Source organism: Haloferax sp. Atlit-10N (assembly GCF_003586325.1).
GTDB lineage: Archaea > Halobacteriota > Halobacteria > Halobacteriales > Haloferacaceae > Haloferax > Haloferax prahovense.
Window position 1 is genome coordinate 55,236 of record NZ_PSYX01000009.1, and the last position, 54,538, is coordinate 109,773.

64 protein-coding genes and 1 pseudogene (2 of these 65 only partly in view) are annotated in these 54,538 nt (G+C 58.0%); 35 read left to right on the forward strand and 30 right to left on the reverse strand.

Going from position 1 to position 54,538, the window contains the following annotated elements; genetic code table 11:
* Positions 1–50, forward strand: the end of a protein-coding gene (locus C5B91_RS18965) for a hypothetical protein (RefSeq protein WP_119712844.1). It extends 172 nt beyond the left edge of the window; 50 of the gene's 222 nt are visible here — the last part of the coding sequence; its start codon lies off the left edge, out of view; it ends in the stop codon at positions 48–50.
* Between the two features lie 77 nt (positions 51–127).
* Entirely contained in the window at positions 128–259 is a 132-nt protein-coding gene (locus C5B91_RS23005) for a hypothetical protein (RefSeq protein WP_255409946.1), read from the forward strand.
* A 94-nt stretch (positions 260–353) separates the two neighbouring features.
* On the opposite strand, the gene C5B91_RS22700 is transcribed toward C5B91_RS23005, so the two are convergent.
* Both C5B91_RS22700 and C5B91_RS18975 read right to left on the reverse strand, forming a co-directional pair.
* A complete protein-coding gene (locus tag C5B91_RS22700; protein WP_233547719.1) occupies positions 354–788 on the reverse strand; it encodes a hypothetical protein in 435 nt (144 codons plus the stop codon).
* 60 nt (positions 789–848) lie between these two features.
* Positions 849–1,493 (reverse strand): helix-turn-helix domain-containing protein, encoded by a 645-nt coding sequence (locus C5B91_RS18975; RefSeq protein ID WP_199708851.1) that lies wholly within the window; start codon positions 1,491–1,493, stop codon positions 849–851.
* A 96-nt stretch (positions 1,494–1,589) separates the two neighbouring features.
* Here C5B91_RS18975 and C5B91_RS18980 point away from each other — a divergent pair, with 96 nt between their 5' ends.
* The 4 genes from C5B91_RS18980 to C5B91_RS18990 all read left to right on the forward strand — a co-directional run bounded on the left by C5B91_RS18980 (position 1,590) and on the right by C5B91_RS18990 (position 4,297).
* Positions 1,590–2,279 carry a DUF6166 domain-containing protein gene (locus tag C5B91_RS18980; protein WP_119712845.1) on the forward strand — a complete coding sequence of 230 codons (690 nt, stop codon included), beginning with the start codon at positions 1,590–1,592 and terminating at the stop codon, positions 2,277–2,279.
* On the forward strand, positions 2,279–2,434 hold the full coding sequence (locus tag C5B91_RS22530) for a hypothetical protein (protein ID WP_199708852.1): 156 nt from the start codon (positions 2,279–2,281) through the stop codon (positions 2,432–2,434). Before C5B91_RS18980 ends, C5B91_RS22530 begins: the two co-directional genes overlap by 1 nt.
* Complete coding sequence (locus C5B91_RS18985; RefSeq protein ID WP_119712846.1) at positions 2,431–2,967, forward strand: hypothetical protein; 537 nt, start codon at positions 2,431–2,433, stop codon at positions 2,965–2,967. The genes C5B91_RS22530 and C5B91_RS18985 overlap by 4 nt, the downstream gene beginning before the upstream one ends.
* Positions 2,968–3,136: 169 nt before the next feature.
* Positions 3,137–4,297 carry a hypothetical protein gene (locus tag C5B91_RS18990; protein WP_092893832.1) on the forward strand — a complete coding sequence of 387 codons (1,161 nt, stop codon included), beginning with the start codon at positions 3,137–3,139 and terminating at the stop codon, positions 4,295–4,297.
* A 42-nt stretch (positions 4,298–4,339) separates the two neighbouring features.
* On the opposite strand, the gene C5B91_RS18995 is transcribed toward C5B91_RS18990, so the two are convergent.
* Both C5B91_RS18995 and C5B91_RS19000 read right to left on the reverse strand, forming a co-directional pair.
* Positions 4,340–4,894, reverse strand: a complete 555-nt coding sequence (locus C5B91_RS18995; protein WP_092893833.1) for a peroxiredoxin — start codon at positions 4,892–4,894, stop codon at positions 4,340–4,342.
* Positions 4,895–4,995: 101 nt separating this feature from the next.
* Positions 4,996–5,340 (reverse strand): helix-turn-helix domain-containing protein, encoded by a 345-nt coding sequence (locus C5B91_RS19000; RefSeq protein ID WP_092893834.1) that lies wholly within the window; start codon positions 5,338–5,340, stop codon positions 4,996–4,998.
* 78 nt (positions 5,341–5,418) lie between these two features.
* Between C5B91_RS19000 and merA the strand changes: the two genes are divergently transcribed.
* Positions 5,419–6,978, forward strand: coding sequence for a mercury(II) reductase (merA, locus tag C5B91_RS19005; protein ID WP_119712847.1), 1,560 nt, complete (start codon positions 5,419–5,421; stop codon positions 6,976–6,978).
* A gap of 3 nt (positions 6,979–6,981) precedes the next feature.
* Here the strand turns inward: merA and C5B91_RS19010 are convergent, their stop codons facing one another.
* On the reverse strand, positions 6,982–7,536 hold the full coding sequence (locus C5B91_RS19010; protein ID WP_092893836.1) for a winged helix-turn-helix domain-containing protein: 555 nt from the start codon (positions 7,534–7,536) through the stop codon (positions 6,982–6,984).
* 131 nt (positions 7,537–7,667) lie between these two features.
* Between C5B91_RS19010 and C5B91_RS19015 the strand changes: the two genes are divergently transcribed.
* Complete coding sequence (locus C5B91_RS19015; protein WP_092893837.1) at positions 7,668–9,944, forward strand: cation-translocating P-type ATPase; 2,277 nt, start codon at positions 7,668–7,670, stop codon at positions 9,942–9,944.
* Here the strand turns inward: C5B91_RS19015 and C5B91_RS19020 are convergent.
* Positions 9,941–10,147, reverse strand: coding sequence for a heavy-metal-associated domain-containing protein (locus tag C5B91_RS19020; RefSeq protein WP_092893838.1), 207 nt, complete (start codon positions 10,145–10,147; stop codon positions 9,941–9,943). The two genes, C5B91_RS19015 and C5B91_RS19020, sit on opposite strands and share 4 nt — an antisense overlap.
* Before the next feature lie 132 nt (positions 10,148–10,279).
* On the opposite strand from C5B91_RS19020, the gene C5B91_RS19025 reads away from it, so the two are divergent.
* The 4 genes from C5B91_RS19025 to C5B91_RS19040 all read left to right on the forward strand — a co-directional run bounded on the left by C5B91_RS19025 (position 10,280) and on the right by C5B91_RS19040 (position 13,060).
* Positions 10,280–10,495, forward strand: coding sequence for a hypothetical protein (locus C5B91_RS19025; protein ID WP_119712890.1), 216 nt, complete (start codon positions 10,280–10,282; stop codon positions 10,493–10,495).
* A 123-nt stretch (positions 10,496–10,618) separates the two neighbouring features.
* Positions 10,619–11,620 (forward strand): DUF6610 family protein, encoded by a 1,002-nt coding sequence (locus C5B91_RS19030; protein ID WP_092893726.1) that lies wholly within the window; start codon positions 10,619–10,621, stop codon positions 11,618–11,620.
* Positions 11,621–11,695: 75 nt separating this feature from the next.
* Complete coding sequence (locus C5B91_RS19035) at positions 11,696–12,043, forward strand: hypothetical protein (protein ID WP_119712848.1); 348 nt, start codon at positions 11,696–11,698, stop codon at positions 12,041–12,043.
* An 87-nt stretch (positions 12,044–12,130) separates the two neighbouring features.
* Positions 12,131–13,060, forward strand: a complete 930-nt coding sequence (locus tag C5B91_RS19040) for an ArdC-like ssDNA-binding domain-containing protein (protein ID WP_119712849.1) — start codon at positions 12,131–12,133, stop codon at positions 13,058–13,060.
* 125 nt (positions 13,061–13,185) lie between these two features.
* On the opposite strand, the gene C5B91_RS19045 is transcribed toward C5B91_RS19040, so the two are convergent.
* Both C5B91_RS19045 and C5B91_RS19050 read right to left on the reverse strand, forming a co-directional pair.
* Positions 13,186–13,881, reverse strand: coding sequence for a nucleotidyltransferase domain-containing protein (locus C5B91_RS19045; RefSeq protein WP_092893729.1), 696 nt, complete (start codon positions 13,879–13,881; stop codon positions 13,186–13,188).
* Positions 13,878–14,549, reverse strand: coding sequence for a helix-turn-helix domain-containing protein (locus C5B91_RS19050; RefSeq protein WP_119712850.1), 672 nt, complete (start codon positions 14,547–14,549; stop codon positions 13,878–13,880). Before C5B91_RS19050 ends, C5B91_RS19045 begins: the two co-directional genes overlap by 4 nt.
* Positions 14,550–14,777: 228 nt before the next feature.
* Here C5B91_RS19050 and C5B91_RS19055 point away from each other — a divergent pair, with 228 nt between their 5' ends.
* On the forward strand, positions 14,778–15,599 hold the full coding sequence (locus C5B91_RS19055; RefSeq protein ID WP_119712891.1) for a hypothetical protein: 822 nt from the start codon (positions 14,778–14,780) through the stop codon (positions 15,597–15,599).
* Positions 15,600–15,673: 74 nt separating this feature from the next.
* Here C5B91_RS19055 and C5B91_RS19060 read toward each other — a convergent pair whose 3' ends face one another.
* Positions 15,674–16,222: a hypothetical protein gene (locus C5B91_RS19060; protein WP_119712851.1), complete on the reverse strand. Its 549-nt coding sequence runs from the start codon at positions 16,220–16,222 to the stop codon at positions 15,674–15,676.
* Between the two features lie 127 nt (positions 16,223–16,349).
* On the opposite strand from C5B91_RS19060, the gene C5B91_RS19065 reads away from it, so the two are divergent.
* A complete protein-coding gene (locus C5B91_RS19065; protein ID WP_119712852.1) occupies positions 16,350–16,763 on the forward strand; it encodes a helix-turn-helix transcriptional regulator in 414 nt (137 codons plus the stop codon).
* Positions 16,764–16,796: 33 nt separating this feature from the next.
* Here the strand turns inward: C5B91_RS19065 and C5B91_RS19070 are convergent, their stop codons facing one another.
* A complete protein-coding gene (locus C5B91_RS19070; RefSeq protein ID WP_119712853.1) occupies positions 16,797–17,717 on the reverse strand; it encodes a MarR family transcriptional regulator in 921 nt (306 codons plus the stop codon).
* Between the two features lie 138 nt (positions 17,718–17,855).
* Here C5B91_RS19070 and C5B91_RS19075 point away from each other — a divergent pair, with 138 nt between their 5' ends.
* Complete coding sequence (locus tag C5B91_RS19075) at positions 17,856–18,182, forward strand: hypothetical protein (RefSeq protein WP_119712854.1); 327 nt, start codon at positions 17,856–17,858, stop codon at positions 18,180–18,182.
* A gap of 439 nt (positions 18,183–18,621) precedes the next feature.
* On the opposite strand, the gene C5B91_RS19080 is transcribed toward C5B91_RS19075, so the two are convergent.
* The 4 genes and pseudogenes from C5B91_RS19080 to C5B91_RS19100 all read right to left on the reverse strand — a co-directional run bounded on the left by C5B91_RS19080 (position 18,622) and on the right by C5B91_RS19100 (position 24,891).
* Positions 18,622–20,121 (reverse strand): Cdc6/Cdc18 family protein, encoded by a 1,500-nt coding sequence (locus tag C5B91_RS19080; protein WP_199708853.1) that lies wholly within the window; start codon positions 20,119–20,121, stop codon positions 18,622–18,624.
* An 879-nt stretch (positions 20,122–21,000) separates the two neighbouring features.
* Positions 21,001–21,873: pseudogene (locus C5B91_RS19085) on the reverse strand (DNA polymerase domain-containing protein); the annotation flags it as partial.
* A gap of 178 nt (positions 21,874–22,051) precedes the next feature.
* Positions 22,052–23,470, reverse strand: a complete 1,419-nt coding sequence (locus tag C5B91_RS19095; protein WP_233255205.1) for a hypothetical protein — start codon at positions 23,468–23,470, stop codon at positions 22,052–22,054.
* On the reverse strand, positions 23,467–24,891 hold the full coding sequence (locus C5B91_RS19100; protein WP_119712855.1) for a hypothetical protein: 1,425 nt from the start codon (positions 24,889–24,891) through the stop codon (positions 23,467–23,469). The genes C5B91_RS19095 and C5B91_RS19100 overlap by 4 nt, the downstream gene beginning before the upstream one ends.
* 112 nt (positions 24,892–25,003) lie before the next feature.
* Here C5B91_RS19100 and C5B91_RS19105 point away from each other — a divergent pair, with 112 nt between their 5' ends.
* From C5B91_RS19105 to C5B91_RS19125, 5 genes are all read left to right on the forward strand, one after another.
* The gene (locus C5B91_RS19105) at positions 25,004–25,852 is read left to right on the forward strand and encodes a hypothetical protein (RefSeq protein WP_119712856.1); all 849 of its coding nucleotides are present in this window, start codon (positions 25,004–25,006) and stop codon (positions 25,850–25,852) included.
* Positions 25,853–26,013: 161 nt separating this feature from the next.
* Positions 26,014–26,646 (forward strand): hypothetical protein, encoded by a 633-nt coding sequence (locus C5B91_RS19110; RefSeq protein ID WP_233547726.1) that lies wholly within the window; start codon positions 26,014–26,016, stop codon positions 26,644–26,646.
* Positions 26,647–26,737: 91 nt separating this feature from the next.
* The gene (locus C5B91_RS19115) at positions 26,738–27,304 is read left to right on the forward strand and encodes a hypothetical protein (RefSeq protein WP_233547728.1); all 567 of its coding nucleotides are present in this window, start codon (positions 26,738–26,740) and stop codon (positions 27,302–27,304) included.
* Between the two features lie 57 nt (positions 27,305–27,361).
* Positions 27,362–27,796, forward strand: coding sequence for a TRAM domain-containing protein (locus tag C5B91_RS19120; protein ID WP_119712859.1), 435 nt, complete (start codon positions 27,362–27,364; stop codon positions 27,794–27,796).
* A gap of 152 nt (positions 27,797–27,948) precedes the next feature.
* Positions 27,949–28,221: a hypothetical protein gene (locus C5B91_RS19125; protein ID WP_119712893.1), complete on the forward strand. Its 273-nt coding sequence runs from the start codon at positions 27,949–27,951 to the stop codon at positions 28,219–28,221.
* Between the two features lie 85 nt (positions 28,222–28,306).
* On the opposite strand, the gene C5B91_RS19130 is transcribed toward C5B91_RS19125, so the two are convergent.
* Together C5B91_RS19130 and C5B91_RS19135 are read right to left on the reverse strand one after the other, a co-directional pair.
* Positions 28,307–29,002, reverse strand: coding sequence for a nucleotidyltransferase domain-containing protein (locus C5B91_RS19130; RefSeq protein WP_119712860.1), 696 nt, complete (start codon positions 29,000–29,002; stop codon positions 28,307–28,309).
* Positions 28,999–29,673 (reverse strand): helix-turn-helix domain-containing protein, encoded by a 675-nt coding sequence (locus C5B91_RS19135; protein ID WP_119712861.1) that lies wholly within the window; start codon positions 29,671–29,673, stop codon positions 28,999–29,001. The genes C5B91_RS19130 and C5B91_RS19135 overlap by 4 nt, the downstream gene beginning before the upstream one ends.
* Positions 29,674–30,166: 493 nt before the next feature.
* Between C5B91_RS19135 and C5B91_RS19140 the strand changes: the two genes are divergently transcribed.
* From C5B91_RS19140 to C5B91_RS19150, 3 genes are all read left to right on the forward strand, one after another.
* Positions 30,167–31,039 carry a ParA family protein gene (locus tag C5B91_RS19140; protein ID WP_119712862.1) on the forward strand — a complete coding sequence of 291 codons (873 nt, stop codon included), beginning with the start codon at positions 30,167–30,169 and terminating at the stop codon, positions 31,037–31,039.
* The gene (locus C5B91_RS19145) at positions 31,032–31,517 is read left to right on the forward strand and encodes a hypothetical protein (RefSeq protein ID WP_119712863.1); all 486 of its coding nucleotides are present in this window, start codon (positions 31,032–31,034) and stop codon (positions 31,515–31,517) included. The genes C5B91_RS19140 and C5B91_RS19145 overlap by 8 nt, the downstream gene beginning before the upstream one ends.
* A gap of 279 nt (positions 31,518–31,796) precedes the next feature.
* Positions 31,797–32,126, forward strand: a complete 330-nt coding sequence (locus C5B91_RS19150; protein ID WP_119712864.1) for a hypothetical protein — start codon at positions 31,797–31,799, stop codon at positions 32,124–32,126.
* A 104-nt stretch (positions 32,127–32,230) separates the two neighbouring features.
* On the opposite strand, the gene C5B91_RS19155 is transcribed toward C5B91_RS19150, so the two are convergent.
* Entirely contained in the window at positions 32,231–33,037 is an 807-nt protein-coding gene (locus tag C5B91_RS19155) for a TrmB family transcriptional regulator (RefSeq protein WP_119712865.1), read from the reverse strand.
* A gap of 390 nt (positions 33,038–33,427) precedes the next feature.
* On the opposite strand from C5B91_RS19155, the gene C5B91_RS19160 reads away from it, so the two are divergent.
* Together C5B91_RS19160 and C5B91_RS19165 are read left to right on the forward strand one after the other, a co-directional pair.
* Entirely contained in the window at positions 33,428–34,240 is an 813-nt protein-coding gene (locus tag C5B91_RS19160; RefSeq protein ID WP_119712866.1) for a TrmB family transcriptional regulator, read from the forward strand.
* Between the two features lie 36 nt (positions 34,241–34,276).
* Positions 34,277–34,600 (forward strand): HalOD1 output domain-containing protein, encoded by a 324-nt coding sequence (locus tag C5B91_RS19165; RefSeq protein WP_119712867.1) that lies wholly within the window; start codon positions 34,277–34,279, stop codon positions 34,598–34,600.
* 67 nt (positions 34,601–34,667) lie between these two features.
* Here C5B91_RS19165 and C5B91_RS19170 read toward each other — a convergent pair whose 3' ends face one another.
* The gene (locus tag C5B91_RS19170) at positions 34,668–34,991 is read right to left on the reverse strand and encodes a hypothetical protein (protein WP_199708854.1); all 324 of its coding nucleotides are present in this window, start codon (positions 34,989–34,991) and stop codon (positions 34,668–34,670) included.
* 576 nt (positions 34,992–35,567) lie between these two features.
* Between C5B91_RS19170 and C5B91_RS19175 the strand changes: the two genes are divergently transcribed.
* The 6 genes from C5B91_RS19175 (at position 35,568) to phaC (ending at position 42,149) form a co-directional block, all read left to right on the forward strand.
* Complete coding sequence (locus C5B91_RS19175) at positions 35,568–37,244, forward strand: transposase (protein WP_119712868.1); 1,677 nt, start codon at positions 35,568–35,570, stop codon at positions 37,242–37,244.
* Between the two features lie 497 nt (positions 37,245–37,741).
* Positions 37,742–38,323, forward strand: a complete 582-nt coding sequence (locus C5B91_RS19180; RefSeq protein WP_004048667.1) for a hypothetical protein — start codon at positions 37,742–37,744, stop codon at positions 38,321–38,323.
* A 3-nt stretch (positions 38,324–38,326) separates the two neighbouring features.
* Positions 38,327–38,785, forward strand: a complete 459-nt coding sequence (locus C5B91_RS19185) for a hypothetical protein (protein ID WP_119712869.1) — start codon at positions 38,327–38,329, stop codon at positions 38,783–38,785.
* Positions 38,782–40,020, forward strand: coding sequence for a phage integrase SAM-like domain-containing protein (locus tag C5B91_RS19190; RefSeq protein WP_119712870.1), 1,239 nt, complete (start codon positions 38,782–38,784; stop codon positions 40,018–40,020). The genes C5B91_RS19185 and C5B91_RS19190 overlap by 4 nt, the downstream gene beginning before the upstream one ends.
* Positions 40,021–40,161: 141 nt before the next feature.
* Positions 40,162–40,800: a MaoC/PaaZ C-terminal domain-containing protein gene (locus C5B91_RS19195; RefSeq protein WP_119712871.1), complete on the forward strand. Its 639-nt coding sequence runs from the start codon at positions 40,162–40,164 to the stop codon at positions 40,798–40,800.
* 26 nt (positions 40,801–40,826) lie between these two features.
* A complete protein-coding gene (phaC, locus tag C5B91_RS19200; protein WP_119712872.1) occupies positions 40,827–42,149 on the forward strand; it encodes a class III poly(R)-hydroxyalkanoic acid synthase subunit PhaC in 1,323 nt (440 codons plus the stop codon).
* Positions 42,150–42,205: 56 nt separating this feature from the next.
* Here phaC and C5B91_RS19205 read toward each other — a convergent pair whose 3' ends face one another.
* The 3 genes from C5B91_RS19205 to C5B91_RS19215 form a co-directional block, all read right to left on the reverse strand.
* Positions 42,206–42,796 (reverse strand): hypothetical protein, encoded by a 591-nt coding sequence (locus C5B91_RS19205; RefSeq protein WP_119712873.1) that lies wholly within the window; start codon positions 42,794–42,796, stop codon positions 42,206–42,208.
* 9 nt (positions 42,797–42,805) lie between these two features.
* Positions 42,806–43,174 carry an SHOCT domain-containing protein gene (locus C5B91_RS19210; protein ID WP_119712874.1) on the reverse strand — a complete coding sequence of 123 codons (369 nt, stop codon included), beginning with the start codon at positions 43,172–43,174 and terminating at the stop codon, positions 42,806–42,808.
* Positions 43,175–43,300: 126 nt separating this feature from the next.
* Positions 43,301–43,522, reverse strand: a complete 222-nt coding sequence (locus C5B91_RS19215) for a hypothetical protein (protein ID WP_119712875.1) — start codon at positions 43,520–43,522, stop codon at positions 43,301–43,303.
* A gap of 502 nt (positions 43,523–44,024) precedes the next feature.
* On the opposite strand from C5B91_RS19215, the gene C5B91_RS19220 reads away from it, so the two are divergent.
* The 3 genes from C5B91_RS19220 to C5B91_RS19230 are packed head-to-tail and all read left to right on the forward strand — an operon-like array spanning position 44,025 to position 46,229.
* The gene (locus tag C5B91_RS19220; RefSeq protein WP_119712876.1) at positions 44,025–44,750 is read left to right on the forward strand and encodes an ABC transporter ATP-binding protein; all 726 of its coding nucleotides are present in this window, start codon (positions 44,025–44,027) and stop codon (positions 44,748–44,750) included.
* 55 nt (positions 44,751–44,805) lie between these two features.
* Positions 44,806–45,480, forward strand: coding sequence for an ABC transporter permease (locus C5B91_RS19225; RefSeq protein ID WP_233547736.1), 675 nt, complete (start codon positions 44,806–44,808; stop codon positions 45,478–45,480).
* Positions 45,477–46,229 (forward strand): ABC transporter permease, encoded by a 753-nt coding sequence (locus C5B91_RS19230; RefSeq protein ID WP_119712895.1) that lies wholly within the window; start codon positions 45,477–45,479, stop codon positions 46,227–46,229. The genes C5B91_RS19225 and C5B91_RS19230 overlap by 4 nt, the downstream gene beginning before the upstream one ends.
* A gap of 719 nt (positions 46,230–46,948) precedes the next feature.
* On the opposite strand, the gene C5B91_RS19235 is transcribed toward C5B91_RS19230, so the two are convergent.
* The 9 genes from C5B91_RS19235 to C5B91_RS19275 all read right to left on the reverse strand — a co-directional run bounded on the left by C5B91_RS19235 (position 46,949) and on the right by C5B91_RS19275 (position 54,125).
* Entirely contained in the window at positions 46,949–47,668 is a 720-nt protein-coding gene (locus C5B91_RS19235) for a plastocyanin/azurin family copper-binding protein (protein ID WP_233547753.1), read from the reverse strand.
* A gap of 58 nt (positions 47,669–47,726) precedes the next feature.
* A complete protein-coding gene (locus C5B91_RS19240; protein WP_119712879.1) occupies positions 47,727–48,035 on the reverse strand; it encodes a thioredoxin family protein in 309 nt (102 codons plus the stop codon).
* Between the two features lie 170 nt (positions 48,036–48,205).
* Positions 48,206–48,559, reverse strand: coding sequence for an SHOCT domain-containing protein (locus C5B91_RS19245; RefSeq protein WP_119712880.1), 354 nt, complete (start codon positions 48,557–48,559; stop codon positions 48,206–48,208).
* Between the two features lie 2 nt (positions 48,560–48,561).
* Positions 48,562–48,981 carry a DUF302 domain-containing protein gene (locus C5B91_RS19250; RefSeq protein WP_119712881.1) on the reverse strand — a complete coding sequence of 140 codons (420 nt, stop codon included), beginning with the start codon at positions 48,979–48,981 and terminating at the stop codon, positions 48,562–48,564.
* A gap of 523 nt (positions 48,982–49,504) precedes the next feature.
* The gene (locus C5B91_RS19255; RefSeq protein ID WP_119712882.1) at positions 49,505–49,855 is read right to left on the reverse strand and encodes an SHOCT domain-containing protein; all 351 of its coding nucleotides are present in this window, start codon (positions 49,853–49,855) and stop codon (positions 49,505–49,507) included.
* A gap of 57 nt (positions 49,856–49,912) precedes the next feature.
* Positions 49,913–50,233, reverse strand: a complete 321-nt coding sequence (locus tag C5B91_RS19260) for a hypothetical protein (RefSeq protein WP_119712883.1) — start codon at positions 50,231–50,233, stop codon at positions 49,913–49,915.
* 230 nt (positions 50,234–50,463) lie between these two features.
* Positions 50,464–51,870 carry a multicopper oxidase family protein gene (locus tag C5B91_RS19265; protein WP_058365369.1) on the reverse strand — a complete coding sequence of 469 codons (1,407 nt, stop codon included), beginning with the start codon at positions 51,868–51,870 and terminating at the stop codon, positions 50,464–50,466.
* Between the two features lie 125 nt (positions 51,871–51,995).
* Positions 51,996–52,589, reverse strand: a complete 594-nt coding sequence (locus tag C5B91_RS19270) for a MarR family transcriptional regulator (RefSeq protein ID WP_058365371.1) — start codon at positions 52,587–52,589, stop codon at positions 51,996–51,998.
* A gap of 132 nt (positions 52,590–52,721) precedes the next feature.
* The gene (locus tag C5B91_RS19275; RefSeq protein WP_058365368.1) at positions 52,722–54,125 is read right to left on the reverse strand and encodes a permease; all 1,404 of its coding nucleotides are present in this window, start codon (positions 54,123–54,125) and stop codon (positions 52,722–52,724) included.
* A gap of 357 nt (positions 54,126–54,482) precedes the next feature.
* Between C5B91_RS19275 and C5B91_RS19280 the strand changes: the two genes are divergently transcribed.
* Positions 54,483–54,538, forward strand: partial view of a hypothetical protein gene (locus tag C5B91_RS19280; RefSeq protein WP_233547748.1) — the beginning only. The gene runs 208 nt beyond the window's last position; the window shows 56 of its 264 coding nt (coding positions 1–56); the start codon lies at positions 54,483–54,485; its stop codon lies off the right edge, out of view.

Sequence of the window (54,538 nt, forward strand, 5' to 3'; positions counted from 1 at the left end):
TCCGCCGGCTCGAACAGCGGGCCACCGAGATTCGCTCACAAGACGACTGACGCGACACTCGGGGTGTCTGTCGGAGCCTCGGTGGGTGGAGGCTCAATTCAGATGAGCGACCAGCTACGAGATCTCGGTGGCCGAGGTCCACGCCACCCTCACCTACGCGTTCAGCAATCCCGAGGAGATGCGGGCCATCGAGGCTCGAAAGCAAGCACGCTACGAAGAGACGGCGGAAAATCGCGTCGTCCCCGATGATGGTGTCTGAGACCATCGATGGAGCTTTCCTGACGAAAACAACGAGACAGAGTGGGTCTAAGCGCGCCACGACGACGGCCACGACGTCAAAGTGATTTTATGTGCTATCTGACGGATGTTATCTCGACCCACGCCAGGACAGAAGCAAGAGCAACAACAGCGACCCAGAGAAGCATGTACCAGCCGAACGGCGTCGGATCAACAGGCGTCGCACCGTCTCCGATAGCCTGCCACGTTCCGTAACTCGATAGGCACAGCAATCCGCCAATCAGGACGCTCGGAGAGACTGCGTTCCACTTGATGTACAGTACACCAGGAATGAAGCCAAGAGCGAACATTCCAACGACGATGTACGTGAAGTAGAGCGGCTCAATCGAGGGGAGTTCTAGCAAATTTTCGAATCCGAAGAAATCCCACAGGACGAGCGCAACGGCTCCATGGATGACGCCGAAAGCAATTCCAACATAACCTTCTCGTTTTCGGGAGGAATTTCGTTGGCCAGTTTCACTTTTATTCTCGCCACTATTGTGGGCGCTCATACGGGCCAGAGGGTCGGATCGGGAATAACGCTTGAGTACGTTCACAAGCGCGTTTTAGCGTTACTCTTGTACCTGATATCGCTGCCAGCCGATCCAGAGAGCGATAATACAGAGAGTGAAGAAGCCACCAAGGAGGAATCCGATTGCGAGTGGAATGTCGGGGCCTCGACCTGATGAGACGGCAAATTGAATTCCGAAGAAGATGGACTCCTCGACGAGGAGTCCAATCATGTAGCTCGTTAGAACCAGAACGCCGATGGCAGAGAAAAATCGTTTTAACAGCGACATGAGACTGGTTTGTCGCTCTTCCGTCCCGACAAACAAGACCAGTGGATCGTCAGCTGGTCCGTACACATTCATCTCGTGGCCCTTTTCGGAGTAGCGTGTGTCGGCGACTTCTATTGTTCCCGCATCGGCGAGCTTTTCCAGATGATACGAGACATTCTGAACGGATCCATCGATTTTTTCTGCAATTTCGGAGGGCGTTGAGGGATCTGCATAGACATGAGAAAGGATTTCACGAGCCGTAGTCGATGAGATTGCATCCAAAACCTCACTCGTCTGCTCATCATCAACTCCGAGGACTTGCACCTCTCCGTCTTGATGAGCCTCGACATCTGTATCGGAGGTAGGAAGCAATGAGTTGGTCATTACGTGCTCCATTTCGGCGTTGTGATTGATATAACGATCCTCTGTATAAATCATTCCGCACGAGAATACCAGTCCTCGTGAGAGCGCTCGTCCGGGAGGTTTTTCGACCCCAAAGAGGGGTGCGGGGTATCCGAACGCCCGCGTTAATCGATGGAGACGAACTCGACTACCAACCCACGAGCGGCAGTACAGGATGCGAATGAGCGATGCCAGACGAACACAGACCGCGTCGAGTACGTCGGCATGCGCGTCGACGGAACGCCGGTCGTGCTAAAGCTCACCGAACACGAGCGCCTCACCCCGGATCGGAGCCTCGACCTCGTCCGACACAGCCCGGCGGGATTCGACTGGGGCTACGTGGGGAGCGGGCCGGCGCAGCTCGCCTGTGCGCTCCTCCTCGATTACTATGACGACGAGAACGTCGCTCACCAACACTACATCCAGTTCCGAAACGAGGTGATCAGTCAATTGGCGTGCGATGGGCCGGCTGACTGCTGGCATCTTACCGGTGACGACATCGAAGCTGCACTCGGTGAGTTCCAGGACCACCACGCCCTCACGCCGGACGGTGGCGGCCCGTCGGCGTCGCTGCCGGCGAATTGGAGTGCGGTGAGCCGGACAGATCGGACAGTCTTCCAACGTCGGGATATCGACCACTACGTCGTCCTCGCCGAAGGGAGCGAAGAGTGGTTGATCATACTTTGTGCGCAGGGCGACCGCGCGTATCCCGCGCCCCTCGATCATCGAACCCGGCCGGTCGAAGCTAATCCTGCCCCTGCCGTGCAGGAACTCATCGCCGAGAGTAACGACCTCGTCGAGCCGGACGAGGAGGCCACCTGATGGACGCTCTTCGTCTCTCCCGATCCACCTACCAGCTGATCGAACGGGCTGTCGAGGCACTGGAGCGCATCGGCCGGGAACTCGAGCGATACAACGACCGGCACGAGCGAATAGTGGAGGAAGCCACAGACGAGACGAGTCCCGATGACTCATGACCGGCGAAGCGACGCTCGACGAGTTCGAGGCCGAGACGTCGTCCGGTGAGTCCCGCTCGCCCTCACTTGAAGACCGGCTTCTCAGCCCGATCTCGCCGTCCGTGGGGCTTCAACTGATTCCCGGTCGTGGTGATCCGTTCTATCTCCAGAATCGAGGCACTGAGCGGTATCTCTTCTGTGACGAGCACGACCGATGGTTCATACTCCAACCGTCGGCAAAAGCGTCGGAAGAGGCGTTCGTCCGCTGGGTGTATCTCCCGACGGACAAGCCCGAACGGCTGGCGCGGTCGGCTCTTCGTCGACGGACGGTGATCGGGTACGACTACGTTCGGCGGTCGACCGCCCCAGACCCGATCAGATCAACGGTGACCGCGATGTTCGTCACCGAACGCTGGCCCGAGATGACCTACGAATGTGGGTCCTGCGAGGCGCTGTTCGACACACCACGAGAGCACGCTCTCCACTGCTGGGAGGCCCATCCGTGGGTGCCGAATCCGGAGCAGGTACGCCGTCGACGTCAGGCCGACGAGTGAGTTCGAAAGTTGAGGACAGGTGTCGGGATCGTCCAGATGATTAACCAACAACGCTGGATTCTTGGGTAGAGTGTTGGTTAAGAGGTTGTTTTTGCGCCCGTGAGAGGGGGCGCAGGGCGCATGATGAGAGCGCCGTCGCGAGTGACGAATTCGAGTTCAAGGTGATGCAATGAAAGACCCAGAATCCAGAACCGTGTTCGCTGGTGTCGACGGACGAACCGATACAGAACTACCTGACTGGTACCGCCGGAAGAATACGGTCGACGAACCGAAGTCCTTCGCCGAGACGATTCGTGACCTTCCGCAGGCCGTCGAGACGACAGTCGCATACCGGAATCCCTACTCCGACGAGTGGGTCGAAACGGATCGCTTCAACGCCCTGGTCGAGCCGACGAGAGCGCGCGACCACGCGACAGACGATGAGCCCGACGCAGACCCACTATTTCACGTTCCCACGGACAGTTACGCGATTATCAATCCGGTCGACGTGTACAGGCCCTTGGAGGAGGTCCTTCGCGAGGAGACCATCGATGGGACGCCGCTGGGCGAGGTGATGTTCGGCGAGATCCGGCGCTACCGGGGCGGCGGCGAGGTCCACATGGACATCATGTTCGACGGCCTCGAGGTGCGCCTCCCCGGTCGCTCGGACCCGATCACGATGGGCGTGACCTCCGGCTACGACTTCTTCGGCGAGCACGCCGTCTACGTGGAGGGCTTCGCTCAGGACGGCTACTGTTCGAACACGATGCGCTCGCTCACCGACAAGGAGGTCATCAAGCACGTCGGCGACGTACGGAACTTCCGAACCTGGTGGGAGGAGATCCTTGCACAGGTCGAACTCGTCGCCGACGACCTCTTCGAATTCATCCGTGACGCCCAGGACATCGACCTCGACTTCTCCGAGCTCCCGTTCACCGTCACCGAGTTTTACAGCCTGCTAGGATTCCCGGACTATCTCGCAGAGCGTGCTGCCGAAGATGCCGAGGCGAACGCAGCGTCGCCGTTCGAGATCGATATGTGGACACTGCACTCCGGCGCGACATACGCGCTCACCCACTTCTTCCAAGGCAAGGAGGGTGCGTCGCTGGACGGCTACGTTCGCACGGCCAACGACATCCTGTTCAACCCGGAGGGCACCATCGAGCGCGTCGAGCGAGCCTACGAGGAGCAGCTGGAAGCAGACGGAGACGACGGGTCCCAGGCGTCGCTCGCCGGCGAGCGGGCACTCGCGAGCATCGAGCGCGTCAACGATGATCTGCAGGAGAAGGTCGACCAGTTCGAGGAACGTGAGGACGCGCTCCGTGAGAGATTCCAGGATGCGATGGGTTGATTGTCGGAGCGGCGTTCACTGAAACGATCCTCAAATAGTAGTTTACGTGAGCTGTTCCGGTTCCTCGTTATATTCGACTACTAATTCGACATCCTCAGGACCGAGTTCATCGCGTTCCGCTTCCAGCGTCTCAAGAGCGTCTTTGACAGGGAAGAAATCCGGCTTCTCGAGTGCATCTTCTGTCGCCCAGGCGTATCGAATCGTTCGCTCGGAATCGATAAGGAACACGGCACGCTGCGGGACGCGCTCGTGGTTCTCCCATTCGTCATAACAGACATCATACAACTCGGCAACCCGCCCGGAGCTATCACTAAGTAACGGGAAATTGAGGCCGTATTCCTCGGCGAATGCTCGGTGGGCGTAGACGCTGTCACCAGAAATTGCCCAGACATCGAGCGCCGGCGTCAACTGAAACCACTCTGCATCGCGAATCGCACACAGTTCGTTTGTACAAACAGGACTGAAATCAAACGGGTAAAAAACTAGCAACGCAGCCCGATTATTGGCAGTTGTCTCATCCAAGCTGTACTCGGTTTGTTCTCCGTCACGGAGACCTGGAAGAGTAAATGACGGTGCAGACGCTCCCTCGTTTATCATGCGCCACAGTAGCACACGAAGAAAGGATAGTCTTGGGGTTAACACCCCCACCTGAATGGAGGAGCTTCAGATGTGGGATGTAATTCACTGGAGTCCGTACGTCAGGAGTTCGCCGTCGCCCACTCAAGAAGCGGTTCTAATCTCGAACGAATCTCATCCCCCTCGTCAGTTAGCGCGTATTCGACGCGTGGCGGAATTTCGTTGTACTGCGTCCGTGAAACGAGGCCCGCCTCCTCAAATTCGTCGAGGCGTTTCGAGATCGTGGACGTACTCGCAGTCGGGAGGTGCTCCTCGATCTCCGCGAACCGCAGTGCATCGTGTGCGCCGATGATGCTGACGAGTTGCATCGCGTATTTCCGGCTCAACGTGTTGATCACTCCTGTGAGCGGGCAGTAGCACGTCCCGTCGACCTCGCACGCGGGCGCCGATGAAGTAGTATCTGCCATAGCTTCGTGGCCTCCAACCTACTCTATAGCTTTGGACTCTGGAGTATAATAACTTCCCGTCGTAAAGTATAGACACAAATGACCCACACGTCCGACTATGATCTCGTGATCCTCGGCGGCGGAGCCGCTGCCTTCGCCGCCATCACCGAAGCGAGCCGGAGAGATCTCTCGACGGCGATAGTGAACGCGGGACTACCAATCGGCGGGACCTGCGTGAACGTCGGCTGTGTCCCGAGCAAGCATCTGCTCGCCGTCGCCGAGAGCGGCGCTGCAGCGTCGGAGAATCCTTTCGATGCCGTCACATATCCCGAGGCACCGACCATCGACTGGGCCGATGCACTCGATGGGACCGACGAACTCGTCGAGCGGTTCCGGCAGCAGAACTACGTCGACGTCGCCGAGCACTTCGAGACCGACATCTACGAGGGCTACGGCCAGCTGGTCGACAGCGAGGGACGCAGTCCCTCGGGCAACCGGAACGCGACGCGTTCCGGTGACGACACGACCATCGAGGTCGTCGACGGTCCCGACAAAGGGACCCGAACCACCGGCGAGAAGGCTCTCGTCGCGACGGGGAGTTCGCCCTGGGCACCGCCCATCGACGGCCTCGACGACGTCGACTACTACACCAGTGAGACGATCCTCGAAGAACGCGACCTTCCCGAGAGTATCGTGATGCTCGGCGGTGGGTACATTGCCCTCGAATGGGGTCAGATTCTTCACCGCGTCGGCGTCGACGTGACGATCCTCCAGCGCTCCGAGCGCGTCCTCTCGGATATGGAAGGCCAACTCGCTCAGGAGCTCCAGCGGGCCCTCCACGAGGAGGGTATCGACATCGTGACCGGCAACGACTTCAAACGAGTTCGGACCGCAGCGACCGACGGCAGCTCCCAGCCGAGCCAGCAGGACGTCACGGTGGAGACCGTCGTCGATGGCGAGGAGCGAGCGGTCACCGCCGAGGCGCTGTTCGTCGCAACTGGAGTCCAGCCCAATAGCGAAAATATCGGTCTAGAGAGGGTGGGCGTCGAGACGGAGCCTGACGGGGCGATCCGCGTCGACGAGTACTTCCAGACCACAAATCCCGACATCTACGCGGCGGGCGACGTAATCGGCGAGCCCGAACTGGAGACGGTCGCCGCCAAGGAGGGCAACCACGCCGTCAAGAACGCCTTCGGCAGCGCGGAGCTACGCTCCGTGGGCCGTTCGAGCGGGCAGAGCCCGCGAGAAGACTACGAAGGTGTCACCATCGACTACGACACCGTCCCGGCGGTCGTCTTCACCAGCCCCGAGGTCGCAGCCGTCGGGACGACAGAGCGCGAGTATATGAACAAACACGGCATCTGTTCCTGCCGGACAGTTCAGATGGAGGACGTACCGCGGGCGAAAGCCGTCAGCAACACGGATGGGCTCGTCCAGGTCGTCAAACACCACGAGACCGACGAGATCGTCGGCGTCCACATAGTCGGGCCTCGTGCCGCAGACATGATCATGGAAGCGACGTTGGCGGTGAAGTTCGGCCTGACCGTCGACGACATCATCGATACGGTTCACCCCTTCCCGACGTTCTCCGAGGCGTTCAAACAAGCCTGTCAGGCCTTCCGCCGGGATACGTCCAAGATGAGCTGCTGTATCGAGTGAGCCTTAGTCGTCGGTCGAGAATACGTCGTCAAGTGTGCCGCTCTCGCCCAACTCAATGAGGGCACGGTTCAGGAGTTCGCGAACGATGAACTCCTCGTAGTGCTGGGTGTCGCAGTACTCACAGGGCTTCATTTCGCGGGCGACCGCCTCGATCTCAGTACCGTGTTTCGTATACAGCGTCTCAATGAGGGATGCCAACTCCTCGGACGTGGTGGACTGCGCCCCCGCAAGGGTTTCGTCTGCTTCTTCCGGGAGCTCATAGGAGAAGACCCGCGTGTTCGACTTGTAGAACTTCCGCGTTCCGCCGCCAGCTTCCTCGAGCCGGGCGATCTCGACCATTCCCGCATCCTTCAGGACGTTCACGTGGTGGCGCACCGTCGTCTCGGCCTTCTCCTCACCGCGACGATGCAGTTCGTCGTGAATCTCTTCGATCGTCATTTCTTCGGCAGCGAGCATATCGAGGATCTTCGCCCGGACGTCGTTCTCCAACGCTTTCGCTTTCTCCGGGTCTGTCGTCACGACTTCGCGGATCGGCACGTCGGATTCGAGGAGCGCCATTCTTGTGAGGACATAGGGGAACGACGATAGTAAGAGTAACGCCACACACTCGACAGCAGTCTTAGTTATTCGATACCGCTATAATCATAGTCGTAATGGTTATCCACTTCGCTGGGTAACTAGCGACCACGATGGGAACGACACAGGAACAATTCAACGTCGGGGGGATGTCCTGCTCGTTCTGTGCCGAGAGCATCAAGAAGGCCTACAGCCGGACCGACGGCGTCGAGGACGTCGACGTGAGTCTCGCCCACGAGGAGGTCCTCGTTCAGTACGACGACAACATCCTGAGTGAAGTCGAAGTGAAGGACACGCTCCGGGATCTCGGTTATACCATCCGCGACCCGGACAAAGCGAAGCGATACGAGCAACAGCAGGCCGAACTCGCCGACGGCAAGCACCGTCTCCTGCTCGCCGGCGGCGCATCCATCGTCGTTGCCGCGCTGATGGGCTGGATGATCGTCGTGATGGGACGCTTCGAGTCGGCATCTCTCGTAATGGATCTGGTGACGCTGGGGCTGGCGCTCGGGACGATGTTCGGGCCTGGCCGCTACATCAAAAAGAAAGCCTTCCAGAGCCTCCGCCGGGGGATCTTCAACCAGCACGTCCTCCTGGAGGCAGGCGCGTTCGCAGGGTTACTTGGTGGGTTGCTCGGTCTGTTCGTCTTCCCGAGCTTCCCGACCGTCCACTTCTTCGCCGTCTCCGTGTTCATCACCACCTACCACATTCTCTCGGAGTACACCAGCCTCATCGTCCGTACACGGGCTTCCCAAGCCGTCCAAGGCCTTCTCGACCTCCAGCCCGACACGGCACGCCGAGTCACCGACGACGGTGATGTCGAGGAAGTCCCAGTCGACGACCTCGACGTTGGCCATCGCGTCCGCGTCAAGCCCGGCGAGAACATCCCCGTCGACGGCACCGTCGCCGAGGGTGAATCGACAGTCGACGAGTCGGTCGCTACCGGCGAGTCCATCCCCGAGGAGAAGTCCGAAGGCGACGCGGTGATCGGCGGCAGCGTCAACGAGACCGGGACGCTGCTCATCGAGGTAACTGCAACTGGCGAGGACGCGTTCCTGAACCAGGTGGCACGCGAGATTGAGGAGGCGCGGGCGATGAAACCCGGCATCATTCAGCTCGCCGACCGCGTCCTCAAGTACTTCGTCCCAGGCGTCTTGACGATTGCTACGCTCTCGTTCCTCTTCTGGGTGGTCGCACCGCTCGCGTGGGGGGCAGCCCCCAACGTCCAGCACGGGGCGTTCGCAGCGCTGGCGGTCCTCGTTCTCGGCTATCCGTGTGCGCTCGGGATGGCGACACCGCTCGCCCTCATCCGGGGCGGCGGAAAGGCCGCCGACCGTGGCATCCTGATGCGGTCGGGCGACGCCTTCCAGATCTTCCCCGACGTCGACCACATCGTGTTGGACAAGACTGGCACGATCACCGTCGGCGAACCCGCCGTCAGCGAGGTCGTCGGGTTCGGTGCCGACGAGGTGGATGTACTCACGACTGCGGCCAGTGCAGAGGCCTTCTCCGAGCATCCTCTCGCTGATGCGATCCTCGAGTTCGCTGACGAGCAAGATGTCGAGTACGCTGACCCCGATGATTTCGACTCTGTGACCGGCAAGGGCGTCCGGGCAACCGTGGCCAGCGACGACGTGCTGGTCGGGAAACCGGGATGGCTTAGCGGCGAGGGAATCGACCTGTCGAAGGGGAGCCACGACATTGAGCGACTCCAGGGCCGCGGGCTCACCGTCTCTGGGGTCGTCCGTGGTGGTGACCTAGTCGGCCTGATCGGCATCGGCGACGAAATCAAAGCCGACGCCGCCGAGACCATCCGGCGGATGCGCGACGCCGGCATCACGCCCGTGATGATCACTGGAGACAACGAGCGCACCGCAAACGCGGTTGCCGACGAGGTCGGCATCGACCGCGTCATGGCCGACGTGTTGCCCGACGAGAAACGCGAGGAGATCGGTCGCCTGCAGGAAGCCGGCCACCGCGTTGCGATGGTCGGCGACGGCATCAACGACGCCCCCGCACTCACGCAGGCCGATATCGGGATCGCCATCGGCGCCGGGACCGACATCGCCATCGAGTCAGCGGATATCGTCCTGATGGGCGAACGGCTCGGTGGCGTGATGGACGCCTACGAAATCGGCACGGAGAGCTACCGGAAGACTCGCCAGAATCTCGTGACGGCCTTCGCGTTCAACGGCGTCGGCGTCGCCGCCGCGACCACGGGACTTGTTCACCCGGTGTTCGCGATGCTTGCGATGGTGTTGTCCGTCTCGGCCGTTCTCGCCAACAGCTTCGCTGGCCAGCTCCTCTCCGGTGAGGGTGTCAACACCGAATTCGCTCTAAAAGAACGCACCGACGGCGAGCGGGAAGACGGTCGAGTGACGGCCGATTAAGCCTTTACGTCGTAGCCAGCCTGTTCGATTGCCGCGTTCACGTCGCCGTCTGCGACTCCATCCTCGAGAACCACGTCGACCGTGTCAGCTTCGTGGTCGGCCTCGACTCGACTCACACCGTCGAGGTTTCGCAGGGCGGTCTCCACGTTCTGTTCGCACCCGTTGCACGACATCCCGGTGACGGAGATCGTCTTTCGCTCCATACGGGCCTGTAAACACTCGCGGGGGATGACCATTACGGTAGCTGTTATACCGGTATTATCTCTATTAGAGATGGGGCGTCATCGTCCGGAGAGTTGTTTGTGTCGGCCCCAAAGGGGTGGAGGCTCTTCGAGATGGGGACCACTGACGACAAAGAGAGCGACGAATTCCCTCCAGAGAAGCGTCTGGAAGCACCGAACACGAGCCTAATCAAGGCCGGGATCAAGACGATTCCGGATATGGAGACACTCCGTGAGTGTGTTGCCTACGAGAACGCGCACCAGAATCGGACGCAGATTCTGCGCCGGCTCAAGTGGAAAGCTGAAGAGTTACGTGAGGACGAAGGGTAAGCGCTGTTCTTAACCAACACACTCTGCGTGAGTTCCCCTATTGTTGGTTAATCCGCTGTACTTCGGTTTTTCGGGCCCCTGAAAGGGTGCGGGGCAGCCAGCAGCGGCCTCGCGAGCCTAATCATGTCCCTCAAGCTGAGCTCCAGCGCCAGCACCGCCCGCGAAATCGCCGCCGCCAGACAAACAGAGTTCGTGGCGTTCCTCCACCGAGCTCCCTTTGCCGGCGATGCTCTCGCCCTCGGGTTTCTCCCCGGGTTTCGGGAAGACTGTGGGTATCAGACGGATCAGTACCTGAACCTCGAGATTCCCGTTGGGATGCTCGACAACGATTTCCGGAATCCCGATCTGGAGCGGTTCGTCGACCGCTTTTTCGAGTACAAACCAGAGGTCGGGGTCATCGGGGACGTCGACGATATCGACGACGTCGACGCCCACGTCGCTGCTGCTCGTGAGATCCAAGCGAGCTATCCTGAGGCCGAGCTCATCGTCGTTCCGAAGTCACGGGCGGTGATCGACGCGATACCCGAGACCCTCGTCCTCGGGTATTCACACGGGTACGCCGACCGTCTAGCCCAAGAGTTCTCCGATCCGGCTGATTGGAGAGGACGGCGCGTCCACATCCTCGGCGGGAGTCCGCCCAAGCAGCTCCACGCCATTCGACAGCTGACCAGGCCGACACTCACCGACGAGCCACCAGCCGACATCGTCGGCGTTGACTGGAACGGACTCCATCGTGGCGCACAGTTCGGTGAGTTCTGGACGGCTGACGGCTGGGACGACAGCGGTCGCAACGCCGACCACGTCACCGTGCGAAAGACGGTGCGCCATAGTCTCGCTCGCATCCGCGAGTTCTGGCAGTCACATGGGATCTGGCCCGAGACGACACCAGAGGACGCTGGGTTACACTTCGAGTACGAGGGACCGAGTCCTGCCGATCTCGAAAAGGGAGCTTGCACCGAATGCGGAGCGAACGTCTGGCGAACACGTCGCGGCCCCTTCGTCGCTGAATACGATACCGGTGCAGTCTGTGGGTACTGCAGTTACGAGTGCTACTTCACCCATCGCCATCGGAAGGACCTCGAGGAGATCGCTGGCGAACAGAGTGTCTACATCCCCCCAGCGTGACGCAGCGTGCTGTTTTTCGAGCCCGGGGAGGGGGCGGAGGCTCGGTCGTGAGCCTTCGTCCAGAGGTGACTTTCCGTGAGCCAGCAACAAACTGTAGACGACGTTTCAGTCGATGAGATCCCGATCGATATCTCGAACACCCAGTCCGGAGAGATAGAACCAGCCGACGTGCCCGGAGAAATCGAGTCGATAACCCGTGGTTTAGCAAGCGAACAGCCCCCGACGAACCCACTGGTCGTCCTCAAGGCGGGTCGCTGGTGGTACATTCACGGCAAGGGCGGAACAGATCCTGCCTTCCGGTGGGCTATCGAGTGGGCACGTCATCTGGCGACCGACACGCCTAGCGACGTCGAGCGGTTCGACGAATTCCTCAAGTACCTCGTCACGGTCGGCTTCGCTGACGAGACCCACGAACTCCGATAACCGAGAGGGTGGTTTTTGTTCGCCCCCGAAGGGGTGCGGCGCGTTCTGAACTGATGCAGTCCCGGTAAACTCGATTCGGTGAACACAATGGCTACGACCAGTAATTCGTCGGTTTCCTTCGAGGAGACCGACACGCGAGATGACGAGATGAACAGCACCATCGAACAGTGGATCGACGACCTCGTCGCCGGCGTCGTCGACGCGCAGGCCAGCGAAGAGTTCCAAGAGTGGCTCGATGTCCAGAGTCGATTCCACGACTACTCGTATCGGAACACGCTCCTCATCAAGCGCCAGTGTCCCGAGGCAACCCGCGTGGCGGGCTACAATACGTGGAGATCGGAGTTCGACCGGCACGTCCAAGAGGGCGAACAGGCGATCTGGATCTGGGCACCGATCATCACCAAGCAATGTCTGGAGTGCGAGAATTCGCCGAGTTACCACGAGCAAAGCGACTGTGACTATGACGAGACGCCACCCGAGGAGTGGTCCAAAGGACTGGTTGGATTCAAACCAACAGCAGTCTTCGATGTGTCTCAAACCGAGGGCGAACCGCTCCCCGAGTTGGAAACCGAGGCCACTGGTAACGCCGACGACCTGGTGCCAGCGCTCCTTGATGCGGCAGCTACGCTCGATGTCGACGTCCGCGTCGTCGACGCTGCTGAGTGGGAGCATGGCGACGCGAAAGGCGTCTGCAAACACCGGAATCTCCACGAGTTCCAACCCGTCGTCGAAGCGAAAGCCCGCTCGAATCAGGCCGATCTCGCCGTGACGCTGATTCACGAGTACGCCCACGCACTGCTCCATTTCGATGTCGACGACGAACCCGAGCGTGCAAAACGCGAGATCGAAGCCGAAGCTGTTGCGTACATCGTCGGGCGGTATTTCGACCTGGATACGAGCGGTTCAGCGTTCTATCTTGCCGCGTGGCAGGACGACGATGCGGAGAGCATTCAGGAGCGTCTCGGCCGGATCAGTTCGACCGCTCAGGAGATCATCGACACAGTTGTAGAGGGCTGAACACCCCCTTCCCGGCTGTTAACCAACGCTGGAGGGTACTCTGTCGACATTGTTGGTTAATTCGTTCCGCGTCCCGATCCCGTGTGTTTCGATCGGTCCCGAGACATACCCATCGACAGTCGATGTTATCGTTCAGAATCGATTCGGCGCTGCTGGTCACGAAGGAACTCAACGACGGCATCGATATCCTGTTCGGGAACCGTTTGCTGTTCGAAGACTCCTTTGAATGCATCTGCGAAATCCTCCGACGTGAGGCGGTTGAGGACAGTCTCGATGCGACCAGCGAGCTTCTCGGACTCTCCGCGATGCAGATGAGTCGCGATCCGGTCGAAATCTGCGCCAGCAGCCAGCACCACCAGATCCCGAGAGTCTGCCTTGCGGCCACTGTGGAGTTTCACCGCGAACAGCAACTCCCGTTCCGGAATCCTGGCTGTTACCGGGCGTCCGGTTCGCAGTTCCTCGGTGACAGAGTGCTGGGCCAGATAGCGATACGACCATTCAGCTTCCGTCTGGCGACAGCCCAGCGCGTCCACCATCGCGTCGAACTGAACCGGATTCCCGATATCTTTCGTAAACCGGATAGTCCGGCCCTCGTAGAGTTCGTTTCGCTCGACATCGGCCGTTTTCTCGTAGCCGCGGTCGGTGAGAAGGTCCGTGTAGTCGTCGACCGCTTGGGCCGGAATGACGACGTCGACGTCCGTGGTAAAGCGTTGATTGAACGCCGCGATCGCCCACCCACCGACGAGCACGTACGGCAGGTCAGCGTCGATGACTGCCTCCAGCGTATCCAGTAGTTCGTCTTCGCGTTCACCGAGGCTCATGCATTGAGACGCGGATCCTCGTGGGACGCGTCGATATCGCGGTCGTACTCGTCGGCGATCATCTCCAACGCCGGCTCGTAGTTCACCCGGTACTCCAACATGTGCTCGATTGCCTCATCTAACGGAATGACCGGATTGCCGTCGACCCACTCGCGAGTGATCTCCCCACTCGTCGGGAACAACACGTACGAGACGGTGGCGTCGTAGTCGGTCGCGTCCGGCCGCTCTTCGATCCGGCTCGGAATCCCGAACTCATCAAAGAACGCCGTCCACCGTCCGATATCCCGGTCGGCGACCTGGATGAAGATCGGGTAGTCGTCGTGGCCGCGGGCGATCTGATAGCCGCCGTGGGTCCAGACGTAGACGGCGTCGATTTTCGTGTACGCAAAAGGCATCCCGGCGAAGTGCGGAATGACGTAGCCGTCGTCGATCGAGGGGGGAACAGCGCGAGAGATGGCCGCGACGAGATCGTAGTAGCGATCCCTGACAGCGTAATTCTCGATGTAGACGCCGTCCTCACGTCGGATGAAGCCTGCGTCCTCCAACCGCTCGATCCAGTCGTAGACCCACGAGTAGGAGCCGTCGATCTTCTGGGCGATTCGCCGGATCGAGTCGCCCGGCCGGGCCGCGACCATGATCTTCGCCGCGGTCTCGTCGACGTACTCCATCATCGCTAGTTATCGGTATCGCATCTAACTGTATTAGTCTTGTCCCCCGTATTCCCGATAGAGTTATCTCTATACAGATATACTATTCTTGGTTCCGGTAGTCCGATCCGGCGCAGCATTCGAGCAGAGAGGGGTTAACCAACAGAGGATACGATTGATCGGTATTTGTTGGTTAAGTTTTTCAGCGCCCGCCGAGGGGCGGAGGCGCACTTCCGTCTCCACCGACCCATGACCGACCAATATCTAACGACCGTTCTCGACGAGGCAGAGCGAGTCGCAGAGCACCACGAGCAGGTCGCCCAATCTTCAGACAATCCGAATCACGAGTATCTCCGGTACGCCGTCCTTCGGCTGCTCGAAGAAGAGGCTGACGAGACATCGGTGGAGATACCGCAGATCGACGGCCTGTCCGTCGGATACGGGAAGGATAAGGCGATGTACGAGAGCTGGGACGACGACGTCGAGTGGTGGGAGACGGTTCCGCCGCAGGCGGAATGTACTCGCTTTCGGATGTTCTACTCCGACAAGCACGAGGCTGTTCCGCGAGTCATCGTCGACGTGATGGCAGCACTCGGGGCGTGGCGTGTCTGGACTGGGAGCGCTGCCGCCTGTGGCTCCTACGATCATCGTGAGCGGCGGGAAGTCCACTACCTGTGGCCGGAAGGCCATCTGGTGGAGGAAGTACTCCACGAGCGGCTCAGTGGCCCTGCGGAATCCGTCGCTCCGGACGGGGGCCGAACGGGCGACGTTCGCGACCGGCTGGTCGTCGACGAGAACACACAGTCTCAGGACGATCTTGAGCCCCGCACGGCGCGTGCCGTCGACGAAGCGATGGACGTCTCGCTCCTCTCGAAAGGTGGCCGCTACGAGGTACAGTCCGCCTCCGGCAACAGGTACGAAGTCGACGTCATCGACGAGTCGTGTACCTGTCCCGACTGGCAACAGCGCTCACCCGAGGGGGGCTGTAAGCACCTGCGTCGCGTCGATCACGAAATCAAACGGGGCCGTGTTCCCCGACCCGACGGTCGACTCCCGGCTGTTGCCGACTAATCCTGTGTACCCAACAGGTCACTTCTGTCACCGTCTGCGTTGGGTAACACAGACAGTATCTGACCTACCCACCATCACGGGAGTTCCGCAGTCACGTCGACGAGCTGCTCCTCGGTCTGCCACCGATACAACCGTCCGTCCTGGTCGAATAGCTCGAAGACGCCGTCTTGCATCCAGCCGAAGGGGTGTTCTTCGTCCTCGTACTCTCGCTTGAGGACGTGACTCTTCGCGAAGTACTCCGTCGTGCCGACGAGCAGCCCCTGCTCAACAAGGAAGTCGCTCGGGTCCTTCTCGGCGACGCCGACGAGGTATGTCACGATGTCGGCGATCAGGCAGAACTTCTGGATGCTGTTGTCCCACTCCCCGCGGATGTCGACCATCCGGAAGGCGTAGGCGTCTTGTCGCCGATTCAGTCGGTCGACCACGAGGTTCAGCCGGCGGATCGGCTCCCGGTCGTAGTTTCCCAGCACGAAGTACGACCGGTCGTTCTCATAGACGGGCGTCAGCTCACTCAATGCGTGGAGAATCTCCTCATTGTCCGCTAGTGAGATCTCCGCCTTGTCGAGTTGGTCCTTCGCACTCTTCAGGACCTCCTCTGGGACGGGCGGCTCCTCGTCGGACATGCATTGTCTCTCTCAGCGCCACACGATATGGTTTATGGAGTAAATCACCAAGTAACCCACTATAGTTTACTCTGGGGTGGTTTACTCAAGAGTAAACTACTTGCCGACAGGGCGTGTACTGTGTCGTATGAGCACTGACTTGGGGACTGCTGAAGGGATGGAATCCCGCGAGCTCGTCCACTTCGTTACCCAACAGACGCGGTTCGCGCTGATCAACAATATCCTCCAGCATCCCGAGCAGCTCCCCTCGATGTACGAACTTGAGGAACTCAACCCCAGCGTGAGCGACGCTACTGTCTACAAACACATCCAGAAGCTGATCGACGCAGGAATCGTCAAAGAGGTCGCCCTCGATGACGATCAGCGCCGACAGGGCTACCCCTGGAAATTCTACGGGCTCACAGAGGAGGGCCGAACCTTCCTCGACGAGCACAACCTGCTCGCCGCGGAGGAGACGCTCCAGCAAATCTACGACACTATCGCTGACAAGCCCGAGAAGATGGTCAAGTACGAGAACGCCCCCCGGCCGGACGGCGCGTAACTCCTGCAGAATCGGCACCGTGTCAGCACTTGATCACTGTTCGGTTTCGTAGTCAGCCGCCAGCTGCTGGAACTCGTCCCACTCCGGGAGCCGGTCGTCGTCGACCTCGCCGTGCGTCTCGAGGTAGCGGAGCAGGGCGTCGATCTCGTCTTCGAGGCCATACTTCGTCGCCTGCTCTCGGAGGTCGTCCTCGTCGACGTCGACGTGGCTGAGCAGGAGGAGGCAGTACGAACGGTGACGGCTGCCGTCGTCGATCAATAGCGTGTGACAGCAGAGCTCCGCCGGCGTGACTGCGTCGAGCTCCTCGGAGTAGACGTAGTAGCGGTGGCCGGTGAGCAGGAACTGGAGGTCGAAGGCCGCGAATCGAGCGAGGCCGGTTTCGTGGAACGCCTCCGCGTCGATCTCCGTCTCGGTCTGGGCGAGGAATTCGTCGTAGTCCTCCCAGAGAATCGTGCCCTTCGGGGCGACGGCTTCGAGGCGGTGGCGATGCAGATGGTGTGCGAGTTCACGGGCGAACTCGTGGAGGCGGTCGAAATCGGCGTTGAACTCGTAGTGGCCGTCGACGGTCCCGACGAGACCCCGGTCGCGAAACCGCTTGAGAACCCGGTTGACCGTGTTGCGGTAATTGTCGCTCCGGTCGGCAATCTCGGAGACGGTTCGCGGCTGGTCGAGGTAGTACAGTACCTCGAGTGCCTTGCCGGTCAGTAGCTCGGGAAGGTCGATGTGGGAGTGCTGACGAACGAGGTCCTTGTAGTATTCGACGGCGCGAGCATTCGATGGGACGACTCGCTTTCGGCGGCCGTCACGTTCCGTATAGACGAGCCCCTTCTCGACGAGGTCGCCGACGGCACGGGAGAGGTAGCTCTCGCTGTGGTCAAGCTTCGTCGCGAGCTCGGAGATCGTGTCGCCGCGTTCGACCGTGGCGAGGACCTCGAGTTCGATGCGCCGGAGCACGGTGTAACATAGAAAGAAACTTATATATAAAGAAGTTTCGAGTAGTGTTACAGACAGCCATCGTGAGAACCGTCTCCATCGTCTTAACCAACAAAACTATGGACTCGTGGGTAGTGTTGGTTAACACGAGAGCAGCCGATGTCCTACGAACCCCCGACTCCACCGGCGAACCTTCCAACGGAGATCGTCAACACGCTCAACGAAGCCTCATCGGAGCATCTTCGGGACGTTGCCAGCTACGCCGAGGCGTTGGCCGAATACAAGGAGCGTGAAGCTCGTCTCGAGGAAGAAGAGGCGGATGACGCCGACGTCGAGGAGCGCCCCGATGACCTCCCGGACGACGTGCCAGCGAAGGCGACGATCACGATCAAGGAGATCAACGACAACCGCTACTACTACTGGCAGTGGCGGGAAGGTGATTCGGTGACGTCGAAGTACAAAGGGCCAGTGAATCCCGACGAGTAGACGAGATTGAACTGTAGTCTGATGTTCGTTTCAGTACCATTAGAGACGTCGCAGACGACACCCCCCAGAGTGTGAATGGGATCGGTTTGTCCAACACCCTTCAGTGTGAATGGGGTCCGGTCAACCCGGACGAGTAAAACTCGATGAAGGAGGACACCCATCCCACGTTTCCGTCGTAACTGGATGTGGGTGGAGGGGGTGGCGCTGATTTTGAAGGGACCACACCCCCCGTTTTCGAGTTGTAAATGGGAGAGGGAAAGGGAAAGCACAGTACATCGACCGGCACGTCAAATCTCTTGGCTCACCCACCCCCCGTTTTCGAGTAGTAACGAGACATCCCGACGAATGACACCCCCCCATTTTCGAGTTGTAACGCATCGCGCGGGATACGAACACCCCCCGTTTTCGAGAAGTAAGTGCGGGGAGAATACGGGCGAGATCAGTTCTTACTCCGGAACTGCTTCAGCCGTTCGCGGACAACCGCGCTGATAGTCGCCTCTTCGTGAGCTAGATCTTCGAACCGGGAATCCTCACGGATCGTCTCCATGATCGTTTCCGGATCCTCGGAGAGGGAGAAATACATATGCACTCCTCTGCCTCGCCCCTTGCCCCGACGCTCGAAGTCCAGTACACCGTACGTACTCTGCTCTGTGACGTGATTTACGAACGTCTCACGGCTGTACTGGTCCGCATCCATCGTATCGGCAATGAATTGGTACGTCTTGAACGCAGGTCCAGCAGGGATCCACTCAGGATGTTCTCTTGCGTAGTGGGCAGTGGCCGCTACAGCGTAGATGGAGAGTTTCTTTTGAGTCGAAATGCCGCTGATATGGCGGAGCTTGCGGTTTTCGGTGTATTTTTCTTGAGCATCACGGACATCAGTCTCGATAACCGTGTCAGCCCCACGCCGCTCGGCTAATTCACCGGCCCATCTGAGGAGGTCAATCGCTTTCCGCGCATCCCCGTGCGTTTGGGAGCCGAACGCAGCAACAAGCGGAACAACGTCATCTGCAAGTGAGTCTGGCTTGAAGGCGTCCCGCCGGTTGCGGAGAATACTACGGAGTTGGTTCGCATCGTAATCGTCGAAAAAGATGTCATCAGGGTTGTAAGAACTCTGTGCGCGGCTGTTGAGGTCCTTCATAAAGTCGGCGTAGTTCGTGATCGTCGTGAGCGAGATGGGACCATCAAAGTCAGCGAGTTTGCGAGCCCGTGAAAGCTGGTAGATGAGAGAATTGTACTCTGCTTCCTGATACGGCCCCTCGAGCATATCGATCTCATCGAGAATGAAGATAACACCGTCGTAATACTCTCGCATGAGTTCGTACAGTCGCTCCAGCTTCTGATCCGTTGAGACGCCGGTTTGGGGAACACCAGGATCAACGCCGAGGTCGTCGGCAGCAGCTTTGACTAACCGATAGACAGCCCGATCTGCAGTCTTCGGCCCCTCGCAGTTGATTGAAATGACCCCGAAGGTCTTGCCTTGGGATTCACACAGTTCGACGATCTGTTTGCAGACTGCATGAATGATGAGCGACTTCCCAGTTCCAGAAGGACCACTCAGAAGCATATCCGGGATCCCTTCATTCTGGAGGACCGGTTTTAGGTTGTCGACGACACGGCCTAGCTGGTCGTCACGACCGACGATACGATCCTCGTCGATGATGGTATCTGACCGGACGAGGTCTTTGTTCGCGAAAACGCCACCGGACGACTCGGTTTGGAGCCGATCACGAATTGAGATGCCGCCACCGTCGCCATTAGTTGCATCTTGAGACGAATCGGCGGACTCTGATCCGTTTTCGAAGGTCGTTTGTGACGTGCCAGGAGACGCCACCTCCTCATCCGTCGATTCAGGAGTTTCAGGATCAGCAGCAGAAGATTGATGATCCTCCTCACCTTCCGGATTATTCGATCCTGCTCTACGTCCCTCTCGTCCCATTATGAACCCCCTCGAACTCTGGGTATAAAAATATGGACCCTTGTGGAGTTGTAACCGGGCGAAAACAGGCTATCTAACGACTACAGCCCCGTATCTTCTGGATGAGTCAGATACCGTCTTCGGAATCTATCACCCTCCGTTGTCGAGTTGTAACGGTTCGACGAAGCTCGCTGTCGTCGATCTTCCTCGATGACCCGGACCCCCCGTTTTCGAGTTGTAAGATGTGGGGCGGTAATACACCTGGTTCGATACTCCCACCCTCACGTTGTAAGGAGAAGTGAGTCTCGGAGCAAAATCTACATAATCCGGATTTTGTGAATGATGCTCAGGGTGATACGGTCTTTCTCACACTCCCCGTTTTCGAGTAGTAAGCGCCAGAATAGTTGCGAAAGAACGACGCTCGTAGGACCTGTTCACGAATGAGAGTAATACCGGGTTTCAGACATGGTAGCTGGTGAAGCTGATTTGGTGATCTCGAATGTTGCACCCTCTCCCCCCTTTTTCGAGTTGTAAGTCGATAGGAACAGGCCACACCAAACGCTATGTAACGAGCGTTGAGTTAACAGAAGTTGGCGTAGAGGCGATGAGACGTGATAGTACACGGGATCAGAACCACGGACGAGATGAAGAGGTCATCTACTCCAGAGATCTCAATTGTCTAGCTGGAGCTAGACAATTTGTTTTCGTTGTCTCTAGTACGGTTGTGGTAAGGTAACGTGCAACATAAACTTTCGCATTTCTAGCTACAAGTTAGAAAATGAAATACTCAGCCTCTCTATCGCGTATATCCGCCACAATCGGCTGTTTTGCAGTCCCTCTTGCTGTTCACCCCTCCCCGCCGTCACGAGTTTACAACTCGAAAAAGGGGGGAGGGGGTCGTCAGGTCCAGTCCGTGATACCGACTATATGTGTTCCGTTGAGTTCTCGTCGGATGTCGTTCCGATCCCAGTCAATAGGTGCCAGTATGCTCTCGACAGCTCGGACCAGCTGCATCTCGTAGTACGAGCAATCGTACGACTTGATCTCCTCGTGGGCCAACGCGACCCGGTCTCGCGAGGATTTCTCGTCGTCGACGACCACGTACTCGATATCCTGACCCGGGTGGACTGCCAGGTCCTGCTCGCGAGCCCGTTTCAAGGCGGCCACGTTCTGGGTATTCTGTGAGTAGCCTTCCAGGGGTTTGGAGACACGATTCCGCTCGACGAGCCGCTCTACTGCTACGTTGCCCGCTTCCAGTTCGTCGATTGCTCGTTCGAGACGCCCGAGCACCGCGTCCGGTGACCGCGTGGTATCGAGCCGGTTGAGACAGTCCCGCTGGATGTCCTCAATGAACGGCGGGGTTGAGCGCTGCCGGGCTTTGATGCCTCTGATCTTGAAGTCGTCGTCGCCGGCGACCTTTCCGAAGTACTTCGTCAGCGCGCCGGCGTCGCTCTCGCGCTGCGGCGCGAACGCCACCCAGTCGTAGTGAGCCTCGTGTTCGAGCCGAATTTCGACGCGCTCCGTAATCTCCATCGCGAGCGTCTCGAGGTCCTTGCGGTCCTCGTCGTCGACGTCGGGGTCCGGCGTCACCCAGATGGAGTCGACGATGCCGTGGACGACCCGCCAGCCGCCGGCTTCCAGTCGCTGCTTCGCTGTCAGCAGAATCTCCCGAGCGAACGCGTTGATGGCTTCGTGGCACTCGATGCGGCCGAACTTTGCGTTGCTGAACCCTTGATAGCCGAAGCAGGCAACGAGTATCCACCTGAGAACACCCCCTTCAATGAATCAATCACTCTCGTGAGGATGGAGAGCAGGTGATTGAAGAACTACTCGGGACGGGTTCCCCTGAGGAGAAGCAAGCGGTTGAGCATATCCGCGAACTTTTGCGGTCCGCTGGTTATCAGCTGGATCCGATCTCTGATTCAGACGAATAAGCCTCTCACTCACCGATTCACATATAGTAGAAATACTGTGGCCGGACCTCTGAAATGGATTCAGTATCTACTTCGGAGAGGATTGTGCCGACACGCTTTGCAACACTCACGGTTGCTGGCATCCGGATTGCGTAGTCCGATGTATTCCAGTCGAGTTTTGTGAAAAATAGAATCTCCTTACATATCTCTAACGAGGGTGTCTCACAAATCTCGTCAGGTCGGATCTCAATCGGTGATGGTACTCCACTCCCCTGATAGGTCGTCTCTTCCGGGACATATCCGGATGTGTAGAGATAGTGGACGTCGTCATCAGGGACGCTCAGGAGGGTTCCCCGCATGGCGGGATAATCCGTAGGCGGGAACAACCTGACCTTTGGCCGCCTACGAACCCAGACTAGATCTAAATCGCGAACACCGTCTGTGGCATCAAGCAACCCTTCACGTTCTTCTTCCCAGAAGACAGATGGCTTATGTAGGACGAACCGGCTGGGACGTGTCCCTTTCTGAGCTTCGTAGTATTCCAGAATCTGCTCACCTACCTGCCTAGCCGCCTCATATGAGAGGTGGGGAGATCCATTCTCGTCCTCGGTGATATCCGGGAGTGGATCGCTCTGGAGGATAATATGGTCCCGTCCGTGAAAGACGTGAGCAAGAGCAGCTCGAATTACATCATCTCCTTCGTCTCGCTCTCTGTAGAACGAGAGTCCTGCGTAGCAGTGCCCATCTTCGATCTGCCGAGTTTTCCAGGGATGCCCTCGTTGTGACTTGTATAGAAGTCCAACTGTGAGATTCCAGGCCCGAGATGCTCGCTGTCGGTCAGTACGGATTGCAAGTGTGGATGGCTTAATTAGCTGTGTGGGGATTCGAGCCTCCATCCCGATCAGCTTGATTCGATTTCGCAGGTCAGAACCTTCCGACTGGATTCGCGCATGGTCCTGGTTCTCAGGAGTACACGCGTCCATCACTTCTTGCGGAATACAGACGATGATTGCGTTCGGCTGAACCGAATCCCGTTCGATTATCTCTATGTCTTTCCGCACTAGCTTCAGGAATCGCTCCATCCGATCTCTGGGGGTCGATTTACTCGTAACAGATTGGATGTCTCGTCGGCGAATTTGGCGTCTCCAACCCTTCTTTGCATTGATGGAGAGATTGAGCGGGGAACTCTTACCAAGGCCGGGATACGGAACCTGCCACGGATTATCACTCGTTCCTGGATGGATCCCGACCTCCATATCGTGAAGTAGTTCGGTCAACCGGCGGATCGAATCTCGATCGCCGATAATCCCGAGTTTGATTGTGTGGTGTCCTTCTTCATAGAGCCGTGGACCATATCTGATAAGGCCACGTTTGGGAGAGGTTTCAGTACCTCCTTCAAACTGAATCTCTGGCTCCTCGAGGTGACGAAGCGTGAACGGGGAATCTTCAGGCGTCATTGTTCAATTCCACCTGTGTTTTCGAGATCAGACGCTGACTCGATGAGCTCATCACGTTCGTCTCCGTCTTTGGGCGGGCGGACGTTGAGGGACAGCGAGTCAACTCTGGTCACTTCGAGTTCCTTTACGACGGGTATCTTTTCACCCATAAATCGATCAAGCTGGGTCTGATCCGACATCAGCAACTCTTCCCAGACACGCAGCTGGCGGTCGTACTTACTATTCTGGGCGTGGAAACGATTTGGCGAGAAGTCGTTTTGGAGCCGCGATTTACGCTCGCCTGTTACAGGCCGACGACCGTCAGAAGTGAAGACTTGTGTGGGTAGCAGAACGTAGTAGTACTCTTCCGCATAGCGCCGCACTCGTACTTTGACACCACGATGGATGACATCGGGGTAGGAGTCTAACTCCTTTGCAACCCACGATCGACCTAGTTTTCGCTCGGAACCGTGCTGTCTGCGGTTTAGCTCCGGGTATACAGTTGTTCCCTTCTCACGGTCGATGAGACAATCGTTATCTCTCGCAACGAGAGTGAAAATTCCCCTGAGAAGCGATCTTACGGTGTTTTCACGCTCTTCCTCTTGAGCACCCGTTCGAAGGAACTCCTCGAACTCCCGTGTTTCGAAACGGTCCTCGTGTATGTAATGACGAGTAGACCCCGGAAGATGGTCCGGATGAACGAGCGAATATAATTTCCGCTCATGAAGCTTGATGGGAAACGCCTCGTTGTTGTAATTATAGACGCGAGCTGACTCGGCTTCCTCCGTCGTATCTATGATGTACAGTGTCTCAGGGTAGCGGGTTACCTGAAACAGATTCGTCGCATATTCTGTTTCCTCTGAAACTGGTTCGTACGAGTGAAGATATGGTTCGTACTGGAACCGTTCTGTTTTCTCGAGCTGATGAGCTTGTTGACGGAGATCATCGTATGTACCGACGAAAACATGGGTATCGATAGCAAAATCTCGGAACTCATCTACATCAGTATCATCTAGCCGATCTACGACCTCATCGTTGACGCTTTCTTTGAGTTTTTTGTAAAAGTCGACCAGTTTCTGATTATCGGTGACATCTCGATCGAACAGGGCTTTCCAGAGCTGGTCATTAGAAAGTGTCTCCGTAAAAATATAGAAATCAAAACGGTGGGGTTGGGGCTGTTTGATGTATTCGAGGAAATACCGGGCGAGTTCGTCTCTAAAATCATTCGGGCTGAGGCCTGTGGAATACGCTTTTGCCTCGGCTACCACTTTATCGCCCGTAGCTTTGTTCACAAACTGAATATCGTCAAGCGTGGAGTGGAAAGCTGAATCCCGCTCAACCATGTAATTCAGCCCTTCCATGTACTCAATGACAACTTCCTTATAGTCCTCCCCGCGTCGCGCCGTCCCTTCCCGCTCTTTATATAGATTGTAGATGGGCACGTTGTATCTCGTTACAAGGAAGTCTCGTGTGAATTACTTTTCCCTCAGTCGTTGGGTAGTCTACTGGGATCCGACGATACTTCTATAATCCGAGCGGTATATATTGGGGATAATGAACCGCCGGGACTTGGGAACGACTCTGCGCCTCCTCAATCATGAACGAGGGGCCGCGGATGCGCTGCCGAAAAAGTCCCTTCACAAGCTCCTCTATCGTATTGACGTCAAATCTGCAGAGCAAGAATTGGACATCGAGATTCCGTATTATTGGTATCTCTTTGGTACTGTCTCTCCAGCAACGCCCTCGACTGTCCCCTCAGCCAGTATTAACGAGCCCGGACTTGAAGATCGCCTACGTTCTGTTGTCTCAGAGGCTCTCGCTGAATATTACGAACATGGATTAGAATGGCTCACAGACCGAATGTATGATGATGCACCGTATCAGGTTCAGCGGGATTTTCGGGAGTTAGATAAGAAAATACGAACGTTACATACGGAGTATCACGATTTCTTTGAGGTTGACCCAAGCAGAGAATCGGTACTCAGCTCCGTCCACGACACTTTTGAATCATTTCCAAACGACCGATTTCCGGAGTATGATCGACCACTAATCAAGTGGTATAACGCGGTCACTCGAGAACTCCATTCGCATTCTCCTGACCCCTCCAGATTGATGACGGTGAATGTAACGTTCTGGCGTATCTTTGCACTCGAGCTTGCTCAACGGCATGCCCAGGGAATGTCTCCGGAAGAGGTCCGTGGAAACCTCGGTATAACCTTGTTTGAGGAGGCTCGGAGTTCTGCGATCCAGAAACTTGACGAATTCGAAGAGGAAGACCTTGATGCGAAATTTTCTGGATTAGCGACCGAACTCGAATCTGAACGGAGTGCAGCTGACGAACTTGTTGCTCCGATTCTTGAATGCCGGGGAATTGCGCACGAAGATCTCCATCCGGGCCAATGACTCGATACTTCGTAGACACTAACGTCCTCATTGGACTCACGTTTTCTCACGACCGGTGGTCCGTAGAAGCAGAGCGTATCCTAGACGGTCATAACACGCTCTTCACGAGTGAGTTTGTAATCTACGAGTATTGCAGCCGTGCACAAGGAGCGCCTCGAGTTGTGTCCGACCCCGATCAGCTACAAGTTGACCCTGACGATACCGATGGCGTGTTCGGGACCGTTCTTGAAGACTTTCAAGAGAATGTTGAGGATAATATCCCAATGTACAATCGAGAAATCGATTTACAGCGCTACGATGGGCTTTCCTTTGAGAGTATCTTAGAGATTTTCTTCGATAATATTGAGGTTCGAAGTCAGGCCAAGCCACACTTTGTTCGGCACTTCCAGAACTACTTCTCCTCGCGTGAAATCACCCCACGGAATGCAAAACGGTGTGTCGAAGACCTTCGAGATCGTGTTCTCCACGACGCAAAGGAGCGGAAAGACGCACTAATGGATGCTGTCCACGTCATGTCCTCAACTTATGACGATCAGGAGCGCGCTCGCGGTCTAGTCAAGGAGCACATCGGAATTCAAGAGTCCCGGATTCCTCCTGTAGACTCTCAGTGGCTTCTTGACGCAATAGGGCTTGCAGAACGCGATGTGCTTCACCGTGTTGTGACCGGAGATAAGAAAGACATCGTCCGATATCAGCAACAACTGACGTCATTATTTGATGTTTCAATCCTCTATATTTTGGATGAGTTTCATACTCGTTCCCAAGTCGGTCAGGATTCACACGAAATCTTCTGATTACGCAACGACTGGTTAGAAGGTATACTGTCGCCGGAGCTGAGGTCCACTCTGACAGGAAGTACTTATGGGTGCCCTCCGGACGAAGCGTATGGGACTCTTTGAGACCTTATTTAGCTCATCCACTGGGGACACTGACCCTCAGGCACAGCAACCGAGTCAGCACGAAATCTTCCCCGAGGACAAGTACAATGTCGCATACGCTGTAGCCGCTCGGCGTGAAGAAATTCGGGCGTTAGAACACCTTCTAGAAGCGGATCAGACCTCACCTACCGCCTTGGAGGCTGAGCCTTTCCTTCAGGATATAATCGAAGATATGGAGCGGGATCGGGAATACTCCCTCCGCCTTCGCACCTCTGGAGAGGAGCTCGTCGACGATATCCGTGAACTCATAGAGCATTGGGACAATCAGGTAGATGAGCAGATAGGGACGATTTGGTGGCCTATCGGAGCAGATACGAGGTTCAGGTTGTACCTCCATTATCTGGAACTCCGTGCTGACGCGGAAGATGACCAATTTTCGTTCCCGGAGTCTGCTGGACAGGTTCACACTCTCGTCCAGCGTGGTCTCAGTGCAATAGAAGATGATGACGACTCGAAGCTCGCTGTAGTCCATAAGCGAGACATTCCTTGGGAAGAACCAGCTGAGGACAGCTGATCCAGTTCGCTCCTTCTCAAAGAGACCGATTAATTGTATCCAGTATCAAACCCAGTTATGGTAGAAATATCAGACTCCCTGTGTTCGCTTTTCACTGCGAAAATTAAGGAGGAGGATGGAACTTTCGTCATCGAGATTCCTCCGAGTGAGATCAAGCACGGGGCGCTGACCGGTGATGAAACGTATCGCATCGCTCTCCTTGATTCCTCCTCCGAAGCTGAATCAACATCCCCACAGCCCCCACGGCATCCCGCCTCTCAGGGGAGCACGAGCCATGATTCATCTGGTCCTCCTGTTGATGAGGGAGAAGTGCGCGACGTGACAATCGAAACCGTCGGTGATCAAGGAGACGGTATTGCGAAAGTCGAACGGGGGTACGTCGTGATCGTTCCCGGCGCTCAGCCCGGCGACGAGCCAACAGTCGAAATCGAACAAGTTCAGGAGAACGTCGCGTTTGCGAGCATTGTCGATAGCGATCCGCGAGCACTCTAACCTGTTGTCCCTTCTGTGGGTCGGTCTTCTTCTCGGTAAACCATCGGTGTGAGAAGGCTCCGTTCGCGTTTGTCTGATGGAGGTGGTTCTGAAAGTCACATTTTCTTCACGCGCTCGCGATGGCACAACCCTCCAAAGCCGAAATACAATCTATGACAAAGGAACCGATTGAGGTACTTGATGATCTGGCCAACCAGGTCGCCGATGAGTTCGAGGCGTATAGAGAGCCGGACGAATTCAAGGATGTCTCGCTCGTGATTGAGAACAGCGACGAGGAGCGTCCGACGCTAATCGTCCACGTCGATAGGGAGGATGCGGAGGCTCTTGCCGACCGCATTGATGAGTTCCTCCGCGAGCACGGTGCTCGTACTGAACGGGAACGACACTCAGCTACGGATGTCCGTGTGTTAGCGACGGTCGACTGACAACCACTCCTCCAATTTTTTGACTGACTGCAAGCACCGCTGAAGGGCCTTATCTTCACTTCTGGTCAAGGGAGTCCCGACCCATTCAGCTCAGGTGGTCAATCTGTGCAGACAGATACTCTTGGAGAGCGGTGACCGTTTCTTCTGAGACAGCTGAGGCCCCGAAGTCACTCCGAAATCCGTGCTTGAGTTCGTCGCTCTCCAAGATATCCAGTCCACGCTCAAGTTGCTCCCGTAGGGCATTGTCGTCCCCTCGCCGCAGATGGGGCGTGACAGCGTTGAGGTCGATCTCTTCAGCCACTGCCAGGACGTCTCGGAGGTCCGTTTCTCGGCCACTGTGGAGCTTTGCCGCCACGAGGACGGCCCCATCGATGACTCTGGCCGTCGTCGTCACTGTGCCCCCGCTCACCTCCTGTTGGTGGCTGTGGTCGTACAGGTAGTCGAACGACCACTGTGCCTCCGTCTGGCGACACCCGAGTCCGTTTACAAGGAGATCGAAGCCGATCGGCTGCTGCGGCGTGAGCCGCTTCTCGTACTCGATTACTTCGGTGTCGTAGAACCATTTCTTGGCGTGACTGTCCGTTTCCTCGAATCCCTGCTGTTCGAGGAACTCGACGAAGTCAGCCTTGGAGTCCGGCGCGACGACGATATCGAGGTCCGTGGAGAAGCGAGCATTGAACGCTGAGACAGCGTACCCGCCGACGAGAACGTACTCGTGGCCCTCTTTGGTCAGCTCTTCGAGCAGTTCGATGAGGGCGTCACTTCGGTTGTTGAAGCTCATGGCTGTGCCCGTTCGGTCTCTCGATACGTGACGCCGAGGTCGAGGTCCTCGTACATCCGGTCGAGCATCGCGAGCGCCGACTGGAACTGGGCGTAGTTCTCGCGCATATACTCGATTGTCTCTGCTCTCGGGATCACCGGGTACCCTTCGACGTGCTCGATATCGAGTGACGCGCGTGGCTCGAGGACAATCTGCAGCGGTCCGTCCAACTCGTCTCGGGGCTGTCGTTCGAATGCAGTGTGGAGGCCGAACGACTCGAAAAACGTCTCCCAGGCGTCGATGTCCTGCTCACGAACAGCAAGGAACAGCGGATAGTCGTCGGGCTCGCGACCGACCTGGTAGCCGCCTTGGGTCCACACGTAGACGGCGTCGATCCGGGTAAATGCGAACGGCCAGGCACCGAACTGTGGGATGACGTAGGATTCCTCGATGGTGGGTGGACTGACGCCGGCGCTCGCAGCGACGAGCTCGCGGGCTGCGTCGCGTACGCGCTCGTCGACGACAGTGAGGCCGTCGTCATATGAAACGTAGCCTGCGTCTTCCAGCCGATTGACGGCCTGTCTCACTGTCTCGTAGGGCGTGTGGAGGTGTTGGGCGACACGGCGGATGGAGTCACCACTCTCGATGGTGAGGATGACCTGCGCCGCGGTATCGTCGAGAACCTCATACATCTGGTGGTTACCAATAATCCGGTAACAGTTAAAAGTCTTACTAGAAGACGGGGTAGAACGGCTCTGTCTGAGCTCTATCACTCAGGACTCTCCCATTGAATGACTGAAGAATGTAGATCTCATAGCCAATATGCATAATGTGGATAATGTAGATAATGCAAATTGGGCTTCTCCAATTGGTTCGTGTGGGTGGAAAAGATTGCGATGAATACGTATGAAATGCTGATAATCTAAATTATGTAGATTGTGTAGGGTCGACGGTGATTATGGCAATTGAGATTGTGCCAACAATCTACATAATGTACAAAATGTAGATTGTGTAGATGGCGTACGCAATCTGTCTGACACAGAATTAAGATGGACGAGCTTCATTGACCGCGTATGACCAGTGCAAAACGTACATTATCGACAAAACTCGCGCAACCTTCAACATCTACCCAATGTACATTACCTACAAAATGTACAAAATCCGCTTCTTACGGGGTGCTGAGCTATGAGTGCTGACGAGTTTGAAGGGCTCCCCGGAGCAGCTGTCTCGTTGCTCAAGGGAGGGGTAGGGAAATCCACGATCGCGCTCAACATCGCTGATCGACTCGCTGCTCGTGGCCATGAGACGGTACTATTGGATCTGGATAAGGACGGGCACATGACGACCCAGTTGGGATACGACGATGCGTACGACCGAGATGCGAACCTCGGTGACGCCCTTATCGATGGTGAGGACCCCGAAGACCTGCTTATAGAGACGGACTTCGGCGTTCACCTACTCCCGTCGAGTAACGAGCTCGAGAACGTCGAGACGAGGCTGAAGGACGAACGGTTCGCAGACGTGAAGCTTCGACGGAACGTTGTCGATCCGCTCATTCAAAACGGATACGACTACGTGATAATTGATGCCGCAGGCGGCCGTGGGAAACTCTCTGACAACGCCCTCATCGCCGTCCAGCGCGTCATAATCCCGCTAATCCCGCGTGCTGGCTCGATCAACGGCCTCAATAAGATGATTGAACGCCAGATCTCCCCAATCCGGCAGAATATCGGGTTGGATATCCTCGCAGTCACTCCGAATATGATTCGCGAAACAATGGGACAACGCAACGAGCATCGGACTCTAGTTGAAAATCTCAACCGGGAGTTCGGTTCATTCGTCCCCGAGTACGCTCGTGTGGACCCGGAGGTCTTCGATGCCCTCGATGATTCGGGACGCACCATCGATAGTATTCCGAAGCCAGGGATTCGCGAACGGACCGCAATTTCCCGCGCCTTCAAGCAAGGAATGCCGGTCTCGGAGTTCGACGAAGATTGCGACCAGATCCCGAATTTCGACCACTTAGCGGACCTCGTGGAGGAACACAGCCATGCCTAATGAGGACGACCGTTTCGGGGACGTCGCTGAACAGCTCAAACAAACGGAGGAAGGAGCCGAATCGGATGACGTCGAACGTACTGACACCCAGGATGAACTGCAACCGGATGAAGAGATAACTACTGAGGACACAGAGTCGGAGACTGAGTCCATTCCTGAGCAGGATGAGGAGGATGTGGACGAATCCACCGGTGGACCGGCCTTCTCCTTTGATGAGACCGATATGCACGGCTTCTATGTCCGGGAGGACACGTGGGATGGCGTCACCCGGATGCGATCATCGGTAACTGCTGCGTGCTCTATGTTTGATGTTCCCGAATTTGAGGGAAGAGAGTTTCAAGATGCGTGTCTCCGGGTAATTGCGGACCACGGTGATGAAGTCGCCCTCCAGATCCTCCGGGAGCGTGGTATCGAAGCCGATGAGGAACGTGTTCAGGAAGTTGTGGAGATGCTAAGCGAGCAAGCTACGAACGACTAACATTGGATTTGGGTGATTTCCCTCATCATTCAGATTTCGTGCGCATTGTACATTATGCAGATTGTGTAGCAAGCCATCTGCTTGCAGTCTTGCGATTATTCTCGGAACCGGGTCCGAACGGCGGTCGCGCAGAAGTTGAGACTAGCGCTCTCAATGCATGAGCGTCCGACAAAGCAGTCGTTCTCGTCGATTAGTCGAACAATGTTACTCGGTTAATCAAAAGAATATTTGATGTGAGAATGTGGGGGATACAGGACTGTTGGTGCCGTAGATGTCCATATGAGCGAGGAAGTCGCGGCGACGTCTTTTGAAGCGTGTCTCGAGGCATTAGGCCACGTTGAGCGTCGTCGGCTGCTTCTCTCGTTGCTGAATGGCACTTCCGACGAGGACCGGGCTGTCACCCTCGACCAACTCGATTCGGATGCTGAAGACGAAACTCTGAAGCTGTCTATGCACCACGTACATCTCCCAAAACTGGAGGAGTCCGGATTCATCGATGCTAACCGACAAGAACACTTTGTGACGAGGGGGCCTCGGTTCAACGAGATCCAGCCACTCCTCGAACTACTCGACAACAATCGAGGACAGCTCCCTGACGGATGGGTGTGACCGACTGAACGGACCGTCTCCGCGTCGCCGTGGCGCTGTCGTACATGGCCGTGAAGTCGCAGCCAGATCGAGACGCTTTGTCGATTCCGCTATTTGAACGGGTGCTAGTCTGCCTGTGGGTCACGTTGCGGAATGAGCCCCTGGGAGAGTAACCGACGTGCAATCACAATGAGGCCGTTCCGGAACCCCCCGCCAAAGACGGCTTGTTCCTCCTGTGTCTCGGGGACGAGCGTGCTGACGAGGATCGCCGACCGGTCGACGAGGAGGAGTCGGCCGATAGCGAGATCGTCATCGGCGGTACCTGCCGTGCGGAGCCAGCCCAGTCCCGACAGGAACGTCGTCGCTCGCGGAACGGCGTCGTGAATCTGCTCTTCGAGCTCTTCTGTGACCGCACCGATGAGCAGGTCGACGCTCTCGTCGAGCCCGGTGAGGCTCTCGACCAGCTCGTCGGTCAACAGCGTCTCGTCGCCGATAACCAACACCACCTCTTCGCTCGCGTCCCTGATGAGCGTGTTCAAGCGGTTTGCAATCGCGTCTGTCCCCGACATACTCCATACTTCCTGGACTTCCTCTTCCTCATCGGCGTCGATCTTCTCGGCGTCCTCGAGTGCCGCTGCGAGCCGTTCGACGCGGGCCTCGTACTGGTCCCGGAGCGTTTCGGTCGCCTCCTCGAGTGAGACGGCGCGAAATCGCTGTGGGCTCGAATGCTGGGTCACGACGAGGCCCTGCGCTTCCAGCATTCGAACCGCGTCGTAGACGCGGGTCCGCGGCACGTCGGTGATTTCGCTGAGCTGTTTCGCGGTGCCCGTCGAGAGGCGTGACAGTCCCACGAAACACTTCGCTTCGTATTCTTTTAACCCGAGTTGCTGGAGTACCTCGACCGCTTCGTCTAATGTGTCATCTGTGCTCATGTGTCCCAACTCACAACCCGGCGGAACCCGGGCCTTCTCAGAAACTCGTTGCCCTGGGTGGATAGGCGTTGTCACTCCTGGACGTAATCTCAACCGTCGAACGAAGATCGAATCAGCAGATGGGCACTGGGTCAGAGCCGTGCGTATACCCCGGATAGAAGTTGTAATCTGCTAAGTTACAAATATATCCAATCCTATTTCCCCGCCATATGATGGTTTATGCCTCTACTAGAGTTTTCACTCAGTTAATCACAAAACTATTATCGCCACCGAAGCGGTACCGTACAATCCGGCACGCGATTCGGAACTTGTGTCCCAACCACAACCCGATGCGTGCCGGCCCCGGCCACCTTCCGTGGCTGGGTTCGATACTGCAGAGACCCTTGAACCATGGATACCGACCCCGTCGATGATCCCCGTGCTGCAGCTATTGAGCAACTCGAACAGTTCGGGCTGAGTGCTTACGCCGCACGAACGTTCGTCGCGCTCGTGACGCTCGGGACGGGGACCGCAAAAGACGTGAGCCAGGTCTCGGATGTCCCCCGGACCCGCGTCTACGACGCGATAGACGAGTTACACGGTCGAGGGCTCGTCGACGTTCAGCAGTCCTCACCCAAGGAGTTCTGGGCGATTTCGGCCGAAACTACTGGTCGGAAGTTCGAGCAGGAGATGGACCACCGGACGTCGGTCCTGACGATGGCGCTGGATGAACTCGAACCGGTCCAGCGCAGCGAGGAACAACGCGGGGTTTGGACGGTCGACAGTCAGGGGGCGGTCACCGATCGCGTGCTGGATTTCATCAGCGAAGCAGACGACGAGATCGTCTACATGACTGTCGAGGACGTGCTCACTGAGGATATCCTCGACGCGTTAGGTGCTGCAGCAGAACGAGGCGTAAGGATCAGCCTCGGCGGCGTTTCCGACGGCGTCCAAGAGCGAATCCAAGACGAGATTCCGGAGGCAGAGCTGTTCGACTCCCTGTGGGTCTGGTCGGACACGCCGGCAGGGCGCCTTATGATGGTCGACGGAACACAGACGCTCGTGAGCGTGCTCGTCAACGGCGAGGATGCAGCGCCCACCGATCCGCGGTCGGAAACCGCAATCTGGGGCGCAGGACAGACGAACAGTCTCGTCGTCGTGCTGAAAGCGATCTTCACGTGGCGGTTGGAGAACACCGATACCACCGGGGACCAATCAGAGTAATGACTTACTTCTCAGCGTACGAAAGAGGTGAAGCGTATGACTGACGAGTCTGAGCGTTCATCTGCTGATGAACAGGATGTGACAACTGAACCTGTTCGCGCCCAGTACGAGTGGTCGTCGACAGCCCCTTCGACGGCGGTCATCGAAACAGCCGCGATCGCTGTCAATCGCGCGCCGACGACTCTCGAGCCACTGTACGAATCGCTTGACCCGGATGCATTGGATATCCTTCTTCGGCCGACTGGCTCCGCATCCTCGGATGTGGAGACCGTCACGGTCTCATTCAACTTTGCTGACTGGCAGGTGACTGTACACAGTCGTGGCGATGTGATTGTCCGTGCGAACTCGGACGAACGCTAACAGCAGGCAGTACAGGTGGTCGCTGTATCGCTTGGTCCAGCGTTACTGAAGTCCGGTGTGAGTGACGCTACAACCAGTCATCAGGGAGTTCGTTTTCATGGTCACGGAGCAGTTCGAGTAAGGGTCTGATCTCCTCGAAGTTTGGCCCTTTTGTGACTTCGTTTGCCTCCTCATCCCAGTTGATAAAACCGTATTCGACAAGTTTCGGGAGGTGAACGTGTCTCATCTGGACGAGTTGCTCGACCGCGTCGTCGGCAGAGTCGTCATTGCCGACTGGTAACTCATCTTGGGGATTCTCCTCTAACAGCGCGAGCAAGAGTGTGCGTCGGTGAGTGTCGGCTACTGCCGCCAGCATTTCGTCGAATGAAGACGTCTTGCCCACCTGTGTCATACATCCACTTGGTTCCGAACGCGGATAACCCCTGCACGTTTTCATCCCACTGTCGTTTTTGAGGAAGTGGGTGACACTGACGAAACGGAAGCCGCCACTCCAGAGTTACGCACCAAACTGTGCAACGCGCAGGACGACGGCGATATTCGACCGGGTCTATCGATGCGGCTGGTCGCGGAGTGTTGACCGGACCTGCGTGACCTCGGTGTTACAGGTTCCGCATGTTTCCTTTGCGTGAGCGATATATACGGCTTCACAGGAGGGACACCGGAACAGACGCGAGGATGTCTGCTGCTCAGGTGAGGTTCCGTTCTTACCAATGGAGCCAGTCTGTGGTGTGGTCGCTGTGTGCCCTCCGTCCGTAGAACCTCCTCGAAGGCTTGTAATCTTGTTCTTAATCTGTCCAAACACTGGTTAGAGCAAGTCGTGGAACTGGCATATATCCCGACGAATTTCATCTATCTTCGGTTTTTGATTAACTGAATTACAGTCCGTGCCTCGTCGCGTCCCAGTATTCGACGTTTCGGCGACAGTCATCAAGACGATTCCTTGGGAACCTCTCAACTACCGGCATGAATGACTACGAGTTGTAACGCTCGTCGAACCGTTTTCCGACAGATCGCTCAGCGAACCTACACGGACTGGCCAGCATACAGTTCGACGCCATTGTACGACCGAAGCTCGCTGGACGGGCTGGAGTCCGATATCCGGACAGTCTCGCAGACCTGGTTCAGGCACGACCGCCACGAGTCGGTCGAGAACTTCATCTGCTCACTTCCACTGGCGTATTTCAACTTCGACGCGCACGACCGCTACGCGGGCCCGACTCGCTACGAGACGGAGACGCTCTTCCGCGTGTTCGTCCTGAAAGAGTGCCACGGCTGGGATCATGAGACAGCCCTCGTCGAGTATCTGGATCGGCGTCCAGAGCTCTGCGAGCAGTTGGGGCTGGAGACAGTGCCGAATCAATCGACGCTGTGGCGAAGCTGGCACAACCGGTTCACTGCCGAGTTTCGCGGTACAGTCGAGACAGCTGCACGGACCATCCTCATCAAAGCCCAGAACGCGGGTGTCGCTGTTCCGCGCGAACCAGACCGAAACCTTCCATCTCATGGTGACGAAGCGGACGAATCAGACCAAACCGATCACAGTGTCCTCGACGAAGCGGCAACGATTACGGAGCACGTCAGTCGCGTTGTCTTCCCGGCATTCTCGCTGGATCGAGGTGAGGGCTGTGAGATACACGAGAACGCGTACTGGGGCTTGCAGACGTATCTCGGACTCCGCGAGAGACTGGCTGCGAACGAGGGCGCTCGTAGCTTCACCTACGAGTCGACTCGGGAGCGGACTCCGCTAGGTCACGCCCATCGCGAGCAGATTCGCGATCTCTCGATCGAACAGGTTCGCGAGATGTACCGACAGGCCGTCAACAGGCTCCTGAGCGAAGTCGCGGAGACAGAGGAGTTCTTCCGAGCCGGAATCATCGCCATCGATATCACCGAAGCTGACCCCTTCACCGGTGATAGAACGGGCCACAAAGACGAAATTATCGGGACGAAGGAGAAGACCGACGAGTACGCTTATCAGTGGGCCACCGTCCAGTTAGTAGGGAATGCCGTTCCGATTGTGCTGGACGCACGGCCAGTTCGGAAGGGTGAGTCCCGCTTAGAAATCGTCAAGGATCTCTTGAATTCAGCCGAGGAGCTGGTACACGTCGATAACGTGCTGATGGACCGGGAGTTCGACAGCCAGCACGTCCTGGAGATGCTCAGCCAGCGCGGGCTCTCCTACGTAGTACCGAAACGGATGCAGACCAGCGAGAAAGCGCAGGCGAAGCGATTGCTCCATCGCGACCAGGACCGATACGAGACCGACCGGAAGCTCCACCTCGGCAAGAATGAGTGGCACGAGACGACGCTAATCTACCGTCGGGAAGAGGATTCCGAGCACGACGGTCATCGGCAGTACTCGGTGTTCATGACGAATTGCGGGAGTGGTCACCTCACTGAATACGGGTATCGGTGGGAGATCGAGAGCGGCTACAGGTCGATCAAGCGGTTCATGGCCGCGACAACGTCGAAGGATTTCGGGTTGCGATTCTTCTATTTCGCGTTCGCCTGCTTGCTGTACTCGATTTGGCGAGCAGTGGACCTACTCGTACAGGTCGAAGTGACCGGCGAGTATGAGCACGCGCCGGTCGTGACGGCCGATAACACACTGACGCTGCTGAAGAAGGAGACAGGGATCGGATAGTGAGGGTGCGCCACCCGCGTTAGCCCAGCGTCTGAGTGGCTACACTACCCGAAGTCTCGGAAACACTCCGAATTAGTTACCAGCATAACAAGAACGCCCGTTGGGAGAGCGACCCAACCAGTTTCAGCTCGTCGATTCGACTGAAAGCACGCATCACAGGCCCGCTAAACCCGCTGTAGTCTCAACTTCACCGGTCGCGGCTTTGGTATAGCGGCATATGATTCATACCGTTGGACAAATCCGAATTTCGGGGGATAGAACCCTTCTATCATAGGAAAAATGGTTATGAGACTTCTATCACCGGTGGTCCTGATTACGCCAATAATCACGACCACTTTGAAGTACCCCGACGCCGTCGGTGAAGCACGAATGCTGCAACCGGCTCAGAACGGCGCTTCCCCCAGGGTAGAGCCGCCAAGACCGGGCTCCGTGTTTACTCTGGCTACCCACAGCTGAGATCGGGGCGATGGCGAAGAAGTCGATTCGATATAGAACTAATGGCCTCAACCTATATTAAGACAAAGCCCGAACGATGTTGTATGACCGAAGATGAATCGAACTCCGAGGGTCTGATGGAGCGCCAGACCACGGGTGAAGACCGCGTGCGGATGGTTGCTCGGCAGCTGTCGGAGCCGCGGACAGCCAACTGGATCGCTTCCGAAGCGGGCTGGTCACATGAGCCGACCAAACGCGTCCTCGAACGGCTCGTCGACGATGGCATCCTCCATCGTGACGAAAGCGGTACTCACACGACGTATTACCCTGATTATCGCCGCCAAGCGATGCAGGAGGCGATGCGTCTTCGAGACAGCGGCCACACTGTCGAGGAGCTCACGGACCGTCTCGCCGATATGAAGACGCAGATTCGCGACTGGGAGGACGAATTCGGCGTTGAGTCACCGAACCAGCTTCGCGGGACGCTCGCTGACGAGTCCCTTGACGCTGAGGAGGAAGATAGTCGCCGTGAGATTGCCCGTGAGTGGGAGCATCTTCAGCGGCGTATCCAGATCGTTGGGTTCGCCATCCGAGAATGGGACTTCCTCGCTCCGACAACAGAGCCTGCCGAGGCCAGTAGCTGACGGATGTCGGTCCCGCATCCCGGTGGTGACCCGAACGCAAACTTCTACGCCCAGCTAAAGCGGGACGTCCTCGACCGTGTGCCACAGATCACGACAGTCGAGTTCGTTCCTGATGATATCGAGGCCAAACAGCTGCGGGCACGGTTTGATCCAGCCCGTCTCGACCCTTCGACAGGGCCTGAGTCGCCGGAACTGTCCATCAAGTGGTACCGACAGGAGCCACATGATTGGTTCCGTATCAACTACACCGACCCGAACACGGGATTTCACGCGGGGTGGCACCAGGACGAGGACCATCCCGATCTCGGACGAACGCATTTCCAGTATTCAGCCGGCGATGCGGAGGATCGCTGGGGAATCACGTTCGACCACGAGACCCCATCGCTGATCCTCTGGGAGATCGTCGAAGAGCTCCTTGAGGACGTCCGTCCGACCTACCAGTACGCGAACGAGGAACCATGACACCCCGAGAACGCGCCGATCAGTCACTCACGAGTTCCTTCAAGCGCTACCTGCAAGACAAGGGGAAAGGCCGCGGTGGCGACGGCGGGAACTATCGACGAAACGCTGCACGCGAGCTCGAGCGGTTTGCCGAGTGGGCCGCTGGCGACCGCGGTGACGACGACTGGACCGGGATCGTCCTCGACGATGTCGACCGGGAGCCGATTTTCGACGACCTCGACGAACGCGTGTTCCGGGAGTACGCCCGGCATCTCGGTGGAGATCGGGGACTCAAGCAGAACACGGTACAAACATATTACCGCTATATCTCTGCGTGGTGCGGGTGGTGTGTCAACGAGGGATATCTCGAGGCGCATTACGCGCAGCGGGCGAGTGCGATGGCGCCGCTGCCGGAGGACGACGGCCGTAAGCCCGGCGACCAGCAGGCCTGGACCTCCGAACAGCGCCACGCACTCACTCGTCACGTCGACGAGCAGGCTCGCAACGCTATCGAGGCCTACACGACACTCCCGGAGGCTACTGACCCCCTCGACAAGCAGCGAGCGCGCTACGCGGCGCTGAAGACGGCTCGTGACCGGGCGCTGGTGTTCGTCCTCGCGTACACCGCCGTTCGGGTCGGGGAACTGCTCCGGGATCCAAACGACCCGCGCCGGCGCGGCGTCCGCTGGGAGGACCTCTCCCTCGACGACGGGAGTATGGACGTCTACCGGAAGAAACAGCAGTGGGACGCCGCGAGCCTCCCCGACCCGGTTATCTCGCCGTTACGGAGCTACCGGAAACTGATGGATCCGCCAGCGGATCGATGGCCGGTGTTCCCGACGTTCGACCAGCGGACACTCGCGACGCACGTACGGGAGGAGCTCGCTGACCGAGGGCTACAACCGGACGTCATCGAAGAACGGCGTGATGAGTTCGCTCGCGACCTTTTACTGACACTTGAGGAAGACATTCGACCTCCCTCGATCACGACCGATGGTGCGCGGTCGATTCTCCAACGGCTCTCCGAGGAGGGGAAGGTCGACATTGACCACCCGAAACACGACTATCTCGCTCCTCACGGCGGTCGACGAGGCATGGGAGAGGTCCTCGTCAGGGCGTTCGGCTATACTGTCGCAGCCCGATATCTCGACAACTCAGAGGAGATGGTCCGCGAGCGCTATTCCCATATCGAAGCAGGAGAACTTGGAGACGTGGCCACTGAAGCTCTCGACGAGGTTGACCACATCGGGACGTGAACGCCTTCTACAATTGTTCTCGGTTGGTGCTACGAGCGACACGTACGTTGATAGTGCGTGACTACGTTATTCTCTAGCAGACCGTCTGAACGATTCCGACGCCGACCCAGTTCGTGAACGAGCCATCAATTCAGTGTACCCATGCCAGTCGATCCCGTCTGTGGGATGGAAATCCCACCCGAATCTGCCGAAGCGACTACTGAGTACGAAGGCGAGTCATTCCACTTCTGCTCGAACGACTGCCAAGCGTTGTTCGATAGCGCTCCCGAGAAGTACGTCGAGACGCCCCATCCACATCTCGTCGAGGCGAGTGGAGCCATTCTCCCTCGCTTGCCATATGGCCGGGCAAAAGGCGAGTTCGATATCGAAATCGAAGATCCCACGTCGCTCCAGGAGGGCGACAGCGTTCGCTTCTCGAAGGAGATCACGGACGACGACGTCCGAAAATTCGCCGAAGCGACCAGCGACACGAACGCCCTCCACCTCAACGACGCGTTCGCTGAGAAGACGCGGTTTGGCCACCGGATCGTCCACGGGACACTCGTCTCCGGACTCATCAGCGCCGCCCTCGCGTGTTTCCCTGGCCTCACGATCTACATCTCGCAGAATCTCGAGTTCCGACGCCCGGTCGACATCGGCGAGTCACTGACGGCTCAATGCAAGATCGTCGATGACCTCGAAGGCGACCGGTATCGGCTCACGACGCGCATCGAAAACGACGCTGACGAAATCGTCCTGGACGGGACGGCGACGGTGTTGATTGACCCTCTCCCGGAGTGACTCGTTCGTACAGCCAGGTTAAGACTATGAATCCGTTCACAGCCCCATTGAAGACTCACCGCAGATTGCTTACCCAGGGAATGGAAACCGCCGAGAAGATGCGCCTTCTTCCGAATCGGCTCGAAGATCTCGCCTCCGTTGAGGTCGGGCAGACTTCGAGTGAGGTCATCTATTCCGAGAACAAACTCAATCTCCTCCACTATGAGTCACTCACAGACGACCTGCACAACACGCCCCTCCTCGTCGTCTATGCGTTGATCAATCGTCCCTACATCCTCGATCTCCAGCCCGACAAGAGCGTCGTCCGACGGTTTCTTGAGGACGGCTTCGACGTCTATCTCATCGACTGGGGCGAACCGTCCCGACTTGACGCGTCGCTGACCCTGGGCGACTACGTGAATCGATACATCGACAATTGCGTCGACGTCGTCCGTGAACGAACTACGAATGACGCCCTCAACATCCTCGGCTACTGCATGGGCGGCACGCTGAGCACGATGTACGCGGCTCTCCATCCGGAGAAGGTTAGCAATCTTGGCCTCATGGCCACGGGGCTGTGTTTCGACAACACAGGTGGTATCCTCGAGCAGTGGGGGAGCGAGGAGTACTTCGACCCCGCAGAGATTACCGAGACCTATGGGAACGTCCCGGCGGAGTTTCTCGGGGCTGGCTTTGCCCAGATGAACCCCGTCGATAACTACCTCGGGAAATACACGATGCTGTTCGACAACCTCGATGATAAGACAGCTGTCGAGAACTTCGGCAGGATGGAACGCTGGGTGCGAGACGGGGTCGATGTCGCGGGCGAGGCCTACCGCCAGTTCATCGAAGATATCTACCAGGAAAACGCCCTCTACCGGAACGAACTCGTGCTGGATGGCGACCCCGTCGACATCGAAAATCTCACGATGCCGGTCTTACAGATCATCGGCTCGTTCGACCACCTCATCCCGCCGGACGCGAGTAAACCATTCATGGACACTATCCCAAGCGAAGACACCGACATTTACGAGTTTCCAACCGGTCACGTCGGGATGGCCGTCTCGGGCAAGGCCCACGCGGAGCTGTGGCCCCGCGTGGCGACGTGGTTTCGAGAGCGGTCGGTGACATCGACCAAAGGAACAGATACACCCGGCGGGAGCGATGTTCCAGAGGGAGCCGACCAGGAACAGTCGTTGCAGAAGCTCGACGGCGTCGGACCAGCGTACGAGGAGCGTCTTCATGACGCCGGGATTTCTACGGTGAGTCGACTCGCAGCCGCGGATCCGGCCGCGCTCGCTGAGCGACTGGGTATCAGTGGCTCACGAGTGTCGTCGTGGATCGAGCAAGCCCAACAGCTCTCCAGCTAGTTCGATCCCCACGCTGTTTCCCGGCCAGTTCCCCCAGTGACATTTAGGACGGATCCCTATGTGACGACGATGCCACCGTCGATTTCCATGTACGGGTGTCCATAGCCACAGTAGGTCAGGCAACTCAGCGTGTAATCGCCTCGTTGCGTCGCCCCTAACTGTCGAATGATGGGTCTGGTGGCATTTTGCGGAAGTGCAACCGGGTGCATCATCATTCCGCCGCCCATGTGAACCTGTCCAGAGGGCGTGATCGCGAGACTGTGGTCTGGGTACTGCTCATTCGCTTCTTCGAGTAGCTCGTGGAAGTCGCCGTCGGCCGGGACCGGGATGCGTTCCGCATTTCGTTCTTCGAGGGCCTCGTGGTCGGGAAGGACGTCTCGAATCGACGCTGGGAGGGATTGGACGGCCTGACTCGCGAGCGTGTTGAACGATACGACACGGAGAACATCGTTCCGTTGCAGTCTGATGCGGTCCTGTTCCTCGCCGGACTCGTCGACGATGATGAAGCCCCAGTGATACGCGCCGACGTAGATCGTTCGATCGACCCCACCGCTGCTTCCCGGGAGATTGCCGACGCAGCCCGCTAGACCTGCGATGCCGGCTCCGAGCGCAGTGAGAAACTCGCGTCGCTGTACTGTCGGGGACATGATTGCAGACTACTGCGACTCCTCGCGGGTGAGTTTCGCACGCCGTTCCTCGAACTCCTCGTCGGAGAGATCGCCGCGTGCGTACGCCACTCGGAGCTCTTCGAGTGCCCTATCAGTGGTTAGCGACGACCCGACCCCACCGACGAGGCCGCGATAGAGGAGGTAGCCGATGCCGACGAGGACGACAAGCCAGACGAGCATCATCCCGACGCCCCACAGTGGCGAGAGGCCGCCGGCCGTGCCGCCGCCCCACCACCAGCCCATCATCCCCATCATTGGAGCGGCGAAAACCATCATTAACATCGGAAACAGGACGACCACTGCGAGGACGATTAGGACGATTCGGAGCAGCCCGTCGGACGTGCGCTCTGTCGACATGGGTAACCACTACTGACTTCGCCGGCTGCATTCATAAAGTTGGACGACCAGAACTGCTCCATTGGTAGTTCCTGGGCGGGGTGGCGGCCAATACGTTGCTCCGTGTCTTGCTTGGGGTGAGCGCACTCAGCAGCAGTGGGGGTCGTCAGGCGACCACTCGCAGGCGTCGCCAGCCGTCAAGTTGTTTTCGTCCACGTAGGTCGAGAGACACGCGTAGTTGCAGAAGTAGGTCGCCGACCCGCAGTCGTCGGTACAGTCGCGCACACAGATCGGGTCGTGGTCGAAGATACGCGATCCGCAGTACGCACAGGCCTCGTCGACGTCGGGAAGTTCGACGGTTGTAGACATACCTGCGCTACGGGCACGAGCTAAAAACGCATTTCGTCAGCCGACCATCCATATACGTTGCTTCCGGGCTGTCCGCGGCGGAGGCGTGAGACGGAGCGACTAGAATTCGACCGCTCCGATCATCGGCTCGCCGACACACTTCGGGCAGACATCGGTGTCGTATTCCGCCATACAGTGCCGGTGGCAGGAGATTCCGCAGTGCTCGCAGACGAACACCTCGTCGTCGCTAGCGCATTCCGAGTCACAGATGTAGCACTGAACCATGGATACTCGAACGTTGACTCGCAAACCCCATCAACGCTATGCTCGGCGCCTGATAGATATCTGATTTTCATGACGGCTACCGCCCAAGTCTATCCCTGTTTGGAGACAAAATGAATGCCAAATCGTTGGCTATCCATTGCTCTCTTCGAAATACAACCCAATCTCCGGGTTCTTCGACGGGGTCAACTTTCGATTCCTAACAACAATTCGATTGAATGAGTAGAACGTCTTTCTACGTATGGAAACGACCACGGCACCCACGGAGACGGTCGGTGAGAGTAAGACGCTCGTTCGAGGCAACGCCCTCGAGAAAACCTACGGGTCACGACTCCCGTTGGGACGGTCGACGCCCGTTCTCACCGGTGCGGATATCGAGGTCCGTGCCGGCGAGATCGTCGGCATCGTCGGCGAGAATGGGTCGGGGAAGTCGACGCTAATGAAGATCCTCGTCGGCGTCCTTGATCACGATGTGGGCACGGTTGAACGGACTGGGACCGTCGGCTGGTGTCCGCAGGAGCCCCTGCTCTACGATCGGTTGACCGTCTCAGAAACGTTCCGACTGTTCGGCGCGGGGTACGGGATGAGTCGCGAGGAGATCGACGCGGCGAAACGGCGACTGGCGGACGAACTCGACTTCGAACGGTACCTCGATTACCGAGTTGACCAGCTCAGCGGCGGGAACCGACAGAAGGTCAACCTCAGCATCGCGTTGATGCACGACCCGGACGTTCTCATGCTCGACGAACCCTACACCGGGTTCGACTGGGAGACCTACCTGCGGTTTTGGGACATGGCTCAGGACCTCGCAGACGATGGCACTGCTGTCGTCATGATCTCTCACCTCATCGAGGAACGAAGCCGTCTCGACCGCGTCTTCGAGGTGCGGGATGGTCTGGTCCACGACGTGACCGACGAAGAGACCGTGAGCGAACTCAGGAGCGACCGGAAGGGAGACGATGAATAGGTTCGCCGTGGGCGTTCGATCAAACGTTAGGACGTTCCTCAGGACGCCCCTGAACGTGGTCCTCGCGCTGGTGCTGCCGCTCGTGGTCATCGAGGGGTGGGGACAGGCGATGGCGGGGCTACCGTCGATGCCGACCGTCGAGGCGATTCCGCTCGATCTCGGGCGCGTCCTCGGCGCGATCTTCGGCGTCGCCATCATCGCCGGGCTGATGGGGCTAGTCCAGATGATCAGTGCCCGGGAGGCCGACCGACGGCTCGTCCAGACCGGGTACTCGCCGAGGACGTTACTTGCGACGCGGCTGGCGACTCTCGCGGGTGTCACGATTGTCGTCGCAGGGGTGAACTTCGGGGTCCTCTGGCTGACCGTCGAACCCGAGGCACCGCTGCTCGTGTTCGCGTTCCTCGCGCTCGCGGGCGTCGTCTACGCCTTCCTCGGTGCGCTCGTCGGCGCAGTGCTTCCGCGGCTGTTCGAGGGGTCGCTCGTCGTCGTGTTCCTCGCGATGATGGACGCGTTCCTCAGTGGCGACAGCCCGCTCGCCGCGGATGTCCCCGACTTCGTCCAGTACTTCCCGCTGTATCATCCGAAAGAACTTCTCCAGTCGGCCGTCTTCGACGGCACGTTCGCGGCGGGCGACCTCGCCTTCGTTGGCGGATACGTTCTCGTGTTGCTCGTCCTCGTGACTGCCGTATTCGGTGCGACGATGCGCACGTCTGGGGGGTGGTCAGCGTGAATCGAACGGCCACGGCGTTCGGTATCGGGCTCCGGGAACACGCCCGTAACTACGTCCTCGTGGCGCTCCTGGTGATTCTCCCAGTGTCGTTCATCACGCTCGCCTTTGCGGTCACCCAGGACGTCCAAATGCCGGTCCGGACGCTCGTCGACGGCGAGACGACGACCGTGATGCGAGGGATGCCCGAGGTCCATGGCGTGATCATGACACCGATCACGAGCTCGTTTATCGCTGGCTTGGCCGGCCTGTTCCTGATGCGCGAGGCGAGAGATACGGACGGCCGCCTCGCGGTTGTCGGCTATCGCGCCCGCGAGGTTATCGCCGCACGGTTCGGCGTCCTCGTCGTCATCACACTCCTCGTTGTCGGCGTCTCCGTCGGCGTGATGCTCGTCGACTTCTGGCCGGAGCAGCTCTGGTGGTTTGTCGCCGCGATGCTTGTCCTCTCGGTGACCTACGGACTGATCGGGATGCTCGTCGGCGCCGTCTTCGATCGCTTGGCAGGCCTGTGGATCATGTTGATCCTCCCGATGATCGATATTGGACTCTTTCAGGACCCGCTGTTCGTCCAGTCTGAGCCCGAGTGGTGGATGAAACTCTTCCCGGGCTACCACCCGGTCCGCGTCATGGTCGATACCGGGCTCACAACGGACCTGGACACTGCTGTATCGCTCGGCTGGGGATTCGGCTACCTCCTCGTCGTCGGACTCCTCGCCGTGTGGGTGTACTACCGAGGAACTCGAACGACGTAAGAAACATGGCCACCAGATGTCGAATCCCGAGATGGGATTCGGCATTTAGGTGGTTATCGTCGGTACCTATGCGATGTGCTCACCGTGGTGTTCACACATCGTCTCTGCGTTGTGTTGGTGGTCGGGATGATGCGGGGGATGCTGGTCCATGCGGATGTCGTTTCCGTGTTTCGAGTGGCCGTTCTCCCAACTTTGTTCGGAGACCGTAACCAGTTGTGCGTTACTCGGATTTCCCGCGGGGACGTGACACACCTTGACCTCTTGTGTGTCTCCGCTGTTGCTGTCATGGTCACCTTCCGGTACTGCTCCAACCAGACCTGCAGAGAGCGTCAAGGCGACCGTGGTCGCGATTGCGATGCTGAGGATGGTTCGTGTCGCTCTTTTCTGTCTCATTGTGTCATGCGGTCTGCCAGTCTATCTCGTAGTCTTGAGGCGGTGTCTGAGTGGCCTATGCCGGTTCATCTGTGGGTAGGAGGTCGATTCTCCCGCCCACTAATATCGTCCGGCATCGCTCTTCAATGTGACCCGGGTTTCCCTACGTTCGTCTGATAGGGCAAACGGATCGTCGGACTCTGGTTGCTGTTGCGTCCCTCGTTCTCTGGGCACCGATGAGTGCGGCTTACTTTCCGTAGAGGACTGCCTCGGCATAGGAACAGGTCTTCGAAGGACTCCTGAGCGAGGGACCTCAGGCGTGTAGAGATGGCCGACGACACCGCGCCTTACCGAGATGCGTCTTCTCTCCCAGTCTCCAACCGTTCACGACGCTTCTGGAACTCTTCTTCGTCGATTTCGCCTCGTGCGTAACGACGTTGGAGGGTTTCCATCGCGGAATCGTCACTTTCTGGAGGTGTATCCCCTCGACCCGTTGCCCAGTAGAGGAGTCCGCCGACCAGCCCCAGCATTCCGAGTGCCCCGCCGACGAACGGGACGCCGCCCCACCCGCCCCTCGAGCCACCCATCATTCCCCCTCCGCCGGGCCCCATCATACCGCCATCGGTACTCCCGCTGCCGTCGACGTCCGAGCCGACGGCAACGGCGCCGTTCTGGACGATCGTCTCGCTATCGGGGACCTCGCCGTCCGGAATCGGGCTGTCTTCGGCTGGGCCGCCCGGACTGCCGACGACGATTCGACCGACCATGCCGACCGACTTGTGCGGGATGCAGTAGTAGTCGTACGTGCCGGGCGCCTCGAAGGTGTGCTCGAAGCTCCCCTGCGAGATTGTGCCGCTATCGAAGGCCGTCCCGTCCGCGGGAACGCGGTCCGGATAGGCCGTTGCCGAGTGTGCACCGGCTGCTATCTCGAAGCGGACGGTCGTGCCGGGTTCGACGTGGAGTCCGATCGGGTCGAAGTAGTTGTTGCCCATCTTCACGACGGGCGTCTCCTGTGCGCTCACTGGCTGAGAGAGGCCTGCGCTGGCGACTGCGCCGGCACCGAGCACTCCCAAGAACTGACGTCGATTATAGTTCGTCATGTGGTTTGAATTGGTCTGGTGGTCGTCATTTTCGCACGACATCGACGAGACGTTGGGCGAATCCAGACGATTGCTCGGTCGCGCTCTCGATGGCTGACTCGAGGTCGTTCCGGTCGACGATGCCGATGAACTCGGCGGTCTGTTCACCGTTCGCGTAGACGAGTGTCGTCGGCGTCTTGCGGACGCCGTATTCCTCGGCCGTTTCCAGATCTTTCTGAATGTCGACCTCCCGGAATTCCACGTCCGGATACTTGTCCTCGAGGCCGTCGTTTTTCCCCCGTTGTGTTGCGCATGCTCCGCATGTCTCTTGGGTGAAGAGGATGACTTCGATCACATAGTATACTACGGTATTGGGACTTAACCACATTACTATTTAGAATCGTAAGCTGAGAGACCTCCATCTCTTTGATTCGAAGGCGCGCTCACACAGTGGTGATCGGGAGTAGCATCACGCATTCGATCACGCAGGCGTGGGAATACGCACCTTGGTGCGTGCTCGTTGGTCTACTCCGACCGTTCGAGTTTGTCGCGGCGGGATTCGAACTCTTCGTCGGTGAGGTCGCCGCGAGCGTACGCCGTACGGAGTTCCTCCATCGCGGGATTTCGAGACGTCTGGCCTTCGTTCGTACGTCGGAAGACGAGGTAGCCACCGCCGAGGAGGATGAGGAGGAAGATGAGCGGGACGAGCATCCCGACGAACGGCCACCATCCGCTGGTGGTACCACCGTAGCCCATCATCCCGCCGTAGCCCATCATGCCACCGAATCCCATCCCCATCGTGAGCAAGGGGAGGACGATGATCGCCCCGAGGATCAGAAGCACGATGGTCGTGGTGTCGAGTTGATTCGACGAAGACATCGTTACTCCTCCTCTGGAACCGTTCCCAACTCGTCTGAGACCGTTGTGATGACGCGCTCGAATCGTTCGTGCACGTCGACCGCGATCTCGTCGAGATCAGGGTTCTCCGTGATGCCGACCAGTTGCTGGGGGTCGACGGCGCTCACGACGACGTCACCGCCATCTGTCTCGTAGACGATGACGTTACACGGGAGCAGAGCCCCCAGTTCTGGCTCTTCGACGAGCCCCTCGTGGGCGAGCGGAGGGTTACACGCCCCGAGAATTCGGTATTGGTCTACGTCGACATCGAGTTTTTCCTTCAGGGTTGTTTTGACGTTGATGTCACAGAGGATGCCGAAGCCTTCGTCCTGGAGTGCGGTCGTGACTGCGGTTACGACATCGTCGAACGGTGCATCGATCGTTGTGGTGATGGTGTACGTCATCGGTCTATTGGGTGTTTTTGGTTTCCAAGCTCGCGATGAGCCTCTTTGTTTCCTCTTCGGTTAATCCAGCGCCGCCAGACGCTTCTGAGGCGGTGAATGCACGGAGTCGTCGGCGCTCGGCAGCCTGTCTGCGTTGTTCTCGTGAACCGTTCCGGGTGTTATGTTGCGAGTTGTTCATTGTGGTGGTTGGTTTTGTTGTGGGCGCGTTTCGAGTCAGTACGTGACTGGGGTCGACGCACGTTGGGTTCTGTTCAGATCGCTCGAGTCATTCCTGACGGGTTCAGAGAGATCGTGTCGTCGGGTTCGCTCAATCTCTCATTCTATTTTTTGTGTGTCCATTCCTTTTCTTTACAATACTATGGACGATTGCTGGATACATAATCAGCCGAGTCCATTTGCTGACCCAGCAAATCACTCCCTCGTTTAAGCATACTCTCTCGTGTTCCTCTCTTCCCGGAGGATGCACGCCGACGATACGAATGCGAGTGGAGGACATGGGAGGATACGTGGAGGGAGTCAATACTCACTGTGTGAGCGAGCTCCGTCGGGTCTCGAACTCCTCGTCCGAGAGTTCACCACGCGCGTAGCGTTCGCGGAGTTCGGCGAGTGGTGTATTCGTCTTTGAGGTCTGTTCTTCGCGGGTAGTCCCGTACACGAGGAGCAGGACGAGTCCGACCAGGAGGAGCGGCCAGAGGAACATTCCACCGCCGAACAGTCCCAGTCCGCCCATACCGCCCCAGCCGCCGCCCATCATGCCGCCGCCGTAGCCTCCGCCCATAGCGGCAGCCGTTCCAGTCGCCGCGACCAGCAACGGGACGGCGAGGATCGCGAGTCGACGAGCAGTGCGTCCGATGTGAGTGGTGAGTTGCGTCATTATCTTGAGTTGGTGGATCGTGGTATTCGGTTGAAGCGATCGAAACGGTCAGGGCCGTCAGCAGTGGCCCTGCCCGTACATCCCGCCGTTGTAGTCGTCGTTAGCCCCGTCGTGGTATTCCTCGTCAGCCATGTCCTTGGCCATCTCGTCGACGGTCACACCCATGTGCGACTCCATCCACTCGACAGCACCGGGACCCATGTGTTCGGTCATCTGTGCCTCCATCCAAGTGGCCCATTCATCTGCGGTGGTATTGTCCGTGGGCGCGTCGTCAGCGGCCGTTTCGTCGCCGTGTGCGCTGACCACGGGGGCGGCGAACGCGAGTCCCACGATCGCGAGGGCCACGAGCAGCCAGCGGCCGAGTGTGAAGTTGGTCATTGTCTTTCTCCTCGGTTACTCGTAGGACTGCTCGGGAGTTATCGACGTGGGTGTGAATCCGAATAGGAGAACGTTCGAAAACGTGTATAGGGCGCTCTAAACGTTTTTCAGGAATAGGTTCGTTCATCTGGCTCGAATTCGCTGGATTAGCACTCGACTCTTCTCACGGGACAGGGCCACGACCACACGAACGGCAGCCTGAATGATCCGAAACCGGGGCTTCAACCGAGTCACTCGACGTATCTCACGACACGCGCCATCCCCGCATCGAGATGATACAGGTTGTGACAGTGGAACAACCACCGGCCGGGGTTGTCGGCGTGGAAGTCGATCGTCACCTGCCCTCTATGCCCGGGGACCATGACTGTGTCTTTGATTGCGTCGCCGACTTGGAAGAAGTGGCCGTGAAGGTGCATCGGGTGAATGACTGGGCTCTGATTGGTCATCCGAATTCGGACGTGTTCGTCGGGCCGGACCTGGAGCGGGTCGGCGTCCGGGTAGGCCTGCCCATCTATCGTCCACGTGTATGACTGGCCCCTGCCGCGTGAGAGCGTCAGATCGAACGTTCTATCCGGCTCCCCACTCACCCCGTCGAGCGAGGAGATCGCCTGCAAGTCCCCGTACTGCAGCCGGTTACTGGCCGACGACGGGCTCTGTGGGCTTCCTCCGCTAGCTGACTCGTACTCGACGACTGCTCTAGCTGGTGGTTCGTTTCCATCGAGTGCATTCGCTTGAACGGCCCACGTGCCCGGGTTCGTCGCCTCAATCACGACGTCGTAGCGCTCACCGGCTCCGAAGGCGAACGAGTCCACGTTGACAGGTTCGACAGGTCGCCCATCGGCGTGGGTTACCGTCATTTCGTGGCCTGCGATTTGGACACCGAAGACTGTCGCGCTGCCGGCGTTCACGAACCGGAGGCGCACCCGCTCGCCTTCTGTTACGTCGAACGTCTGGGGATTCTCTGGGAGTCGACCGTTGATCAGGAGCCCATCGTACGGCGGCCGAACGTCTCCCATCATCCCGCCACCGCCGCCCATTCCCCCATCCGAAGGAAGTTCCGGCTCTCCGGGGAGGTAATCGTCGACGACGACGACGTACTCGCGGTCGTACTCGACGTGTGGCTCACGTTCTTCGACGATCAGTGGCCCCAGCAATCCCCGGTCGAGTTGGAGTCCGACGTGGCTGTGATAGAAGTACGTGCCAGCGGGTTCGGCACGAAACGTGTACGTGAACGTCTCACCGGAAGCGATCGGGTCTTGCGTCACGTTTGGCACGCCGTCGACCGGGTTCGGAACGGGAACCCCGTGCCAGTGAATCGTCGTCTCTTCTTGAAGGTCGTTGGTCAACTCGACACTGAGTACGTCACCCTCCTGAACGCGTAATTCTGGTCCCGGAAATTGACCCTCGTACATCCAGTTAGTCGTCGAAGTCTCGGGGGCTGGCCGAATCGTCCCGGACCCCGCGGTGAGGCTGACGGAGCTATCTGGCTCGGACGTGACTGTCGAGCGTGGCGTTACCTCACGCCCACCGTCATCGCCGGTGCCCGGTAGCTGACCGGCACAGCCCGCGAGCGCTCCGAGAGTAGATGCGCCCGTCAACTGGAGAAGCCTGCGGCGGGAGAATCCTGTGGAAGTCATTTCCCTTGTTTTCGTGGTCGGCGAGTATAGGCCTCGCGCTGAAGGACGGTCATACGACCATCGCTCGGTTCAATTTCAGCATCTACGACCCCGATGAATGGTTCTGAATCGGCGGAAATGGCCCGCTAGTTCATTTGCTTCTCCTGTAGGTCGTCACTCGGATAGATACGATACGTCCGCCCTTGGCGCTCGCGGTACAACAGGCCGCGTTTCTCGAGAGCGCTCACCGTCTGGCTCACCTTGCTCTTCGAAAAGTCCGAGCGATCCCTGAGTTCGATCTGTGTGATGCCGGGCGAGGAGATGACTGGTTCGAGGATACGGCGTTCATCATCCGGCAAGAGGTCTAACACACGAGCCTGTGGCTGAGACTCTGGATTGATAGCCCCGTCTGGTTGGGTGGTTCCCTCTGGCGATTCGTCACCCTCCGGATCGGTTGGATTCGCCATTTCATTCTGTGGGCGATCGGTTACGTCTCTGCTGGTGACCTCATCCCGAATCACGAGATATCCCACACCGATGACAGCCGAGACGAGGAGGGTTCCGAGGACATACCAGATCGGATTCGTTCCGTGAACGGACCCCATCGACGTGCCCATCATCGATCCCATCTGGTCGAAGGCCTGCTGTTGCTGATATGCTTGCCAGCTGAGCACACCACCGACGATGAGGACGACAGCGACCAAGCCACCGACTACTGTATCGGCTCGCCGCCGATTCATGTTCCCCACCTCGATCCGCCGAGATACCTGCTCATACATAAGAGTTTGCGAGACCATGCTGTACCTGTTTTGATTGGCCAACGCAATACCCGGGCCTGCCTAGCCGCGATACTTGGGATCGAGACATAGCGGTCAGTGATGTTCATGGCTCTGGGAAGACCCCGTCTCTGAGACGTGTGGGTGGTGCTGTGCAAATTCGGAGGGGCGCTTCTCGAACGATCGCTTGCACTGATCCGAACAGAAGTAGTACGTCTCGCCGTCGTGGGTGAGACTCGGTCCGCTATCGTCGGTTCGCATCCCACAGACGGGGTCGCGGTACTGGCCGGGTGCACCGAGACCACGACGGTAGACGTAGAGGAGAAAGCCAGAGAGTGCGAACGCGACGATGTTGAGGTAAAACGTGTAGTTAAGTTTGAAGTACGTCTGTTCGGAGGCTGTCTCCCCGCCAGCGAGATTCGGGACGATACCGAGAGCGCTGAACAATTCCTCCATGAGAAAGCCTGTGAACGCCATCGTCACGAAGAAGATACCGAGGATGTACAGCATCACCTTCCAGCCGTAGTACTTCCGGTAGACGTTCAGGACGGGGATGGTGATGAGGTCGGCGTAGACGAACGCGATGACGCCGGCGAAGCTGACCCCACCGCCCCAAAGCGCGACGGCGAACGGGACGTTGCCCATGCTCCCGACGAAGCTGAGGACGGCGATCGCTACACCCATGATGGCGTTCTCTGCGCTTACCAACAATCCATCGCCCTGGAGGAAGAGCGTGTTCCAGACCCACTGCGGAACGAAGACGATGACGAACCCCGAAATGAGAAAGCCCGCGATGATGTCCGTCCAGATCATCGACCACTCCTTGCGATACTGATTCCCGACTTTGTACCACCCGCCCCACGAGAGAAGTTCGTCGCGCCACCCGCCGCTACTTGCGGCTTCCTGCTGGTAGGTTTCCATGCAACCTTCTGAACAGAACTTCAGCGTCTCGCCCCCGTCAGTCACCAGCGAGTACTCGTCTTTGCCTTCCATCCCGCAGGTCGGGTCCTCAGTGATCCCCTGGTCGTGGTCGCGTTGATTCAGTTCCTCCCGTACTTGCTCGAAGAGGTTCTCGGGGAGCGTTAGATGGACGAGGACCGCCATCACGGCGATGAGAATGACGCCGCCAAGGAGTTCTGCAACCAGAAATTCCCAGCCGAGGAGGATCAGGATCATCAGCCCGAGCTCGACGATGAGGTTCGTCGAGGCGAACATGAACGCGAAGAAGTTCACCGTGTGCGCTCCCTTCTTGAACAGCCCCTTCCCAATGGCGACCGCGCCGAAGCTACACCCACTACTTGCTGCGCCGAATACGGTTGCTTTCGTGAGGCCACTCAGATTCCCCTCCCCGAGTACGTTGGCCATCCGCTCTTTCGAGACGTAAACCTGAACGAGACTCGTGATGACGAGCCCCATGATGATCGCCCACGCTGCCGTCCAGAGAAAACCGACGCCGATCCGCAACGACTCGAGAATTCCGTCGACGAGGGCGGCTTGCATATCTAGACTATCGCAGCCATCTGTTTTGTTATTTGTTCTTAAGAAACCGGGGCAGTGGGCGGAGTAAATCTTGCATTCAAAGGTAACTCCTGCTATTAGATGTGGTCAACCGTTCGAGGACGGCGTTCGTGCTCATCAATTTTTGCGTGTCACTGATTCCAGTCGGTGGTTGCTCCGTGGTCTTCCGACGGACCGGCCACACAGATAAGGGGGTTGTACAGCTGTTTCCCACACGATATTCTTGCTCCGTGTTACCAAGGGATCGTCCCCTTTCGAATTGTAAGAGAAACCCGATTGAAGGAGTAGAGCGTATCTCTAGTCATGAGCACTACTACCACAAACCAAGACGCGTCCGAAATGGATTCCACGACCAACGTGATGCAGCTCGATCGGTTGGCACTGGCGGGCGCAGC

Coding starts and splice junctions, on each gene's coding strand:
- C5B91_RS19275 (WP_058365368.1), bottom strand. CDS start 54,125: ATGCAAGCCGCCCTCGTCGACGGAATTCTCGAGTCGTTGCGGATCGGC.
- C5B91_RS18985 (WP_119712846.1), top strand. CDS start 2,431: ATGACCGGCGAAGCGACGCTCGACGAGTTCGAGGCCGAGACGTCGTCC.
- C5B91_RS22530 (WP_199708852.1), top strand. CDS start 2,279: ATGGACGCTCTTCGTCTCTCCCGATCCACCTACCAGCTGATCGAACGG.
- C5B91_RS19210 (WP_119712874.1), bottom strand. CDS start 43,174: ATGTCGACAGAGCGCACGTCCGACGGGCTGCTCCGAATCGTCCTAATC.
- C5B91_RS19045 (WP_092893729.1), bottom strand. CDS start 13,881: ATGAGCCTCGGTGAACGCGAAGACGAACTACTGGATACGCTGGAGGCA.
- C5B91_RS19175 (WP_119712868.1), top strand. CDS start 35,568: ATGACTACGAGTTGTAACGCTCGTCGAACCGTTTTCCGACAGATCGCT.
- C5B91_RS19265 (WP_058365369.1), bottom strand. CDS start 51,870: ATGACTTCCACAGGATTCTCCCGCCGCAGGCTTCTCCAGTTGACGGGC.
- C5B91_RS19135 (WP_119712861.1), bottom strand. CDS start 29,673: ATGTATGAGGTTCTCGACGATACCGCGGCGCAGGTCATCCTCACCATC.
- C5B91_RS19185 (WP_119712869.1), top strand. CDS start 38,327: ATGTCGGTCCCGCATCCCGGTGGTGACCCGAACGCAAACTTCTACGCC.
- C5B91_RS19055 (WP_119712891.1), top strand. CDS start 14,778: ATGACCGACCAATATCTAACGACCGTTCTCGACGAGGCAGAGCGAGTC.
- C5B91_RS19080 (WP_199708853.1), bottom strand. CDS start 20,121: ATGGGACGAGAGGGACGTAGAGCAGGATCGAATAATCCGGAAGGTGAG.
- C5B91_RS19050 (WP_119712850.1), bottom strand. CDS start 14,549: ATGGAGTACGTCGACGAGACCGCGGCGAAGATCATGGTCGCGGCCCGG.
- C5B91_RS19025 (WP_119712890.1), top strand. CDS start 10,280: ATGGGGACCACTGACGACAAAGAGAGCGACGAATTCCCTCCAGAGAAG.
- merA (WP_119712847.1), top strand. CDS start 5,419: ATGACCCACACGTCCGACTATGATCTCGTGATCCTCGGCGGCGGAGCC.
- C5B91_RS19220 (WP_119712876.1), top strand. CDS start 44,025: ATGGAAACGACCACGGCACCCACGGAGACGGTCGGTGAGAGTAAGACG.
- C5B91_RS19075 (WP_119712854.1), top strand. CDS start 17,856: ATGTCCTACGAACCCCCGACTCCACCGGCGAACCTTCCAACGGAGATC.
- C5B91_RS19260 (WP_119712883.1), bottom strand. CDS start 50,233: ATGACCAACTTCACACTCGGCCGCTGGCTGCTCGTGGCCCTCGCGATC.
- C5B91_RS19095 (WP_233255205.1), bottom strand. CDS start 23,470: ATGACGCCTGAAGATTCCCCGTTCACGCTTCGTCACCTCGAGGAGCCA.
- C5B91_RS19160 (WP_119712866.1), top strand. CDS start 33,428: ATGGATACCGACCCCGTCGATGATCCCCGTGCTGCAGCTATTGAGCAA.
- C5B91_RS19155 (WP_119712865.1), bottom strand. CDS start 33,037: ATGAGCACAGATGACACATTAGACGAAGCGGTCGAGGTACTCCAGCAA.
- C5B91_RS19270 (WP_058365371.1), bottom strand. CDS start 52,589: ATGAATCGGCGGCGAGCCGATACAGTAGTCGGTGGCTTGGTCGCTGTC.
- C5B91_RS19030 (WP_092893726.1), top strand. CDS start 10,619: ATGTCCCTCAAGCTGAGCTCCAGCGCCAGCACCGCCCGCGAAATCGCC.
- C5B91_RS19040 (WP_119712849.1), top strand. CDS start 12,131: ATGGCTACGACCAGTAATTCGTCGGTTTCCTTCGAGGAGACCGACACG.
- C5B91_RS19165 (WP_119712867.1), top strand. CDS start 34,277: ATGACTGACGAGTCTGAGCGTTCATCTGCTGATGAACAGGATGTGACA.
- C5B91_RS19065 (WP_119712852.1), top strand. CDS start 16,350: ATGAGCACTGACTTGGGGACTGCTGAAGGGATGGAATCCCGCGAGCTC.
- C5B91_RS18995 (WP_092893833.1), bottom strand. CDS start 4,894: ATGATAAACGAGGGAGCGTCTGCACCGTCATTTACTCTTCCAGGTCTC.
- C5B91_RS19145 (WP_119712863.1), top strand. CDS start 31,032: ATGCCTAATGAGGACGACCGTTTCGGGGACGTCGCTGAACAGCTCAAA.
- C5B91_RS19125 (WP_119712893.1), top strand. CDS start 27,949: ATGACAAAGGAACCGATTGAGGTACTTGATGATCTGGCCAACCAGGTC.
- C5B91_RS19195 (WP_119712871.1), top strand. CDS start 40,162: ATGCCAGTCGATCCCGTCTGTGGGATGGAAATCCCACCCGAATCTGCC.
- C5B91_RS19060 (WP_119712851.1), bottom strand. CDS start 16,222: ATGTCCGACGAGGAGCCGCCCGTCCCAGAGGAGGTCCTGAAGAGTGCG.
- C5B91_RS19140 (WP_119712862.1), top strand. CDS start 30,167: ATGAGTGCTGACGAGTTTGAAGGGCTCCCCGGAGCAGCTGTCTCGTTG.
- C5B91_RS19020 (WP_092893838.1), bottom strand. CDS start 10,147: ATGGAGCGAAAGACGATCTCCGTCACCGGGATGTCGTGCAACGGGTGC.
- phaC (WP_119712872.1), top strand. CDS start 40,827: ATGAATCCGTTCACAGCCCCATTGAAGACTCACCGCAGATTGCTTACC.
- C5B91_RS19015 (WP_092893837.1), top strand. CDS start 7,668: ATGGGAACGACACAGGAACAATTCAACGTCGGGGGGATGTCCTGCTCG.
- C5B91_RS19130 (WP_119712860.1), bottom strand. CDS start 29,002: ATGAGCTTCAACAACCGAAGTGACGCCCTCATCGAACTGCTCGAAGAG.
- C5B91_RS19255 (WP_119712882.1), bottom strand. CDS start 49,855: ATGACGCAACTCACCACTCACATCGGACGCACTGCTCGTCGACTCGCG.
- C5B91_RS19205 (WP_119712873.1), bottom strand. CDS start 42,796: ATGTCCCCGACAGTACAGCGACGCGAGTTTCTCACTGCGCTCGGAGCC.
- C5B91_RS19245 (WP_119712880.1), bottom strand. CDS start 48,559: ATGTCTTCGTCGAATCAACTCGACACCACGACCATCGTGCTTCTGATC.
- C5B91_RS19180 (WP_004048667.1), top strand. CDS start 37,742: ATGGCCTCAACCTATATTAAGACAAAGCCCGAACGATGTTGTATGACC.
- C5B91_RS19170 (WP_199708854.1), bottom strand. CDS start 34,991: ATGACACAGGTGGGCAAGACGTCTTCATTCGACGAAATGCTGGCGGCA.
- C5B91_RS19000 (WP_092893834.1), bottom strand. CDS start 5,340: ATGGCAGATACTACTTCATCGGCGCCCGCGTGCGAGGTCGACGGGACG.
- C5B91_RS19215 (WP_119712875.1), bottom strand. CDS start 43,522: ATGTCTACAACCGTCGAACTTCCCGACGTCGACGAGGCCTGTGCGTAC.
- C5B91_RS22700 (WP_233547719.1), bottom strand. CDS start 788: ATGAGCGCCCACAATAGTGGCGAGAATAAAAGTGAAACTGGCCAACGA.
- C5B91_RS19105 (WP_119712856.1), top strand. CDS start 25,004: ATGAACCGCCGGGACTTGGGAACGACTCTGCGCCTCCTCAATCATGAA.
- C5B91_RS19010 (WP_092893836.1), bottom strand. CDS start 7,536: ATGGCGCTCCTCGAATCCGACGTGCCGATCCGCGAAGTCGTGACGACA.
- C5B91_RS18990 (WP_092893832.1), top strand. CDS start 3,137: ATGAAAGACCCAGAATCCAGAACCGTGTTCGCTGGTGTCGACGGACGA.
- C5B91_RS19120 (WP_119712859.1), top strand. CDS start 27,362: ATGGTAGAAATATCAGACTCCCTGTGTTCGCTTTTCACTGCGAAAATT.
- C5B91_RS19115 (WP_233547728.1), top strand. CDS start 26,738: ATGGGACTCTTTGAGACCTTATTTAGCTCATCCACTGGGGACACTGAC.
- C5B91_RS18975 (WP_199708851.1), bottom strand. CDS start 1,493: ATGATTTATACAGAGGATCGTTATATCAATCACAACGCCGAAATGGAG.
- C5B91_RS19250 (WP_119712881.1), bottom strand. CDS start 48,981: ATGACGTACACCATCACCACAACGATCGATGCACCGTTCGACGATGTC.
- C5B91_RS18980 (WP_119712845.1), top strand. CDS start 1,590: ATGGAGACGAACTCGACTACCAACCCACGAGCGGCAGTACAGGATGCG.
- C5B91_RS19150 (WP_119712864.1), top strand. CDS start 31,797: ATGAGCGAGGAAGTCGCGGCGACGTCTTTTGAAGCGTGTCTCGAGGCA.
- C5B91_RS19190 (WP_119712870.1), top strand. CDS start 38,782: ATGACACCCCGAGAACGCGCCGATCAGTCACTCACGAGTTCCTTCAAG.